The organism is Thiomicrorhabdus sp. (genome assembly GCF_041583835.1).
Classification (GTDB): Bacteria; Pseudomonadota; Gammaproteobacteria; order Thiomicrospirales; family Thiomicrospiraceae; genus Thiomicrorhabdus.
Map to the genome: position 1 here is coordinate 1 of NZ_JBFHFC010000014.1, position 57671 is coordinate 57671.

General features: G+C 47.0%; 51 protein-coding genes (1 of these 51 running past the window's edge). 24 read left to right on the forward strand and 27 right to left on the reverse strand.

Annotation, left to right across the window (positions count from 1 at the left end):
- Positions 1 to 466: 466 nt before the first annotated feature.
- On the reverse strand, positions 467 to 1423 hold the full coding sequence (locus tag ABY044_RS08065; RefSeq protein ID WP_373019740.1) for a helix-turn-helix domain-containing protein: 957 nt from the start codon (positions 1421 to 1423) through the stop codon (positions 467 to 469).
- 172 nt (positions 1424 to 1595) lie between these two features.
- On the opposite strand from ABY044_RS08065, the gene ABY044_RS08070 reads away from it, so the two are divergent.
- From ABY044_RS08070 to ABY044_RS08100, 7 genes are all read left to right on the forward strand, one after another.
- A complete protein-coding gene (locus tag ABY044_RS08070) occupies positions 1596 to 3002 on the forward strand; it encodes an ethanolamine ammonia-lyase subunit EutB (protein WP_373019741.1) in 1407 nt (468 codons plus the stop codon).
- Positions 2999 to 3871 (forward strand): ethanolamine ammonia-lyase subunit EutC, encoded by an 873-nt coding sequence (gene eutC, locus ABY044_RS08075; protein ID WP_373019743.1) that lies wholly within the window; start codon positions 2999 to 3001, stop codon positions 3869 to 3871. Before ABY044_RS08070 ends, eutC begins: the two co-directional genes overlap by 4 nt.
- 22 nt (positions 3872 to 3893) lie before the next feature.
- Positions 3894 to 5315, forward strand: coding sequence for an ethanolamine permease (gene eat / locus ABY044_RS08080; RefSeq protein WP_373019745.1), 1422 nt, complete (start codon positions 3894 to 3896; stop codon positions 5313 to 5315).
- Positions 5316 to 5654: 339 nt separating this feature from the next.
- The gene (locus tag ABY044_RS08085) at positions 5655 to 6284 is read left to right on the forward strand and encodes a hypothetical protein (protein ID WP_373019747.1); all 630 of its coding nucleotides are present in this window, start codon (positions 5655 to 5657) and stop codon (positions 6282 to 6284) included.
- Between the two features lie 170 nt (positions 6285 to 6454).
- On the forward strand, positions 6455 to 8563 hold the full coding sequence (locus tag ABY044_RS08090; RefSeq protein ID WP_373019749.1) for an LssY C-terminal domain-containing protein: 2109 nt from the start codon (positions 6455 to 6457) through the stop codon (positions 8561 to 8563).
- 333 nt (positions 8564 to 8896) lie between these two features.
- Entirely contained in the window at positions 8897 to 9628 is a 732-nt protein-coding gene (locus tag ABY044_RS08095; protein ID WP_373019750.1) for a Spy/CpxP family protein refolding chaperone, read from the forward strand.
- A gap of 295 nt (positions 9629 to 9923) precedes the next feature.
- Entirely contained in the window at positions 9924 to 10217 is a 294-nt protein-coding gene (locus ABY044_RS08100) for a hypothetical protein (RefSeq protein ID WP_373019751.1), read from the forward strand.
- A 25-nt stretch (positions 10218 to 10242) separates the two neighbouring features.
- On the opposite strand, the gene ggt is transcribed toward ABY044_RS08100, so the two are convergent.
- The 9 genes from ggt to ABY044_RS08145 form a co-directional block, all read right to left on the reverse strand.
- A complete protein-coding gene (ggt, locus tag ABY044_RS08105; protein WP_373019753.1) occupies positions 10243 to 11958 on the reverse strand; it encodes a gamma-glutamyltransferase in 1716 nt (571 codons plus the stop codon).
- A 122-nt stretch (positions 11959 to 12080) separates the two neighbouring features.
- Positions 12081 to 14036 carry an amylosucrase gene (locus ABY044_RS08110; protein ID WP_373019755.1) on the reverse strand — a complete coding sequence of 652 codons (1956 nt, stop codon included), beginning with the start codon at positions 14034 to 14036 and terminating at the stop codon, positions 12081 to 12083.
- Positions 14037 to 14155: 119 nt separating this feature from the next.
- Positions 14156 to 15043: a carbohydrate kinase gene (locus ABY044_RS08115; RefSeq protein ID WP_373019757.1), complete on the reverse strand. Its 888-nt coding sequence runs from the start codon at positions 15041 to 15043 to the stop codon at positions 14156 to 14158.
- The gene (locus ABY044_RS08120; protein ID WP_373019759.1) at positions 15036 to 15899 is read right to left on the reverse strand and encodes an HAD-IIB family hydrolase; all 864 of its coding nucleotides are present in this window, start codon (positions 15897 to 15899) and stop codon (positions 15036 to 15038) included. Before ABY044_RS08120 ends, ABY044_RS08115 begins: the two co-directional genes overlap by 8 nt.
- Positions 15899 to 18085, reverse strand: coding sequence for an HAD family hydrolase (locus ABY044_RS08125; RefSeq protein WP_373019761.1), 2187 nt, complete (start codon positions 18083 to 18085; stop codon positions 15899 to 15901). The genes ABY044_RS08120 and ABY044_RS08125 overlap by 1 nt, the downstream gene beginning before the upstream one ends.
- 469 nt (positions 18086 to 18554) lie before the next feature.
- Positions 18555 to 19769: an MFS transporter gene (locus ABY044_RS08130; RefSeq protein ID WP_373019762.1), complete on the reverse strand. Its 1215-nt coding sequence runs from the start codon at positions 19767 to 19769 to the stop codon at positions 18555 to 18557.
- A gap of 141 nt (positions 19770 to 19910) precedes the next feature.
- Positions 19911 to 20555: a 2OG-Fe(II) oxygenase gene (locus ABY044_RS08135; protein WP_373019763.1), complete on the reverse strand. Its 645-nt coding sequence runs from the start codon at positions 20553 to 20555 to the stop codon at positions 19911 to 19913.
- A 178-nt stretch (positions 20556 to 20733) separates the two neighbouring features.
- Entirely contained in the window at positions 20734 to 22746 is a 2013-nt protein-coding gene (locus ABY044_RS08140; protein ID WP_373019764.1) for a M48 family metallopeptidase, read from the reverse strand.
- Positions 22747 to 22778: 32 nt separating this feature from the next.
- Positions 22779 to 23375, reverse strand: coding sequence for a LemA family protein (locus tag ABY044_RS08145; protein ID WP_373019766.1), 597 nt, complete (start codon positions 23373 to 23375; stop codon positions 22779 to 22781).
- A 343-nt stretch (positions 23376 to 23718) separates the two neighbouring features.
- Between ABY044_RS08145 and ABY044_RS08150 the strand changes: the two genes are divergently transcribed.
- Both ABY044_RS08150 and ABY044_RS08155 read left to right on the forward strand, forming a co-directional pair.
- On the forward strand, positions 23719 to 24288 hold the full coding sequence (locus ABY044_RS08150; RefSeq protein ID WP_373019768.1) for a YSC84-related protein: 570 nt from the start codon (positions 23719 to 23721) through the stop codon (positions 24286 to 24288).
- Positions 24289 to 24447: 159 nt separating this feature from the next.
- Positions 24448 to 24786 carry a DUF3392 domain-containing protein gene (locus ABY044_RS08155; RefSeq protein ID WP_373019770.1) on the forward strand — a complete coding sequence of 113 codons (339 nt, stop codon included), beginning with the start codon at positions 24448 to 24450 and terminating at the stop codon, positions 24784 to 24786.
- A gap of 142 nt (positions 24787 to 24928) precedes the next feature.
- Here ABY044_RS08155 and ABY044_RS08160 read toward each other — a convergent pair whose 3' ends face one another.
- On the reverse strand, positions 24929 to 25207 hold the full coding sequence (locus ABY044_RS08160) for a peptidylprolyl isomerase (RefSeq protein ID WP_373019772.1): 279 nt from the start codon (positions 25205 to 25207) through the stop codon (positions 24929 to 24931).
- A 170-nt stretch (positions 25208 to 25377) separates the two neighbouring features.
- Between ABY044_RS08160 and ABY044_RS08165 the strand changes: the two genes are divergently transcribed.
- The 6 genes from ABY044_RS08165 (at position 25378) to mvaD (ending at position 31821) form a co-directional block, all read left to right on the forward strand.
- The gene (locus tag ABY044_RS08165) at positions 25378 to 26430 is read left to right on the forward strand and encodes a hydroxymethylglutaryl-CoA reductase (protein ID WP_373019773.1); all 1053 of its coding nucleotides are present in this window, start codon (positions 25378 to 25380) and stop codon (positions 26428 to 26430) included.
- A 1-nt stretch (position 26431) separates the two neighbouring features.
- Positions 26432 to 27463 carry a type 2 isopentenyl-diphosphate Delta-isomerase gene (gene fni / locus ABY044_RS08170; protein WP_373019774.1) on the forward strand — a complete coding sequence of 344 codons (1032 nt, stop codon included), beginning with the start codon at positions 26432 to 26434 and terminating at the stop codon, positions 27461 to 27463.
- A gap of 42 nt (positions 27464 to 27505) precedes the next feature.
- Positions 27506 to 28669 carry a hydroxymethylglutaryl-CoA synthase gene (locus tag ABY044_RS08175; RefSeq protein WP_373019776.1) on the forward strand — a complete coding sequence of 388 codons (1164 nt, stop codon included), beginning with the start codon at positions 27506 to 27508 and terminating at the stop codon, positions 28667 to 28669.
- A 39-nt stretch (positions 28670 to 28708) separates the two neighbouring features.
- The gene (locus ABY044_RS08180; RefSeq protein ID WP_373019778.1) at positions 28709 to 29743 is read left to right on the forward strand and encodes a mevalonate kinase; all 1035 of its coding nucleotides are present in this window, start codon (positions 28709 to 28711) and stop codon (positions 29741 to 29743) included.
- A complete protein-coding gene (locus ABY044_RS08185; RefSeq protein WP_373019780.1) occupies positions 29730 to 30722 on the forward strand; it encodes a mevalonate kinase in 993 nt (330 codons plus the stop codon). Before ABY044_RS08180 ends, ABY044_RS08185 begins: the two co-directional genes overlap by 14 nt.
- A gap of 64 nt (positions 30723 to 30786) precedes the next feature.
- Positions 30787 to 31821: a diphosphomevalonate decarboxylase gene (gene mvaD, locus ABY044_RS08190; RefSeq protein ID WP_373019782.1), complete on the forward strand. Its 1035-nt coding sequence runs from the start codon at positions 30787 to 30789 to the stop codon at positions 31819 to 31821.
- A 12-nt stretch (positions 31822 to 31833) separates the two neighbouring features.
- Here the strand turns inward: mvaD and ABY044_RS08195 are convergent, their stop codons facing one another.
- Positions 31834 to 32280 (reverse strand): ClpXP protease specificity-enhancing factor, encoded by a 447-nt coding sequence (locus ABY044_RS08195; RefSeq protein ID WP_373019784.1) that lies wholly within the window; start codon positions 32278 to 32280, stop codon positions 31834 to 31836.
- Positions 32280 to 32918 carry a glutathione S-transferase N-terminal domain-containing protein gene (locus tag ABY044_RS08200; protein ID WP_373019785.1) on the reverse strand — a complete coding sequence of 213 codons (639 nt, stop codon included), beginning with the start codon at positions 32916 to 32918 and terminating at the stop codon, positions 32280 to 32282. The genes ABY044_RS08195 and ABY044_RS08200 overlap by 1 nt, the downstream gene beginning before the upstream one ends.
- A gap of 303 nt (positions 32919 to 33221) precedes the next feature.
- Here ABY044_RS08200 and ABY044_RS08205 point away from each other — a divergent pair, with 303 nt between their 5' ends.
- On the forward strand, positions 33222 to 33833 hold the full coding sequence (locus tag ABY044_RS08205) for an FMN-dependent NADH-azoreductase (RefSeq protein ID WP_373019786.1): 612 nt from the start codon (positions 33222 to 33224) through the stop codon (positions 33831 to 33833).
- Between the two features lie 48 nt (positions 33834 to 33881).
- On the opposite strand, the gene epmA is transcribed toward ABY044_RS08205, so the two are convergent.
- Both epmA and efp read right to left on the reverse strand, forming a co-directional pair.
- On the reverse strand, positions 33882 to 34892 hold the full coding sequence (gene epmA / locus ABY044_RS08210; RefSeq protein ID WP_373019787.1) for an EF-P lysine aminoacylase EpmA: 1011 nt from the start codon (positions 34890 to 34892) through the stop codon (positions 33882 to 33884).
- The gene (gene efp, locus ABY044_RS08215) at positions 34882 to 35448 is read right to left on the reverse strand and encodes an elongation factor P (protein WP_279420040.1); all 567 of its coding nucleotides are present in this window, start codon (positions 35446 to 35448) and stop codon (positions 34882 to 34884) included. The genes epmA and efp overlap by 11 nt, the downstream gene beginning before the upstream one ends.
- 76 nt (positions 35449 to 35524) lie before the next feature.
- Between efp and epmB the strand changes: the two genes are divergently transcribed.
- Positions 35525 to 36523, forward strand: a complete 999-nt coding sequence (gene epmB, locus ABY044_RS08220; RefSeq protein ID WP_373019789.1) for an EF-P beta-lysylation protein EpmB — start codon at positions 35525 to 35527, stop codon at positions 36521 to 36523.
- A gap of 26 nt (positions 36524 to 36549) precedes the next feature.
- On the opposite strand, the gene ABY044_RS08225 is transcribed toward epmB, so the two are convergent.
- From ABY044_RS08225 to ABY044_RS08235, 3 genes are read right to left on the reverse strand one after another with little or no spacing between them, the layout of a single operon-like run.
- Entirely contained in the window at positions 36550 to 38067 is a 1518-nt protein-coding gene (locus ABY044_RS08225; protein ID WP_373019791.1) for an ArnT family glycosyltransferase, read from the reverse strand.
- 20 nt (positions 38068 to 38087) lie between these two features.
- Entirely contained in the window at positions 38088 to 38513 is a 426-nt protein-coding gene (locus ABY044_RS08230; RefSeq protein ID WP_373019793.1) for a divergent PAP2 family protein, read from the reverse strand.
- On the reverse strand, positions 38513 to 39406 hold the full coding sequence (locus tag ABY044_RS08235; RefSeq protein ID WP_373019794.1) for a decaprenyl-phosphate phosphoribosyltransferase: 894 nt from the start codon (positions 39404 to 39406) through the stop codon (positions 38513 to 38515). Before ABY044_RS08235 ends, ABY044_RS08230 begins: the two co-directional genes overlap by 1 nt.
- 97 nt (positions 39407 to 39503) lie before the next feature.
- On the opposite strand from ABY044_RS08235, the gene ABY044_RS08240 reads away from it, so the two are divergent.
- The 6 genes from ABY044_RS08240 (at position 39504) to ABY044_RS08265 (ending at position 46129) form a co-directional block, all read left to right on the forward strand.
- On the forward strand, positions 39504 to 39911 hold the full coding sequence (locus ABY044_RS08240) for a GtrA family protein (RefSeq protein ID WP_373019795.1): 408 nt from the start codon (positions 39504 to 39506) through the stop codon (positions 39909 to 39911).
- Positions 39908 to 41212: an FAD-binding protein gene (locus ABY044_RS08245; protein ID WP_373019796.1), complete on the forward strand. Its 1305-nt coding sequence runs from the start codon at positions 39908 to 39910 to the stop codon at positions 41210 to 41212. Before ABY044_RS08240 ends, ABY044_RS08245 begins: the two co-directional genes overlap by 4 nt.
- A 5-nt stretch (positions 41213 to 41217) precedes the next feature.
- On the forward strand, positions 41218 to 41955 hold the full coding sequence (locus ABY044_RS08250) for an SDR family oxidoreductase (protein WP_373019798.1): 738 nt from the start codon (positions 41218 to 41220) through the stop codon (positions 41953 to 41955).
- A gap of 130 nt (positions 41956 to 42085) precedes the next feature.
- Positions 42086 to 43459, forward strand: coding sequence for a mannose-1-phosphate guanylyltransferase/mannose-6-phosphate isomerase (locus tag ABY044_RS08255; RefSeq protein ID WP_373019800.1), 1374 nt, complete (start codon positions 42086 to 42088; stop codon positions 43457 to 43459).
- An 8-nt stretch (positions 43460 to 43467) separates the two neighbouring features.
- Entirely contained in the window at positions 43468 to 44949 is a 1482-nt protein-coding gene (locus ABY044_RS08260; RefSeq protein ID WP_373019802.1) for a glycosyltransferase family 39 protein, read from the forward strand.
- A gap of 76 nt (positions 44950 to 45025) precedes the next feature.
- Positions 45026 to 46129, forward strand: a complete 1104-nt coding sequence (locus ABY044_RS08265) for a glycosyltransferase (RefSeq protein ID WP_373019804.1) — start codon at positions 45026 to 45028, stop codon at positions 46127 to 46129.
- A 7-nt stretch (positions 46130 to 46136) separates the two neighbouring features.
- Here ABY044_RS08265 and ABY044_RS08270 read toward each other — a convergent pair whose 3' ends face one another.
- Positions 46137 to 46748: a tRNA-uridine aminocarboxypropyltransferase gene (locus ABY044_RS08270; RefSeq protein WP_373019806.1), complete on the reverse strand. Its 612-nt coding sequence runs from the start codon at positions 46746 to 46748 to the stop codon at positions 46137 to 46139.
- Positions 46749 to 46785: 37 nt separating this feature from the next.
- Between ABY044_RS08270 and ABY044_RS08275 the strand changes: the two genes are divergently transcribed.
- The gene (locus ABY044_RS08275) at positions 46786 to 47259 is read left to right on the forward strand and encodes a GNAT family N-acetyltransferase (protein ID WP_373019807.1); all 474 of its coding nucleotides are present in this window, start codon (positions 46786 to 46788) and stop codon (positions 47257 to 47259) included.
- Between the two features lie 33 nt (positions 47260 to 47292).
- Here the strand turns inward: ABY044_RS08275 and rmuC are convergent, their stop codons facing one another.
- From rmuC to mshL, 8 genes are all read right to left on the reverse strand, one after another.
- A complete protein-coding gene (gene rmuC, locus ABY044_RS08280) occupies positions 47293 to 48744 on the reverse strand; it encodes a DNA recombination protein RmuC (protein ID WP_373019809.1) in 1452 nt (483 codons plus the stop codon).
- Complete coding sequence (locus ABY044_RS08285; protein WP_373019811.1) at positions 48744 to 49406, reverse strand: hypothetical protein; 663 nt, start codon at positions 49404 to 49406, stop codon at positions 48744 to 48746. The genes rmuC and ABY044_RS08285 overlap by 1 nt, the downstream gene beginning before the upstream one ends.
- A 26-nt stretch (positions 49407 to 49432) precedes the next feature.
- Positions 49433 to 49888 carry a hypothetical protein gene (locus ABY044_RS08290; RefSeq protein WP_373019813.1) on the reverse strand — a complete coding sequence of 152 codons (456 nt, stop codon included), beginning with the start codon at positions 49886 to 49888 and terminating at the stop codon, positions 49433 to 49435.
- 178 nt (positions 49889 to 50066) lie between these two features.
- The gene (locus ABY044_RS08295; RefSeq protein WP_373019815.1) at positions 50067 to 51638 is read right to left on the reverse strand and encodes a hypothetical protein; all 1572 of its coding nucleotides are present in this window, start codon (positions 51636 to 51638) and stop codon (positions 50067 to 50069) included.
- 2 nt (positions 51639 to 51640) lie between these two features.
- Positions 51641 to 52843, reverse strand: a complete 1203-nt coding sequence (locus tag ABY044_RS08300) for a type II secretion system F family protein (RefSeq protein WP_373019816.1) — start codon at positions 52841 to 52843, stop codon at positions 51641 to 51643.
- A 9-nt stretch (positions 52844 to 52852) separates the two neighbouring features.
- Positions 52853 to 54349 (reverse strand): GspE/PulE family protein, encoded by a 1497-nt coding sequence (locus tag ABY044_RS08305; protein WP_373019817.1) that lies wholly within the window; start codon positions 54347 to 54349, stop codon positions 52853 to 52855.
- 185 nt (positions 54350 to 54534) lie between these two features.
- Positions 54535 to 56271 carry a tetratricopeptide repeat protein gene (locus ABY044_RS08310; RefSeq protein ID WP_373019818.1) on the reverse strand — a complete coding sequence of 579 codons (1737 nt, stop codon included), beginning with the start codon at positions 56269 to 56271 and terminating at the stop codon, positions 54535 to 54537.
- 18 nt (positions 56272 to 56289) lie between these two features.
- Positions 56290 to 57671 carry part of the coding region annotated (mshL, locus tag ABY044_RS08315) for a pilus (MSHA type) biogenesis protein MshL (RefSeq protein WP_373019820.1) on the reverse strand (this coding region is incomplete at its 5' end). The annotated region continues 116 nt past the right edge of the window, so 1382 of the 1498 annotated nt are shown.

A 57671-nucleotide genomic window follows, 5' to 3' on the forward strand; every position in this document is an offset into this window, starting at 1 on the left:
CATTTTGTAAACCGGCAACAGCGAATTCTGATTTATCGTAGGACTACCTACCAGTAAAGCATCGGCTAAAACAAGTTTCGAATCCAGTTCGCCTAAATCTATTCTTTCAATATCCAGAACCGAAGCTCTAACATCCTTAAGCAAAGCACTTGTTGTATATAATGATTTTGGTTCTGATCCAGATGATTTGAATCAACTCTTTGGGACTATTAAAGAAATGAAAGAGGCTGCTTTTACTTCTAAAATTTCACTAATAGGATTCAGAAAAACAATAGATAGCATCCCACGTTTAACTTCTCAAATGAACAGAGCAAAAAAGCATGTAACTTCCTCTCTCAATAAAGTCCTCGAAGAAATATCGGCAACAATTCAAGTAACAGAAAACATAATCGATTCAATCGTGGAAATTAGAACGAATTCACATTAAATTTTCTTAAATAGTTTGCCCAAATGAACTGAGTGGAACTCACGTTATATGCTTCCTCAACGTTTCCGACGGCGACTCGCCGAACAGTTTCTTATAATCCGCACTGAACTGCCCTGCATGGGTAAAGCCCCACATTTCGGCGATTTCGACGACGGTGCTGTCTTGAGGTGCGTTCTTCAGTGCCCGTCTGACCTGGTTCAGTCGTGTCATGCGTAAAAACTTCAAAGGACTGTACCCCAGAATGGTCTCGAAGCTGTATTGCAAAGTCCGTCGGCTGACGTAAGCGATCTGGCAGAGTTCGGTCATGGTCACGGGCAACTGTTGATGGGTTTGAATATAGGCTTTCACTCTTTCCACCACCTCTTTACGATGCTTGTAACTCGGCAAGGATTTTTTACGGGTGGGGTGATCCGGAAAGGCCTGCAATAGACTGGAAACCAGAATGTCTTCTTTGATGTGTGAGGCCATCCGGTTCGAGTTGGCGCCGAGCACTTCCGCTAAATTGTATTTCAGGGACTCAAGCTTACGGGGTTCCAGCTCGATGACCGGCGACTTGAAAACATCCAGCTCCCTTAATTCCAATCCTTGCAGCTCTGCGATGTTATTGAGAAAAGAACTTTCCAGCACGATGCCGTAAATATTGAAATCTTCGGGCGTGACCAGTTCAAACGCCTCGTCCCCGACACGGGTTGCCAACGTATTGTCTGCAAGACTCTGCCCGTTGATACGCACATCCTCGCTACGCTCGAAAGGAATTCCGAACCAGATTGCATCCGGCCAGATCTGGCACTGCTGATGCAAGGCACGGTTGGTGTATTCCCGAAAAACATGCAGATTCCGACTGGTGAGCTTATCGACCCTCCCATAAAAAGCGCCTTCACTCATCTGGTCGTATTCCTGAAGCCAATTCGTCAGGTTTCCGGCTTGTTGGTCTGGATCATTTGTATTCAAAGTGCACCGAGATAGTGCGCTTTCTTGATTTTTAATATCCAACATTAAGATCGCCCTTTTGACCAAATCATTACTAACGTAAATTAAACCACGGTAACCCTTTGTTTTGTATCAGTTTTAAAAGATTTGCCAAAATTCGATATTCGCTCGGAATATAACTCGCTTGAAAACCAGCAAGCAACTTTTATTCCCTACAATCATCCGAAGTTATTACCAAATGAACTCGAACTACCAATATTCACTCGGTGGATATCGCTATCAATTTAAAAATCTTGGCGACCTACTCGCTAAAGCAACTCCGGCTCGTTCGGGAGATCGACTCGCGGGTGTGATTGCCGAATCCGCTGTACAACGAGCCGCCGCACAGATGGCTTTGGCGGAATTGCCGCTCAAGACCTTTTTAAACGAGGCGATCGTTCCTTATGAAACCGACGAAGTGACACGTCTGATCATGGACGGACACGATGCGGAGGCTTTTGCCGAGATTTCGCACCTGACGGTCGGCGACTTCCGTAACTGGTTATTGAGCGACAAGGCAACACCGCAAATGCTTGAACGGATTCGCTGGGGAATCACGCCGGAAATGGCGGCCGCAGTGAGCAAGATCATGCGTAACCAGGACTTGATTATGGTGGCCAAAAAATGTCATGTGACCTCGGCCTTTCGCGACACCATCGGCTTGCCGAATCGTCTATCGACCCGCTTGCAGCCCAACCACCCGACCGATGACGTCAACGGCATCGCCGCGAGTATTCTGGACGGCCTGCTCTACGGCAACGGGGATGCCGTGATAGGCATCAATCCGGCGACGGATAATGTCTCGCAAGCCGTCAAACTGATGAAGTTAATGGACGAGGTGATTCAGACTTATTACATTCCCACCCAATCCTGCGTACTGACGCACGTTACCAACACCATTGAAGCGATTGAACTCGGTGCGCCGGTCGATCTGGTTTTTCAATCCATTGGCGGTACCGAAGCGACTAACACCAGTTTTGGGTTTAATTTAAACACCCTTGCCGAAGCGCAGGATGCTGCCCTTTCATTGAATCGCGGCACCATCGGCGACAACGTAATGTATTTTGAAACCGGTCAGGGAAGTTCCCTTTCCGCCAATGCCCATCACGGCATTGATCAGCAGACTTGCGAGACCCGCGCTTATGCCGTCGCCAGACAGTTTTCGCCGTTATTGGTGAATACGGTGGTCGGTTTCATTGGCCCGGAATATCTGTTCGACGGCAAGGAGATTACCCGCGCCGGACTGGAAGATCACTTTTGCGGCAAGTTATTAGGTCTGCCTATGGGGTGCGACGTCTGTTATACCAACCATGCCGAAGCGGATCAAAACGACATGGATAACCTGCTGACCCTGCTCGGCGTAGCGGGTTGCTCTTTTGTGATGGGCATTCCGGGTTCCGACGACATCATGCTCAACTACCAGACGACTTCGTTTCACGATGCGCTTTACGTCAGACGAGTATTGGGACTCAAACCGTCTCCCGAATTTGAGAAGTGGCTGACCGAAATGGCCATTTTTGAAGACATCGAACAATTCATTCTGCCGGAGGAGATGCCCTCCTCTTTTGCCCATTCATTGAAATCTTTGCCGAAGGGAAATGTATGAAGAACCGGGACTGTTCCATACAGGAAACTTCAAATATCAAAACGCCGATTTCTTCCGAGGTGATTGAAAACCCGTGGCGAAAGCTTCGCCAATTCACCGATGCCAGAATCGGATTAGGCAGAACCGGAGTCAGCTTGCCCACACATGAAATGCTGGCATTCCAAATCGCCCATGCCGAAGCGAAAGATGCGGTACATCTACCGCTTGACGTAATGGCACTTGAACCACAACTGCAATCCTTACAGAGTTTTACGGAAGCGCCTTTGTGCGTGCTTCACAGTCGGGCGATCGACCGTTTCGATTATTTACAAAGACCGGATCTCGGAAGAAGGCTTGATGAAAATTCGCAAAAAAAACTGGAAGCGCTAACCGAATCCTCAGCAACCGAATACGACTTGGCCATTGTGGTGGTCGACGGTCTCTCTTCGAAAGCGGTACAACAGAATGTCATGCCGTTTATGGAAACCTTGTTGAACGATCTGACCGAAGACCCGGCCTTAAATGACATTTGCCTGGCGCCGTTCAGCGTTGTCCAGCAAGGACGGGTCGCGATCGGTGACGAGATCGGCGAATTGTTAAAAGCCGAAATGGTCATCGTATTAATCGGCGAACGTCCCGGATTAAGTTCGCCTGACAGCCTCGGGCTGTATCTAACCTGGCACCCAAAGGTGGGACGCCATGATGCCGAAAGAAACTGCATCTCCAACATTCGTCCGTCAGGACTTTCCTATCGGGAAGCCAGCCAAAAAACACTTTATTTAATTAGAGAATCACGTCGTCTGAAACTTTCGGGCGTTAACTTAAAGGATCGAAGCCATGAAAAAACAATAAGTAGGGAAACCAATGAAAAGAACTTTTTAATTGAATGACTTTAGCTCTGGAGGCTAGAAAATGGAAACTAAAAATCATCAAGAATATTATGCTAAACGGCAACTCAAGAAAGGCACGGCAGGCTGGTTTTTGCTGGCCGGACTTGGGGTGTCCTATGTGATTTCGGGCGACTTCGCCGGTTGGAACTTTGGTATTGAGCAAGCCGGTTGGGGTGGTTTCGCCATTGCCGCGGTTCTAATGGCGGTCATGTATTTAACGTTGGTCTTGTCGCTGGCCGAAATGTCGTCCGCCATTCCTTCCGCCGGTGGCGGTTACGGTTTTGCACGTCAGGCAATGGGGTCAACCGCCGGCTTTATGACCGGACTGGCCGTACTCATAGAATACGCCTTGGCGCCGGCCGCCATCGTCATATTCATCGGCTCCGCCTTTGAGGCGCTCACGGGGTTCAACGGGATTTGGGTGTACGCCTTGTTCTACCTCGTCTTTGTGGGCATTCACTTGATGGGTGTGGGTGAAGCCTTGAAGATCATGATGGTAATCAGCGGTCTGGCGGTATTTGCGATTCTGGCGACCGGTGTTGCCCTATTGAGCAGTTTCGATTCTGCAAACCTGTTCAATATTGCGGTAAGCGATGCGGCCGGTTCATCCGAGTTTCTGCCTCTAGGTTGGTATGGTGTCTGGGCGGCTTTGCCTTTTGCCATGTGGTTGTTCCTGGCGATTGAAGGGGTGCCTTTAGCGGCGGAAGAAGCCAAAGATCCGGCCAAAGACGTTCCTAAGGGAATCATCGGCGCCATGCTGTTCTTGTTGTTCACTGCGGTTCTAGTGGTCTTTTTATTGGCGGGTTCCGCCGGTTCGGAAATGATCAGTAAAAGCGCCGTTCCACTGGTGGATGCTTTGAACGCCAACGGTAATCACAGTTTGGCGACGTTGGTGAACCTATTGGGACTTGCAGGATTGATCGCATCATTCTTCTCGATCATCTATGGTTATAGCCGCCTGATTTTCGCGCTTTCCCGTGCGGGCTACCTTCCAAAGTCATTGTCTTTGACCACCGAGAAGAAAAAAGTACCGGCGCGTGCATTGATCATTCCGGGGATTTTCGGATTTATTGTTTCGCTCAGTGGCGAAGGGGATTTGATTCTGGCAATGGCGGTTGTCGGTGCAACCGTTTCTTATGCTTTGATAGCTTACAGCCATATTGTTTTAAGAATCAAGCAACCCGATCTTGAACGCCCTTACAGAACGCCGGGCGGTATCATCACTTCGGGAATTGCGCTTGCGCTGTCGTTAATTGCATTGACCGGAGTTTATGCATTCGACCCTCGTGCCTTCTTCTACACGATGGCTCTGTTCGCTGTCGGTGCGGTCTATTATTTTGTCTTCAGCAAAAACAACCTGATGGCTCACAGCGCTCAAGAAGAGTTTGAAATGTTGGCGCAGGCACAGGCTGAACTGGAACCGGCTTATCAAAAAATCACCTAAATTCAACTAGGTAGATAAAACTTAAATAATCGGCTAGAGATTTCCTAATACTCTAACCGATTATTTTTTCCCATCCTCCATACCGAAATCGTCTCTCGACAACATCCCATCAAAGACGGCCTGCTTTATTTATCAAATCTTGCTTCATTTTATTGTCAGACTATGTTGTTGTTTTCCAGCGCGGCATTTGTTACCGTGACACTCTAAATTTATCGATTCAATTTTTTTGATGAGGCCTTGCGCAAACCGCCGACTTCCGATGGCTAGACCATTGACTGATATTATTTTCATAATGGGTCTTTGATCGTGCAACCGTCTCCCTGAAAACTAGGAGATTTCATGAAATTTCGTTTTAACCGTGTGTCCAAGTCTGCATTATCCGCTTTAGTCCTGTCCGTAGGATTAAGCGCCTCCGCTACCGTTTTGGCGGAACAACCGTCCGGACCGGCGCCTCAAGGCCAGATGATGCCACATGGTCAAATGCAGCCGCCTAAATTAACGCCTGAACAACAGGCAACCATGATGGAGCTGAGAAAGCTTCAAATGGATATGCAAGGCACACAACAAGAACTGCAAGGCATTCAACAGAAAGCATTCGAACAAAACCCGTCACTCGTCAAACAGCGCGACAAACTTCAAGCCACCATGCTGAAGAAAATGTCTAACAAAGACTACGATGCCAAAGCCGAATTGAATGCCCTTGAAGAAACCATCAAAAAATACCAGGACGGTAAAACCAAACCGACCCAAGAAGAGATGGTGAACTTCCGTAAGCGCCAGATGACTTTCCAGCAAAACCAGCAAAAAGCTTATCAAGATCCGGAAATTCAAAAAATGGCCGAGTCTCTTAAAACCGACGTGGAAGCAAAAATGGTAAAAGCAGATCCTAAAACCAAAGAGCTGCTGAAGAAGATGGAAAACCAAAGCAAGAAATTCATGGAATTGCGTCAAAAAATGATTGGCGGTTAATCTCCATACCCTCAGATCTGCCAACAGGTCTGATTACCTTAACCGGAAGCGGTCCCGCCTCCGGTTAAATCATCGGCTTCAATCCAAATCCAAGCCGATAACAGAACAATTTGATGGCAACCGCCGTAACGGCATAGAACGTTCTTACCTTATAAAATAAGGACAATTATGTGATCGATCTAGTCAATAATCTTCTCCCCTCCATTGAACACTTCCGTATTGAAGGCTATTGGATCGCTTTAATTGTCGCGCTGCTCGAGACCACGATTGGGGTCGGCATGCTTCTACCGGGCACGGCCGTCATTCTGATTTTGGGTGCATTAGCGGCACGCGGCTATCTCGATATTGTCGATTTGATCTGGTTTGCCGTCATCGGCGCACTCATCGGCGACAACCTGAACTATTACCTGGGCAGAAAGTACGGAGCACGTTGGATCAAAGGCGGATTATGGTTTCTGAAACCAAGCCATATCGACAAAGCGAAAATCTTCATGGATGACCATGGCGCGAAAAGCGTGTTTTTGGGACGTTTCATTCCCAGCGTCAAAGAAGTGGTGCCGTTCATAGCCGGAAGCGTTCAAATGAATCGTAAAACATTCATGTTCTGGAACCTGCTTGGCGCAATCGGTTGGGGTTCGTTATGGGTGTTGGCCGGTTATGCATTTGCACAATCCATCAACATTGTCGAATTGTGGTTATCACGTGCCGGTTTATTCATCGGGTTATTCGTGTTTCTGGTGGTGCTGTTCTATCTGGCAAGATGGTTGATTATCCACAAAGGTAAACAGTTCTCGGAAATAACGGTTTCAATTTGGCACTCTCTGAAGGAAGCGTGGATTAACAACGAGTATGTGTCCAAGTGGATAATAAATCATCCGCGCAGCCTTGCTTTTATGCATGCCAGACTCAACCCGACAACCTTTACGGGACTGCCTTTGTCGATTATGACCTTGGGATTTGTCTATGTACTGGCTCTGTTCGGCGGCATTGTCGAAGACGTCGTCACCTCCGATCCGATTGTGGCCGTAGACGTACACATCGCCAGCTTATTCAATGCGTTGCGCACCGAAACGCTGACTCAGGTTTTCACGTGGATAACCGTTCTCGGCAAAAGCCAACTGATTCTGGGATTGATTGCACTGTCGATAGCCTTACTGTGGCTATGGCGCAAAAGCTATTACATCCTACCTCTGTTGATTTCCGTCACCGGCAGTTCGGTCTTTACTTTTCTAGGTAAACTGGCGTTTCAACGCCCTCGCCCCGAACTGGCGGTCTATGCGGAACAAACCTACTCTTTCCCGAGCGGACATGCCACCATTGCGGTCGCTTTCTTCGGCTTTATCGGTTATGTACTGATGCACAGCGCTCAAAGCAGAACCGCCAAAGTAAACATCTTTTTTGCCATTGTCGCCGTCATTCTGGCCATCGGTTTCAGCCGGGTCTATCTCGGAGTCCACTATATCAGCGATATTTGGAGCGGTTATCTTGTCGGGGCAATGTGGCTCATCATTGCCATCACCTTTTCCGAATGGCTACAGTTTAAACAGCAACGTTATCCGTCGAATCCCCCCGTGATTGGAGCCCGCCCGATTTCGGCAACGCTGATTTCTTTCATGGCACTGTTCTATGTCGGCTTTAGTCTTAATTACCACCCGCCCAAAGCCGTTGTACCCCAAACTTCCGCAGTAGTTGTTTCGAAACCCATCGAGATATTCGGCAGCGAATCGAAAAAATACACCGAAACTCTAGTAGGCGAACGCCAGGAACCGATTAATTTCATTTTTGCAGCTCGAGACGAACAAACCCTTACACAGGCTCTCCAACAAGCCGGTTGGGTAAAATCCGACCAAGCCAATCTAAACACCTTTAGTCAAGCAATCAAGGCATTGATACTACAAACACCCTACCCGGCCGCCCCCATATCGCCAACCTTTTGGAATTCAAAAATGCAGGATTTAAGTTTCTCGAAAGTGCCCGGCACCAATTGGCTACGGAATGCCCAACATCTAAAAATATGGAAAACCCATTCGGTATTGAAAAACGGAAAACGGCTTTATGTCGCCGTCGCCAATGCCAACGATGGTTTTAAATGGGGATTCATGCCGGTTATCTCTGCCGACCTAGATCGCCAACGCAACCTGTTGGCGCAGAAACTCAAGCTCAGCAACGAAGTTGAGCAGGAAGACGAGCTGCAACTGGTTAAACCCTTGGTCGGAAAAAACCTGATGGGCGATGCATTTTTCACGGACGGAAAAGCGTATCTAATCAGTGTGAAATAACAGCTTTTATATCGAGTATCTTATCGATTTTCAGTCCGGCATATAAATCATGGATAAATCCTGACTATAAAACCCGGTTTTTTGACATCAAAAAAAAATAAGAGCAAAATCAATTCATTGGTTGAGATGATTTACGATCTTTGAAGGCGTACAAATCACAAAAGATGCACGTGCATCGGCTGCCCACCCGCCTTAACAACAAATTTTTCCCGAATAGATCATCTTCACCTTGATTAAGCCTGCCGCCAACAAGGTTTTCAAAATTTGTCATGCAGGCCTCTTGGTTGTTTTTTAGCTATTAAGCGTTACAAGCAACAATAGAAGGAGTATCAAATGAAAACGTCTATGAAAACTTTGTTAATCACATCGATCGTAAGTATTGCGACCTTATCCTATGCCATGGCAGACGAACCGGATGACATGCCCTACCAGCGCGGAATGATGCAAGGCGGCCCGGGATATGGAATGATGGGACAAGGGTTGGGGCCAGGCCCAGGTTATGGCATGGGATACGGAATGATGGGGCAAGGATACGGTCCTGGTCCGGGTTACGGACCGGGCTATCATATGGGGCCGGGCTACGGAATGGGCTACGGCCCTGGATACCATATGGGGCCGGGTTACGGAATGGGTTACGGTATGCATCCTGGCTATGGCATGGGTTACGGCATGCACCCGGGATACGGAATGGGTCCGGGATATGGCATGATGGGAGGCATGGGACCCGGCTACGGCATGATGGGGCCTGGATATGGAACGGGAATTAAGCTGAGTAAAGATCAGCAAAAAAGTATCGATAAAATCCGCAAAGACCTCTTCAAAGAACAACGCAATAACATGCGTGAAATGTGGCAGGAACAAAAGCGACTCGGTGACTTGATGACAGCGGACAAAGAAGATCCTAAAGCCATTCAGGAAGCCTACGGTAGAATCTCGAACCTGCAGGAAAAATCATTCAGGAAACGCATGGAGATGCAAAAACAAATGGATGGTGTCCTGACAGACGAACAGAAAAAGCAGATGCGCCAAAGCTATCCTTATCCTCGTCCAATGTACGATGATTAATAATTAGACTCAAATTCTATTTGAAAAATTAAACAAAAGCCTTCCGACTAAACCCGACAGGCCTGCTTCTCAGCAGGCCTATTCAGTTCCTGCCCTGCCCCCCTCTGATCCAGCAAAATCGGCAACCTTGGCAAACAAGCTAAACAGTCACATAATACTTCAAAAATAGACGCCAAAAAGTTACCTAAAATCAATTCAAATTATAGGGTAATGAGTTTATATTAGACTAACCGCCACAAGGGTGAATCAACATCATTGACCACCTGTTCGGGTAAAACACAGAGGAGTGTTCATAATGAGCAAAAAGGACGATTACAAAGCCATGGCCGAAGCCAAAATCGAAGAGTATTCGGCTCAACTGCAAGAACTAAAAGCCAAAGCCAAATTTGAAGCGGCCGAAATCAAACTTGAGATGCATGAGCAGATTGAAAAACTGGAAGCCAAATTGGACGCCGCTAAAGCTGAATTTGAAGAGTTCACCGACGAAGCCGGTGAAACCTTGGAAGACTGGTCTGATCGTCTGGAAGTGTTGGGAGAAGACCTAAAAGCCGCGTTTAAAAAATTCTTTAGCAAACACGAATCCGAATAACCAACTCCCTACTTTCTTCTGCCGATCAGTTCGGCAGTTCGAAAACCTCCGACACCCCGCGTCCTCTTTGATCGGATGCGGCGGTTACTTTGCCTTGCCGGCTGACAATCAACTGCACGTCGCCCATATAATCGTTACGCTTCAGGGTGTACCCCATCGCCTGTAATTCAATTTTTACGGCCTCAGGCAAATCCGGGTTGTAGGCGATCTGGTCTTTAGGCAACAGTTGATGATGTACGCGCGGCGCATCCACCGCTTGCTGTGCGCTCATGCCCTCGTCCACCACATTGACGATGGTTTGAAACACCGACGTGATGATGGTGGAACCGCCCGGTGTGCCAACCACCATTTCCACTTCACCGTCTTTGAGTACGATTGTCGGTGACATCGACGACAGCATACGTTTTTCGGGTGCGATTTCGTTCGCCTTGCCGCCGACCACGCCGAATACGTTGGCAACACCCGGCTTAGTGCTGAAATCGTCCATCTCGTCGTTCATCAGGAAACCGGCACCGTCAATCACCACGCCGCTGCCAAACGGCATATTCAAGGTATAGGTATTGGAGACCGCATTACCGTGACTGTCGATAATCGAAAAATGGGTGGTTTCCGGCGATTCCAATTTGCCGGGATGAATCGATTCGGATTCGGAAATCTCGTCCAAACGCACCGCCTGACCGCGTCGTTTCAAATAGTCGTCCGCAATAAGATTCTTAACCGGAACCTTTACGAAATCCGGATCGCCCAGATAAAACGCACGATCCGCATAGACACGCTTTTCCAATTCGGCATAGAAATGCGCCTTAATGACCTGAGGATCGATCCCCTCTTTTGCCGCTTGTTTCAAAGCCGAGTTCAACTGTCCGCTTAACTGCTGCTTCATTTTAAGCAACTGCACAATCGCCACTCCCCCTGAGCTTGGCGGCGGTGCCGAAACCACTTCCCGCCCTTGCCATTGTCCGACAACCGGTTCGCGCCAGACGGCTTGATAGCTTTTTAGGTCGTCCAAAGTAATCAGTCCGTCATTCGCCTGCATGAAATCCACTAACAACTTAGCGGTTTCGCCCTGGTAAAAATCCATTGGACCTTGATCGGCGATACGCTGCAACGTCTTAGCCAGTTGCGGTTGCTTGAATCGCTTGCCGGCTTTTAATCCGGCAAAATGGGTTTTGAAATTCAGCGGTTCCGGCGATTTATCGGCAATCCACCCTTGAAACCATTCGGCGGTGTTTTGCAGATGTTCGGAAACCACAAAACCGTTTTGCGCATAATCGATCGCCGGCTGCAAAAGCGTTTTCCACGGCAAAGAACCGAAACGTTGATGTGCCTGCCACAACCCCATCACCGTGCCCGGCACGCCGGATGCTTGATACCCCACCAAAGAACGATAGGGAATCACTTGCTTGTCTTGGTCTAGATACATGTCTCGATGGGCGGCTTTTGGCGCTTTTTCTCGATAATCCAGAAAGAATGCCTTAGAGGCTTGGGGCTGATTCGATCGGGTATAAAGCGTCATGAATCCGCCGCCGCCAAGGTTACCGGCTTCCGGATAAGTCACCGCCAACACAAAACCGGCGGCGACGGCGGCATCCACGGCATTACCGCCCTGTTGCATAATCGTTTTGGCCACATTGGCGCTGTATTCGTCAGGCATGGCCACCGCGGCAGGCTTGGCACAAACCACCACTGCAAAAAACAGGCTGAATGCCGTCAATAAGGAAATTATCGATTTTCTAATCATACGTTTACCACACACTTCTAAATCACCAAACGGACAGACCTGTTCGGTTTTAATCGCTTATTTGAATGGAGCAAAGGATACAGCAAGAGAGAAACGGCGTCTATCCAGACGCCTAGCCGGACTCACATCTCACACAACCAGTAAAAGCTGAAACCGGGAATGACTAATGTGTCTTTGAATATTTCCGGGCTTTGGCCGGTATACAAATCGATTAGATGGCCGTGTTGAGGGCGCCCCCAACTGCCGACATCGTCCAAATTCATGGCTTGAGGTTTACTGTCGAAATTGGCGACAACCAAGACACCCTCGCCTTGTCGATGCAGGTTGTAACGCCCGAACACAAACAAATGCGGATTGCCGACATCGATCAGTTCACGGTTGTTGAAGTCGGCAAAAACCTCGACCTCCTTGTGCACGGCAATCATTCTCTTCAACGCACTGAAAATTGAATATTCGACCGTGCCCGGGACATTGCGGCGTTCGGCTTTTTCCCAGTCGATGAACGGGCGGTGAACCCAACGGGAATCGTCCATTTTATGAGGGTCGTTCAGATAGGAATCGTCGTTGACAGTGCCGATTTCGTCACCGTAATACAATAAAGGAATCCCGCCGAAAGAGAGTATCAAACTGTGAAGAAGCAGGATCAAATTGACGGAATCCTGAATCGCTTGAGGATCGCCGATTTCCTGCGCATATTGCAACCCGACCAGAGAGGCCAGAGAACCTGAAATACGTGCATCACCGGTTTTCTCGTTCTCACCGAAAGGCACGCCACGTGCATGGGAATCGTCAAACCGTCCTGTGAAATAATCGATCAGGAACTTGCGGTGTCCGAACGGTTCGTAACCCGCCTGCACGATATCCTGATCGTCAAAGCCCAAACCGATGTCATCATGACAACGCACATAGTTCAACCAGGTGGCGCGCTCCAATTTCACCGGCAGGCTCTTGATTCCCTGATTAAGCAGTTTGGCGTTCTTGGTGGCGACTGCATCCCATAACAATGCCATATAGGTGGCGTTATAAGCGATCTCGCACTCTTTGGCGATGACCGCATCCTCACCGAAATATTTGGTGACTTCAACCGGAGCGACAATCGCTTCGGCGATGAACAGTACGCCGGGTGCGGTAACCTGGCAACAATCTTTCAACAACTGCAGAATCAGGTGCGCCTCGCGCTCGTTCTGACAAGTACTGCCGATCTTTTTCCACAGGAACGCCACCGCATCCAGACGCAGGATATCGACCCCTTTATTCGCCCAATAAAGAATGACGTCCAACATCTCGATGAATACGGACGGGTTGCTGTAATTGAGATCCCATTGATAATTATTAAAAACCGTCATGACCCAGCGGCCCATCTCTTCGTCCCAGGTAAAATTACCGGGCGCAGTCTGCGGGAAAATTTCCGGCATGCTCTGTTCGAACATATCGGGCACGTGACGGTTTTCAAAGGTGTAATAGTAATCCTGATATTTTGAATCGCCTGCTCGCGCACGCTGGGCCCATTCGTGTTCGTCCGACGTATGGTTAAGTACCACGTCCAAAGCCAACAGAATCTCACGGCCCCGCATCTCGTCGGCCAACTGCTGCAGCTCTTCCAATGTCCCGACCCGATCGTCGATCTCGCGGAAATCGCTGACCGCATAACCGCCGTCGGAATGTCCTTCCGGACAGCGCATAATCGGCATGATATGAACCATATTGACGCCGAGTTCGTTGAAATAATTCAGATGGTCGCACATTCCTTTCAAATCACCGGCGAAACCGTTGCTATACAAAGCCATACCGACCCATTTCTGACTCAGGAACCAGTTGTAATCCTTCTCCCGATCCAAATCGATCTGTCTGAGATGTTCGGGGCGCTTGATGTATTTCCGCGCCATGGTTTCCACCAGGCGCAAAGCCTGTTCGTTAAAATCGTCACGCTTGCCGTACAGGCGTTCAAACAACGAATGGATCGCATAGAAATTGGCGCCCAAACGGGTATAGAAATGCCTCAAATCCTGTTCGGAAATTTCCGGTTTGATTTGATTGAGAATGTCGTTTAGAAGCGAGTGTGAAATCTGTTCGTACATAGCATTCCTAAATGTTTAAGCCGTTAACACATTGTCCAGAGCTGTCGTTTTCGATTACCAACCCGACAAATAAATCGCTGCCGAATGTTCAATTTTTTCATCCGGCGATGGCGGCGCTACTAAATAAAGCGCTGGATGAAATCTTTATAAAACTCTGGGTCGTTTGACGTTGCGCCACGTATGCCGATCACTTTACTGGCGAAATACTGTGCTGCCTGCAAACTGTCGGCGATACTCCAACCCGCCTGCAATCCGTGAATATAGACGGCGGTAAACGCGTCTCCGGCCCCCACCGTGTCGACAAATTCATCGGCCTTTTCAGGCACGACATGATGAAATTCGCCGTCACGCCCGAGCACCATCGCCCCCTTTTCACCCAACGTCAGAATGACCTGTTCCAGACTGAATTTCTGTTGCAACTTCACCATGGCCTCTTTCGTATCGTCGTGTCCCAATTCCAGCTGAACGATTTCATGTTCGTTCAACTTAACCCAACGGGCTTTTTCCAGCCAGTGGTAGACGTCTTCCTTTTTCCACCATGGGGCTCTCAAATTCACGTCCAAAAACACCGACGACTCCGGACAACATTGCAGTAACTGGGAAAACGACTTGCGCGATCCTTCATTTCGTAATCCGAGCGTGCCGTGATACAGAATGCTGCGTCTCGGCAAATGAAATAACGTCTCCGACGAAATAAAATCGTAGGCGCAATTAGGCGTGATGCGGTAATGAGGTTCGTTATGTATCATCGTCACCTCAACCTTGCCGGTCGGATGCCGGGGATCAAGCTGTACATGGGTCACGTCCATATGCCAACCGCGCATGGCCGATAAAATCATTCGTCCCAGCTCGTCATCGCCGATACGGGAAATAAATTTAGGCTGATCACCAAAAGCCTGTAAATGCCACGCGACATTAAACGGAGCGCCCCCTAAAACGCGTGTTCCGTTCTGAAAACAATCAAACAGCACCTCACCAAAAACAATAATTTCCGGTTTTTCACTCATGGGTCATACCCCGTTTTTCAAATAGCGATTCAAACATAGGAACATAATGCCAAACGCCTTGCAAGATGCCTGCCGAATAATTTCCGTCACTTTCATGACGGGTATTTTTTGCCAAATACAACGCTGCCTCATGGCCGTTTTCATAAGCCATCTGACGCGCCGTTTCTTTAACCTCATCCGTGGCGTTCGCCACCAATACGGAGTGTACCGGACTGGTCAAGACGGGAAGATCGTTACCGCTGTCACCCGCAAACACCACCTCGTCGCGACCGTAACCAAGCTGCTGTTGGAGGAACTCGATCGCATGCAGTTTAGTCGCGTTGCGGGGCAAAACATCCAATAAACCGGTCCGGGTGGTTTCATCCACACTCCAAATCAAACTGGCGGCAACGCCTTTTTGCTGCAAACAGTCTGCTATCCGGCTCATGATTCTTTGGTAGTCCGACTCAAGCGACACGTAATAACTTAATTTATGGGTGTTCTGTTTAGAAGCCTCCTGTAATTCAAGCTCGTCTACCTTGCCGATTAACTCTTCAAGCTGCTGTCGGCTACGACCTTGCCAGTCCAATTCAATTTCGTGCTCCCAACTACCGAGTTCGAACCACTCACCGTCATTCACCTGATAAATTTTGGTGCCGACATCGGTAATCGCATAATCGGGTTGCGGCAATTCGTACTCTTCGATGGCCTCGCGTACCAAATCCAAATGACGGCCGGTGACGTAAACTAAAGTGACCTCCGGTTGAGCGCAAAACCGGGCAAAACGCTGCCGCGCGTTTATTGGCTCCGGTTGCGCTCCATTTGGTATCAGAGTTCTGTCCATATCGGTACACAGCAATAACTTCACATCATCCATCAATTTGCCTTTGCTTCATAGTCTTCAGACGACCTTTCGCTCTCTCTTGGATCCTGACAAGTATCGAAAAAGTCGTAATATTCCAACGCTTCCAAAATCCCCGCTTCAAAAGGTTGTTTGGCAAAATAGACTCGTTCAATATCCACCAGCTGAGACAACTCTTCGTCGTGTCGGTTTGACACGACCGCCGCCAATGCATTTCCGCGCATCATATCTTCGTCCGCACCGGAACCACCGGCTACAAACACGCGCTCGAGCGGAATCTGCCAGCGGTCGGTCACGTAGCGTAAAGCCATGCCTTTAGAGGCGCGTATCGGTAGAATGTCCAAAAACTCACCGAACGACATCTGGACGTGAACCGATTGCTCCTCTTTATGCAACAGACGCTTAATATCCTCGACATCCACAACCTTAGGGTCAATGAAATAGCTCAACTTGAAACGGCTCTGTTCCGCCTTGGGCTGTCTGACTAATCCCGGAACCTCATCTAAAATCAATCTCAATTTATGCGGCGACCACTGGTAATCGATATGACCGTCCCACGCCGTATCAAACGTCAGTTTCGGCGCATAATAAATTTCGGTGCCGCCGCTGGTGATGAGGATATCCGGCTCCGGCATGTTGTAACTTTTAAGCAACTTCAAAGCCGAATCCAACCGGCGACCGGTGGCGATAATGAACAGGGTACTGCTTCGATTGCTTCGGATAACGCCAATCAGCTGCTGCAATGCGACCTTGTCGCCGATCAGGTTCTGATCGAGACAACTGACGATCGCCCGGTCGCGATAGAGGCGTTCCCGACGGTGAATCGGCTGGCGAATCAAGTGTTCCGAACGTTCCGCAATCGGGCGAATCAAATCGAGGTAACGTTGGGCATGCGCATCCCAGGAATAGTGCTCACGAACTCCGTCCAAACCGCTCTCAATATAACTCTGCGCCAACTTTCTGTCTTTCAATATCTTCAACAGTGCCTGTGTGATCGAATCCGCTTCCAGAGGATCAATCAGCAGTCCGTTCTGACAGTTACCGATAATATCCCGCGGTCCGCCGTCTTCCGTGGCAATGATCGGCAAACCGGACGCGGCCGCTTCGATCAGCGTCAAACCGAACGGTTCGGTCAAGGCCGGATTGACGAAAACCCCATTCGATGCAGCCGCAATCCGGTAAATCATCGGAACCTGATCTCGTTGATGATGCTTCGGCATCGCTACTTTTCCGTAAAGATCGTAGCGGTCTATGGCAACCAACAATTCGTGGAAGACTTCCTGCGCCCCTTCTTCCAAATCGTCTATGTCATCACGGTTACCGGCGATGATGACCAGATTGGCAAGCCCTTGCAGTTCCTGGGATAAGCCGTAGGCTTCGATTAAGGTAACGATATTTTTACGTTTATCGGGACGAGAAAGCGCTAGAATGATGGGTTTTTCGGGATGTTTGAGATGGCGAACAAGATCTGAATAAATCGGCGTTTTGAATTCTTCGCCGCTGGGAGGCATAAACTGCTGCAGGTTGGTGCCGGGGGGAAGAACCCGCATCTGATCGGGCTGGTAGTGGTCGTAGATTTCGTACTGTTCCTCGATCTCCTGATGGGTACTGGTAATGACCCTTTCCGCCGTGGCCAGCGTCATCTCTTCCGCTTCGATCCGTCTCGTCATGTTATAGCGTTTTTCGATCTCTTCCGCAGACAGCCCACTCGCCAATAACCGACTGCGTTTAACCCTTCCCAATGAGTGTCCGGTATGAATGAGGGGAATACCGTGTTGATTCGCCAGCAGTTCGCCGACATACCCGGCATCGGCGTAATGGCTGTGGAGAATATCCGGCCAAATACCGGACCCCCTAAAAAAACTGGTGACATTATCGGCAAAGCCGTCTAAATGATCCCACAATTGCTCTTTGGCAATGTACTGATCGGGACCCGCGTGAATGCGCACGATTCTAAGATTTTTGGATAACACTTCGATCGGCTTGGCGTAATCCTCGGAAACACTGCCGTCCACCACCTGTCGGGTTATCAAGTCGACTTGAATCACATCCGGATGACGGGCAAGCGCCTGAGCCAATTCAAGCACATAGAGCGTTTGTCCTCCGGTATCCGCATCACGCCCCAATTCAAGGTTATTACCCCGAATTAAACCGTGAACGCTGATTAGAGCGATGTACAGTTGTTGTTTGTTTTGGCCCATAAATTATTCAGGTTTCAGTCCATTTGATGCCGCATGATTAACCGATTACCTTCAGCATAAATGGCTTGCTTTCCGGATCAATTATTTGATGTCGTCGAAACTTCTGGTCATTAGCTGCCGAATCTGTGAACGCTCATTGAAGATAAAACACGACTCCAATATCGAAACGGCTCTTGCCTGTACTTCTGTTCAATCTGTTAAGTTTTGCTGTATCGCCAACACCAAAGCAATTTGGCGTCTTAAACTGTCACTGCGTAGTGACAAACATAGGAAATGTGATTCAACGGAAAGAGTAAATTCCGTTTTCAAAATTATATGAATTTAAAAAAATGATAGGTTTGATTGTACAAAACACAGCCGAGAATACAACTAAAAAAATTATGGGATTCAACCGATTCGCGCAAATTCGGACTTAAAAATGTAGCCTGCAAAAAAGCTTCTTCTTCCGAAAAACCCCATGAAATCGACTTCAATCGACATGAGCCTGAAGCAGGTTTTTACTGATACTGACGGCAAACAGCAACAGGAGTAAACCGATCAAAGAGAACATCAGTGCATAAGACACATTAGCGTACTCCCACAGCTGTCCGACGATCAGGTTACCTAGCGCCATTGCCACCGCCGTGCCCAGATAAAACACGCCGTAAGCTTTGCCTTTTCCGTAGGCGGTTTGGCCGATACGGGCACGCAAAGCATTCAAACCCGACACCATGAAAATCCCCTGAAGCACGAAAGCGATCACAATCGCCACGGTATTTTGAGAAAACAGCAAAGCAACCGACAAAACACCCGCCCACAAACTGACGACCAATAACAACTTCGCACCATGTGAATCCAAACGCTTACCGACACGGTAACTGATCAAGGTTTGCGTCAATGCAGACACCACCAACAATAATGGCAACCATTGAGTTGCTATGCCGATTTCACTGCCGCGCATCACCATAAAAGCATCGTTAAGCATGAAAAAAACAGCCAGAAAATAAACGCCGAACCAGGCCCATAAGGTCACGTCAAACACCTGAGGGACAGACTGATTTCCGAAACGGTTTTGCTTTTTAAGCGCTTCTGAATCAGACTCGTCCACCGTATCTTTTACCGGTGTATTTAAACGCTCTTTGACGAAGAAAATCAGAATCAAAACCCCGATCACCCCCGGGATAATGGTTATTTCAAAAATGAATCGAATCCATTCAGGCGACTGCCCCAACCAGCTTAGCAATACAAAAGCAATCAAGCCGCCAACGGTCTCTCCGGCGATGTCCAGCGTTTTATGAACCCCGAATGCACGTCCCTGACTGTGTTGCTCAGCGGAGGCGGAAATCAGTACATCTTTCGGAGCGCTACGAATCGCCTTGCCTAAGCGTTCGGTCGCACTGATGGCGGCCACGCCGACCCAACTCGTTGTAAATGCAAACAACGGCTTTAGGATTGCCGACAAGCCGTAACCGGCCAACAACAAAGGTTTAGTGACTTGGAGACGGTCGCTGAGCCAACCGCCCAACCAACGAAAAAGATAGGATACCAAGGTCGTAATAGCCAAGACGTAACCAAGCTTGTCCATCCCTTGATTAAGAACCAAAACCACATAAATCGGAATCAGCGGTTTGATCATCGCCGTCGCCAGATCGGTAAAGAAACTGACCCAACCCAGCGCCCAGATGTTACGAGAAGCTTTGAACATAGCCATCACTTTGTATTTAGAAAACAGCAAGCCCTATATGAATCAATGCCTCTATCAAAACGAATATAGAAGGCCGAAAAGTTTTCAAAACATCATACAACGAACGACGGTGATGACAACGACAATATCCGTTAATATCCGTTAGAATGCCGGATCGATGTTTCCGCCGATACTGCTATTACAACGGAACCAACCGGCAATACTGACTCTTGGATGATGTGTGACCAACACCTCATGCGGAATTTGCTCGCTCATGAAAATCGCCAACTTACCCATTTCCGGAGTGACAACCGCCAACTTCGCACTGGAATCCTCATTATAAAGAATCAATTCTCCGCCCCACTCCGGCTGCCAATCGGGATTCAAATAAAGCACGGTGGTCACCATACGATTGGCGCGGCCGCGAAAGCTGTCTAAATGTTTCTTATAAAAATCGCCTTGCTTATACACTGCAAAATGACATTCGTACTCGAACAACCCTAAAAACAAAGCTTGGTTGAGTTGATACTGCAACTGTGCCATCTGCTGAAGATAAACGTTTTGTGCGACGGTCAAACCGTCAATCCACTTGATCTGGTCGCGCCGGATATCTTTATTCAGTTGGTGTACGTCTCCCCGACCGATCCCGGCACGCTGCAACTCGCCTTCTTCATCATAGGTTTCGACCTCTTCCAACAACGCTTGGCACAGTTCGTCGGAAACCGCATTAGGCCATTCAAACCAACCTTGTTCAACCAAGGCATCCAATAATTGATCAACGATTTTAGGGGTTAAATCCAATGACATGCGCACACCTCAAATTAGAGCGCGCGGATTATCCCTCCAAGTCTTTCTTTTAGCAATAAAAATTAGCAAAATCGGTCGAATAAAAACAGGAGCATTTCAAGCCAATTTATTAACAAGAAAATAAATGAAAATGGTGTGTGATTTCAAAAGGCGGAAAAGACAAACTCAAAGAACGGAACTAAAGGCTAAGCCGGGGAATCGGGGCATCCATCGTTGCGGCAATCGCAAGAATCAATTCGCGCTCTACCTCGGCAATCTGACCGTCGTATTGCGCACAAACAACCAGGCCTTGCAGAATCCGGTCTTTTAATTCCAAAGAACAATGCGCCAGCTTTTCAGTGGCACGGTCAAAGTCGTTTGCCGAATAGGACTGTACTTTCGCCATTCTTTCAAAAGACAACCCAACCTTTTCCATCCCTTTACGGTAGGCCTGTTCGATCCGTTCTTGCCGTTCGGCATCATGACCGTAATGCGCCAGCATCGACATCAACAACTGCACTTCAATCGCAACGGCATTGATTTTACGGTAGCGGATTTTACGGGCCTTACTGAATCCGAAATGCACATCCAAAAAGTGCGTCACCAAACGATATAACGTCTGCTCGTAAATATCCGCCTGATGATCCAATTGAATAATTTCATCCATCAGGGTTTTAAAACGCGCATATTGCGGTTCGGAAAGCGATTTTAAAGACGGCATCGCCATTTCAACCAAAGGCAATTCATCTTCCAAGCCGATTTTCTGCAGTCGTAGAAAAAGCGCCGCCACGCTGCCTTTCAAACCTTTAAAGTCAGCCGCATCCAACAACGTCGAAACGTCCTTATCCAGCACCCTCTCCGGAGATGCATTTACCGATTGCATCACAGACTTGGATCGCGATTCTCCCCTTTCCTGACCGCTTTGTTTTGGCGGGCGAAGCAGTAACGCCACCACTAAGGCAACCGCCTCGTTAGGCTCCTGTATTTGCTCGAGCAACAGTCCATATTCGGTTGTGGCGTCGGAAATAATTTCGGATTCGGAGTCCGTCTTAAGCTCGGGCGTCAAACTATCGCCAAGCACCGCTGCGGTCGCCAAAGTTTGCATGAATTTCTCGGCACTCGGCGTGCTTTCAGCTTTCTCTTGCGCTGTCGGCTGTGCTTGAGGCGGGATTGGTAATAGATACTCGCCGTCCCAACCCGGTTCCAATAATCGAATTCGCTCTTCCAGAGGAGGATGGGTGGCAAACATGAAATTGAAATAGCTGTCGAACACCTGACCAAAAAACAGATGGGTCACTTGAGAGGTGTCGGTTTTGCTCAATCGGGAACCGTACGCTTCACCGCCAATGACCTTTAGCGCATCGGCCACGGCTTCCGGGTTGCGCGTAAACTGCACTGCCGATGCGTCGGCAAGGTATTCGCGTTGTCGACTCACCGCAGCCTGGATGATTCGTCCGAACAGCACACCAATCCAGCCGATCAAACGTAAAACGATTCCGGCCAAAATGATCGCTCCCGATCCTTTACCGCTTGAACGGCGTCGGGAGCCGAAAGAACGGCTGGAAGCCCGAGTACTTTGAGTGAAAATACGGCCGATGATGCCGACGAACTCAATCCCGGTAATGAGCATGATCAGTTTAATATTAAGGCGCATATCGCCGTTCAGGATATGACTGAACTCGTGACCGACAACCCCTTGCAACTGGGCGCGATTGAGTTTTTCGATCGCCCCCTGTGTTAAACCGATGATCGCATCGGTCGGCGTCAAACCGGCGGCAAAAGCATTGATCGCGGTTTCGTCGGGAAGAATATAGACTTCGGGAACCGGCATGCCCGAAGCAATCGCCATCTCTTCCACCACATTCAAAATCTTACGTTCGTTGAAGTCGGAGGTATTGGGCTGAATCTTTCGACCGCCCAAGGAAAGCGCCACGACACGTCCACCCTTGGAAAGTTCACGCCCCTTAACATAAGAGCTGATCAGCGCCCCCAAAAGAATGAACGCCGCCACGCCGGCAAACAGCCAATAGTCATTGGCCGTCAAACTGTAAAATTCAGAACCGCGCGGCAAAGACTGAAAACCGAGCATGCGCAGCAGAACCAACAATACCCAACTGCTGATAACGGTTAAAGCCGTCAAAGACAGCACATAAACCAAAATCAGCCAGCGAGTGCTTTTACGGGCGCGATCTTGCGAGGCGTAAAAATTCATGGCCGCAACCGTTCAATCGACAACCTGCCGGATTAGAAAGCGACTTTCGGCGCTTGTTGAATCTGCTCGCTGTCGGCAAATTCCAATAACTCGGCATCTCTCGGATGTCCGAAAACCGGTGCGAAAAGAATCGGCGGAAAACTCTGACGATAAGTGTTGTAAGCCATAACCGAATCGTTAAATGCCTGACGGGCAAATGCCACGCGGTTTTCGGTGGTGCTGAGCTCTTCGGTCAACTGCATCATATTTTCATTGGTCTTGAGATTGGGATAGGCTTCCATCACCACGTTCAAACGAGACAAAGCACCGCCCAATATCCCTTCCGCCTGAGAGAGATGTTGAATCGCGGAAGCTTCCCCGGGATTAGCGGCGGCCGCTTTCAGAAAAGCCGCTGCTTCGTTACGCGCCGCCACGACCGCTTCAAGCGTTTCACGCTCGTGAGCCATCGCTTTCTTCGCAACTTCAATCAAGTTGGGAATCAAATCGTAACGACGTTTAAGTTGAACCTCGATCTGAGCAAAACTGTTTTGAAAACGGTTTTTCAACGTCACAAGCGTGTTGTAGATATTAATTAAATAAATAATCAATAAAACGATCAGCGCTAAAATCACAATCAATGCCGTACCCATAACCACTCCTTTTCGCCGTTTTTTTTTGAAAGCCTTCGCCAAAACCTAACCGGTCCGCTCAAATCGTTTTCGGTTAGGCTGTCTCTCTGTCCGAGGTTTTCATCTCGATGTTCAATATACAAGAAATTCATCTAAAGACAAATCGCATCGATCCCTCAACCCCCGTAAAAAACAAATTCTTAAGTTCGTCGACGACAAATCAAACCGAAAAATTAACTTCAATCCGGGTTTTATCTTTATTTAAGGGGTTTAGAGCGAATGAAAAAACACTATAATGAAAAAACCTAAATTCATTTATCGACTGCGCGGCTTTGTCGGCACAGCTACAACGAGGTAACTAAATATGTCTAAGTTGATCAATGCCATCCTACTGAGTGCTTTTGCATGGCTATTCATCGTACCGTCGGCGCACGCCGATGCTTACAACGATACCGTTAATCGCTTCCATAAAGCCAACCAATCCAAAGACTTCTTTAAGGACGCTTACGGATTTGCGGTTTTCCCGACCGTAGGTAAAGCGGGGATCGGAATCGGCGGCGCTTACGGTGAAGGACGTGTTTACCGCGGGTTGAAACACGTCGGCGATACCACGGTCACTCAATTGAGTATCGGTTTTCAGCTAGGCGGCCAAGCATACAGCCAGATCATTTTCTTTCAAGACAAGCGTGCCTTCGACGAATTCACCAGCGGCAGCTTTGAATTCTCGGCTCAAGCGAGTGCTGCGATCATAACGGCCGGCGCGACGGCAGAAGCGTCTACCAAAGGGGCCAGCGCTTCCGCCGGATTGACTCAAGACAGCAACACCAGCGAAGGCCAATACTATAAAGGCATGGCGGCTTTCATTATCATCAAAGGTGGTTTGATGTACGAAGCATCAATTTCTGGACAACGATTCAGTTACACACCTAAGTAATAGTAGACAACCAAATTTTAAAGGGCTGACCAGCCCTTTTTTATCGTTAAAAACAATGATTTGCGAGCGAGACGGCCATAGAAAATGCCGTTTCCAATTCAGAAATGAACACCCTCGCCAATCGAACGCTTTAGCGTCCAATAACAGAAAGAGAAATTTATGGATTTTAGTTTTGTCACCGATTTCTTAAACATAATCGCAGGCTGGATGAAACCTTACTTAGGGGAAATCGGGCTATCAATGGCCGCCACCCTTTTGGTTATATACGGCGACGACATCACCAATCTTGTCAAACGCCAGATAGGTTCTCTGCAATTCTTCTTGAAAATCACGCTATTTGTACTGTTCTGCGCTTTCGGTTTTGCGCTGATCACCTCGTTTATTACTCCGTTATTAGTAAACCTGTTACGGGATATAAACGACGCCTGGCTACCAATCGTGATTATCGGCGGATTCTACCTGATCGGCTTAGGGGCCCAGAAGAAAGGCATGATTTAATTCTGAACCGCTAATCTCGTAATTCGGGCATAGTCACTGAATTACAGGCAAAAAAAAGCCCAAAACCGTTGTTTACCGTTTTGGGCTTTTTGCTTTTCAGACACCGTATGCCGAATGTCTGATTCAACCATCAACAAATCGATTAGCTGCGGCTGGTCACTTGTAGCAAGTGGTAACCGAATTGCGTCTTAACCGGGCCTTCAACCGAACCCACTTCCGCACTGAATACCACTTTATCAAATTCCGGCACCATCATTCCCGGTCCGAACTGACCTAGATCACCGCCGCTACGGCCGGAAGGACAATTTGAATGCTCCTTAGCCAACTCTGCAAAATCGGCACCGTTGGCGATTTGCTCTTTCAATTCATTACACTGTTCTTCGGTATCTACCAAAATATGACGCGCCGTCGCTAAAGTCATGCTATTTCCTTCATTATCAAATTATCGTAATCAATCGCAGGATTGTATCCTACAGATAGGCTATATGTAGAGACATTTTCCATTACTTTCAACCCCTTTTAGGGTGTTTTTCCGCTTTTTTATGACGTAAATGCACGCGCTCATTTATAATAGCGCTTATGAAAAAATCGATGCAATCTTCCAATACCGCTTACGCCTCTATTCCGATGGAATCCGTGGGGCCGTTTAAACTGATCGGCGACGTCGAAACCGATGATCTGATGGTGCCGATGGCGACCTACGAATCGCCACTTTGGCCTTCCGTGGCGCGTGGAGCTCGGGTCTCGGCAAGAGCAGGCGGCATTCGCGTTACGGTCGTCGACGAACGTATGACACGCTCAATCTTATTGGAAGCGCCACATGCCGGAGTCGCGTCCCTGCGCTTGCAGCAAATTCAAAGCCGTCATGCAGACCTTCAACAAGTGGTATCGCAGAGCAGCCGATTTGCCAAACTGATCGACACCCATTTTCAGGTTGTCGGTAATTTGATCTATCTGCGTTTGGAGTTCACCACCGGCGACGCTTCCGGACACAATATGGTAACGAATGCGGCGGACAAGATTATCCCGTGGATTCTGAATGAATACGAAGACCTAAAATACGTTTCCATCTCCGCCAACTATTGCACCGATAAAAAAGTATCGGCCGTCAACGGCATACTGGGACGCGGTAAATACGTGGTCTGCGAAACCACCATTTCACGCAAACTCTGCCAGCGTTATTTGAAAACCACGCCGGAAGCGATTGTTGACCTGCACATCAAAAAAGACCTGATCGGCAGCATTGTTTCCGGCGGCTTGCGTAGCGCCAATGCTCATGTGGCCAATATGCTGTTGGGCTTTTATCTGGCGACCGGCCAGGATGCCGCCAATATCGTCGAAGGCTCCCAAGCGATCAACCATGTAGAAGTGAATGCCGAGGGCGATCTCTACTTTTCCACGACATTGCCCAACCTGATCGTCGGTAGCGTCGGTAACGGTAAAGGACTGGATTTCGTCTTAGAGAATCTGCAACAGCTTGGGTGTGCCAATCCGGATGTCGAACCGGGCGTGAATTCGCGCCGTCTCGCTTGTATTGCCGGAGCGACCGCTTTATGCGGCGAACTGTCCTTGCTGGCGGCACAGACCAATCCCGGAGAATTAATGGAAGCCCACATCAAGCTCGAACGCGCGGAAAAAGCCTAGCATGACGCAGATCACGCAACGCAAACAGGATCACATCGATGCGGTTCTAAACGATCCGCAGGTGGAGCGCCGACAAAGTGAGTTCGATTCGATTCAACTCATGCACCGTGCCTTGCCGGAATTCGATTTTGCGGCCATTGATACCCAAACCCGCTTCCTAGATAAATCGATTTCCTTTCCGTTCTTGATTGCTTCGATGACCGGCGGTGCCGCGCAGAATTTACAACAGATCAACCGCCATTTAGCGGAAGCCGCAGAGACCTGCCAAGTTCCGTTGGCCGTTGGTTCGCAGCGCACCATGATTCAGGACGAAGCCGCCAGACAAAGCTTCCAACTACGCCAATACGCCCCTTCGGTTCCACTGATTGCCAATATCGGTGCCGTACAACTCAACTACGGATTTGGCATCGAACAGGCGCAGCGTGCGGTCGAAACTCTCGAAGCGGATGCGCTCTACTTGCACCTGAACCCGCTACAGGAAATCATCCAACCCGAAGGCGACACTAACTTTAGCGGATTGGCCGATAAAATCGCCAAACTGGTCGAAAAGCTGGAGGTCCCGGTGATCCTAAAAGAAGTCGGTTGCGGTCTTTCTCCTGCCGACATCGAGTTAGGACTGCAAGCCGGCATCCGCTACTTTGACGTTGCCGGCCGCGGCGGCACCTCCTGGAGTCGAATCGAAGCACACCGTGCCGAAAACGATCTCGGTTTTGAATTTCAGGACTGGGGGCTCACGACCGTGCAGTCGCTTGTTCTGGCACAACCCTATCAACAGCAAGCCGATTTTATTGCCAGCGGCGGCATACGAAACGGCATCGACATGATAAAAGCTGTTATAATGGGGGGTCGACTGTGCGGCGTTGCCGCTCCGTTACTTGCGCCCGCACTGGATTCTACTCAGGCCGTAGTCGCAAAAATAGAACAATTTAAACAGGAGTTCGCCACGGCGCAATTTCTGTTGGGCGTGCCGACTTCCGACGCCCTGCATTTAAACACCCAGCTCGTCCTCCAGCAGCCGAGCCTAAAGTGTTAAGTTAAACACCATAAACCAAAACATAAAGATTCTGCTTTGAATATGAACGTAGGCATAGACTTAATCCATTTTTCCACTTCAGATTACTACTTAGGCCTTGATGTCTTTGCTGAAGAAAAAAATATCGACGTTGATAAATTCTATATTGGAATAGGACAGGAAAAAATGTCGATCGCGCCGCCCGACGAGGACGTGGTCAGCCTGGCGGCAAAAGCTGCGGCGCCGATTTTGGAGCAGATCGATAAAAACACGATCAGCGCGGTTCTATTTGCGACCGAATCCGGCGTGGATCAATCCAAGTCGGCGGGGGTCTTTCTGCATGGTTTGCTCGGCCTGTCTTCACGCTGCCGCGTAATTGAATTCAAACACGCCTGCTACTCCGGGGCTGCGGCATTGCAGATGGCCACAACGATGGTACGTGCCAATCCAAAGGAAAAAGTATTGGTCATCGCTGCAGACATCGCCAAGTACGATGTCGACACCTCCGGTGAAGCCACTCAAGGTTGCGGTGCAGTCGCCATGCTGATCACCGAATCGCCACGCATTATCGCAATCGAACCGGGCTCGGGTTACCACACCGAAGACGTCATGGACTTCTGGCGTCCGAATCAGCGTAAAACCGCTTTAGTGGATGGTAAATATTCGACTAAAGTGTACCTGCACAGTCTTAAACAAGCGTGGCAGCACTTTACCGAAGAGACCGGAAAGACCTTCTCCGACATCAACCATTTCTGCTACCACATCCCATTTACCAAAATGGCGGAAAAGGCACACCAGACCTTAGCGAAAGTGGCCGGAGTCAAGTTGACCGAGGAAGAATTCCAAGCACAGACACTGCCTAGCCAGATTTATAACCGTATCGTGGGTAACAGCTACAGCGCATCGTTATTTGTCGGCTTCTGCTCGTTATTGGATAACTTGAAAGAAAACCTCGCCGATCGCCGCATCAGCTTTTTCAGCTACGGTTCGGGATGTGTCGCCGAATTCTTCACAGGCTTGATGCAGCCGGGCTATGAATCCGTATTGATGACGAGTAGCCATACCCGACAAATCGAACAGCGCGAACCTTTGACCTATGCCCAATACTTGGCGTTTTACCACCAAGTGGACGACGATGTTGAAAACATCGAGTTTGAGGTTAATAATAAAGGGCCGTACCGTCTTGCCGGCATTAAAGATCACAAGCGCTACTACGAAACCGTCTGACTCATTTAATCCATAACTCAGGGCAAAGGAGAATCGCACATGAGGACTTGTTGTTCCGTGCCCTCCAAACTGATTCTTTCGGGCGAACACGCCGTCCTATACGGCTGCCCCGCTCTGAGCATGGCAATTGATCTCGAAACCCGCTGCACCTTGATGGACGACGAAGCTTCCGTCGACCTACCCGGCTTTACCGTTTCCCTGAAGAACTTTGATTTAAAACAGCATTTTTCTTTTGCAGAATGGCAGCATCAGGCAGAAAAAATTGACCAACGATTTGAAGATTTTCGTAGCGGTACAGCCCCAATCAACGCGGTATTGACCTCACCCTTTGATTTAATATTAATTACCTTGTCGAACCTCTGTCAAATACGCCCTTTTTGCCCGGCCAATTGGCAGATCGAAATCGAATCCAATGCTCCCATCGGGCGTGGGTTAGGGTCTTCGGCCGCGGTAATCGTCAGCCTAATCAAAACCATGCTGACCCAGTTGCACTGGCAAATGGACGATAAAGAACTACTTGAATTGGCAAAACGTATTGAAGCATACCAACACGGCCACTCCAGCGGAATCGATCCGGCCACCCTGCTGCATGGCGGCCTACTCAAATACCAATTACATCAAAAGCCACAGCCGCTCGCTAATCGGCCGTTTAATGCGTGGTTGATCGATACCGGAAAACCTCAGAGCACAACCGGCGAGTGCGTGACGTGGGTCAAACAACACCATCAAAATGACAAAAACCTTTGGCAGTCGTTTTCAATCACGACACATCAAATAGAACAGGCTTGGTCAAATTGGGATCAGAACATTTTGAAACAAGCCATTGACCGAAATCATCAACTATTGTGTCGAATCGGCGTGGTGCCAAACCGAATTCAGAGTTTTATCGAAACCCTCAGAGGCAACTTAAACGCGAGCTGTAAAATTTGTGGCGCGGGCAGTATTGCCGGTGAATCGGCAGGCATGCTGTTATGCATCAGCGAAAACTCGCCGGCGGATTTATGTCGGGCAAACGGCTATCATTTCAGACCGTTGAAAATACAATCGCAAGGAGTGCAGTGTGAACTGGCTTAGCCGAGCTCCCGCCAATCTAATGTTACTGGGCGAGCACAGTGTAGTCTATGGCTACCCAGCTTTGGCCTGTGCCGTTGACCAATTCATACAAATTGAATGGCAGAAAATTGATGACGAACAAATCTGTATCGAATCCACGTTGGCAAATTATCAGTTCACACTGCAAGAACTCAAAGACGAACCACTAGAGAACTTCGAACACCCAAAACTGCGTTTCATCATCCACGCCCTCAAAGCGTTTGCCCCCCACCTGAAGCACGGCTTGCAGATCGTTATTCACAGTGAATTTTCTTCCACCATTGGCTTGGGAAGTTCCGCTGCCGTCTTGGCCGCCGGTTTACACGGACTCAATAAAATAACTGAGCGAAATCTTGAGACTTCGGAATTGTTTCAAATTGGTCGTAAAATCATTATCGCGATACAAGGACGAGGCTCTGCAACCGATCTGGCTGCGAGCCTGTCAGGCGGACTCATCTATTTTCAGCCGCAGACGCCGGAACACGACGCTGAAATTTTTCAATTAAACTCTTTAAGCATCGAAGAACTGCCCCTGACTTTGATCTACAGCGGATACAAAACGCCTACCGCCGACGTTTTGAAGCAAGTCGCGGAAAAATGGCAAGCCCAAGAACCGCTGTTAAACCAACTCTACCAACTGATGGGAAACACGACCCATCAGGCCGGAACAGCTCTATCGGAGCGGGAATACCCAGAATTTTACCGCTTATGCGAAGTCTACCAAGGACTCATGGAAGCCTTGGGCGTTTGTGATGAAACCCTATCGAACTTAATCTATAAAATGCGTCGCTGCGGCGACATAAAAGCGAGCAAAATCTCCGGTTCCGGGCTGGGGGATTGCGTCTTAGGATTCGGACAATTACAGAACTGTCCGAAAGACATCTCGACGTATTTTAGCGACTATCAACAAATCGCCGTGCAGATCACCCCGCTAGGCGCCGACACCGAAACCCTGTATTAATAAACCGATAGTCGAAAACGAACAACGAGCGATAACGAAATAATTAGACGGAAAACCAGAAAACATGTCATTTGAAACCACCGCCAGCCTCAGCCCACAAGATTTTGTTAATCAAGTCATCGGCCACACGCAGAATCATTCGGCCTTAGCCAATCCGAAAGCCGAAGGCTTTGGAGAAGCGCCGGTCAATATCGCACTGAGCAAATACTGGGGAAAACGCGAAAAAACCTTAAACTTACCGATTAACGGCAGCGTCTCCATCAGCTTACCGGGATTAGGCACACAAACGGAACTGACTTTGACTGAAGGGAAAGAAGATCAAATCGTTTTAAACGACAAACTTCTGGAACCGTACCATCCGTTTGCACAACGCTTGAGCCGTTTTCTGGACTATTTCCGTGCCACTAAAAATACGGCCTTCCAAGTCGACACGGTCAACAGCGTTCCGACCGCGGCCGGCCTGGCTTCTTCTGCTTCGGGTTATGCCGCACTGGTTTTGGCTTTAAACGACTTATTTCAATGGAATCTACCGCTGGAAAAACTTTCCTTGTTAGCGCGCCTCGGGAGCGGAAGCGCCAGTCGCTCGCTTTATCCGGGTTTTGCCGTCTGGCACAAAGGCGTGCAATCGGACGGCATGGACAGCTATGCGGAAGCCATCGACACTCAATGGCCCGAACTATGCATTGGTTTATTAAAAGTGGATGTCAGCGAAAAGCCGGTCGGTTCCAGCGTCGGCATGCAACAGACGGTCGACACCTGCGAACTCTACCAGGCTTGGCCGGATAAAGCGACGAAAGACATGCAGACTATCCAAACGGCGATTAACGATCGTGATTTCAGCCTGTTGGGAAAAACAGCGGAACACAATGCGTTGAGCATGCACGCTACCATGATCGCCACCTGGCCGCCGATCGTTTACTGGCAACCGGAATCCGTGGCGGCAATGCATAAAATCTGGCAGCTTCGCCAACAAGGTGTTGAAGTTTATTTCACGATGGATGCGGGACCGAATTTGAAACTGCTGTTCCTAGAAACAGAAAAGCCTGCGATATTGCAGGCTTTTCAAGAGATGGATGTTATTCAACCGTTTAAGGGTTAATCACTTAATCCGTCATTTCACTACCGACAAAGTCGGTTTCTTCTTAGCGGATTTGGATTTATCGGTTTTTGAAGAAGCCGGCTTATCGCCGTCGTCTTTGACCGCCGACAAACTCGGCTTACTCGAACTTGCAATTTCTTCTTCCGGATAAGGTTCCGCCGGGAACGGCATCCCTTGTCCGTTTTCTCGTGCAAAAATCGCCAATACCGCTTCAGGCGGAAAACCGACTCTCTGTTCAACGCCCTGGAAACGTGCTTTGAACTGGAACCAGTCGTTCTTCATATCCAGTCCGATAACGGCTGAAGGCGCAATATTCAAAACGATCACACCTTCCTGAGCGAACTGTTGTGGCACCTCAATCCCCGGATAGTTCGCGTCCACCTGAACATGAGGCGTCCACTCGTTATCCACCATCCATTCGTACATCGCACGAATGATATAAGGACGATTCGAAATCATTAGATCACGTCTCTCATATCAAGCTCGTCATCAGACAAACTTTCGGTAAACATCTCTCTTTCCAGGACTTTCTTTGCATAGTCCAGAATCGGTTTCGCCGACTTCGGAAGATCGATACCCAATGAAGGTAAACGCCATAAGAGAACGGCCATACTGACATCCACCAACGAGTATTCGTCGTTCATGAAGTAAGGCTTGTGGTCAAACACAGGAATCAGTTGAATCAAACGCTCAAGCAAATCGCGACGCGCTTTTTTAACTTCTTCTGGATCCTGGCTATTACTGACGGTTTCAACCAGCGGATACCACTCTTTTTCAATTTGACGCAACATCTGACGCGCGCGCGCTTTAGAAATCGGGTCAACCGACATCAATGGCGGATGCGGAAAACGCTCGTCCAAATACTCGATAATTACCTGAGGATCATACAATACTAAATCGCGATCCACTAAAGTCGGTAAAGTCCCGTAAGGATTTAATTCCAACAAGTCTTCCGGCAAATTTCCTTCTTCAACGGAAATCACTTCCAAAGGAATGTCTTTCTCTTTTGCCACTAAACGCACACGGTGGGAACTTGGGCTCTTCGGATCGGAAAACAGCACCATAACAGAACGTTTAGTAATTGGAATATCGGACATCTAAGCTCTCCTAAGCTAAAAAACAACGAAATGATATTTTTTTAAGTATTTGAATAGTATACCACCCCTTGTCAAGCCCCCTAGAAAACCCCAGGAACGTAGAAGGCCTTTTCAAGATAACCGTGGATTTACATTCAATCTTCACTCAAGTCTACAAGGTGCTTGCAAGGGGCTATTAATGCTAAATCAGCAACAATGTTTTGCATAATCGACCATTTTTCAAAAACATTAATTTTCTTAAACTATAGTTAATTCCAAATTGTTTAAAACAATCCCTAATTTAATATCTTCGAGGAAATAAACATGACCAACCTAGTTCGTATCGATGCCAGCGCAAGATTCGAAGACTCCCAATCCAAACAACTGGCGGATTTTTTCGAACAGCAATGGCGAGCTAAAAATCCGAATGGCGAAGTACAACATCACGATCTAACCAAACTCAAACTCGACCATATCGATGTTGAATTTATCAACGCCATGTATACCCATGAAGCGGAAAGGACAATCGAACAGAAGCAGCTTCTTGAGTTATCGAACCACTTGGTTAATGAACTGAAAAACGCAGACAGCCTCCTGATCAGTACGCCAATGTATAATTTTTCCGTACCGTCATATCTGAAAACTTACATCGACTTGATCACCCGAGTCGGAGAAACGTTTCGTTACGGCGAGAACGGCCCGGAAGGATTATTGACCATCCCGCAGGCAGTGTTAATCGTAACTTCCGGCGGCGACTACACACAACCGCCAATGGATGCGATGAATTTCGTCACCCCCTATCTTAAAACGGTATTAGGATTCAACGGCATCACCTCGGTTAACGTTATCGAAGCGCAGGGAATGAATATGGGTGGAGACAAACAACAACAAAGTTTGGACAACGCACGTCAAGCCATACAAAAGCTCTTCGTTTAAATCTAAAAACAGGCGTATAAATTTACGCCTGTTTTCGTTCTCATGCTTTCAGGATTCTTTCAAACCGAAGCCAATGCCTTGTTGAATGTCCGAATATCCTTGCTGTAATGCGAATAATCTATCCACCCCCAAAGCGACGCCGCTGCAATCAGGCAATGGATTTTTCTCAAGCGTTTCCAGCAACCTTTCATCCAACGGCACCTCGGGCAAATCTAAATCCCTGCGCTGTGACAAGGATTCGCTGAAACGCTGACGGTAAGCTTTGGCATCGGCCAGTTCGTGATAACCGTTCGCCAACTCCATACCATTTACAAACACTTCAAAACGCTCCGCCACCATAGGATCTTCTGCACTGATCTGAGCCAACGCCGCATCTCTGGCAGGATAGTGATACAAAACGGTAACGGCCTCTTTTCCAAGCTGAGATTCGATCACTTCGGTCAGTACCAACTGTTCCCATAACGCCTTATCGTCGGCATCGACACCGACGATTTCCGGTACGCCATGAGACTGTAAGCATTCGATGCATTGTTGCGACGAAGCCCGGGCGATGTTTTCTATTCCGGCATATTGCCGAAAGGCCTGTTGATAAGAGAGACGCTCAACCGGTAACCCAACAGTCAACACTGATTGGATCAACTCAACGACTTCATCGATCAAATCGAACATGGAAAACCCGAGTCGATACCACTCAAGCATGGTGAATTCCACCTGATGACGCGGACTTAAATCACCGTCCCTGAACACCTTACCCAAATAGAAAATATCACCGCTGCCCATACACAACAAACGCTTCATCGGATATTCGGGAGAAGTGTGCAGATAAAATCGCTGCCGTTCCGATTCTCCCGGAACACGTACGTCGGTAAATAACGAATGCAAATGTACGTCAGGCACCCCGGCCCGAGAAAGAATCGGGGTATCCACTTCGGTGACCGAACGGGCATAAAAAAACGCCCGCAGCGTCTGTAACAACTGCGAGCGTTTTTTTAGCGTTCCTTGCAGCGAGTCATGCTCGCTGCTCAGACCGTTTTCAACAGGGTGTAGCTTATTTGGCACGTGAAACGTACTCACCCTTTTCAGTGTTCACGATGACTTTTTCGCCAATCTGAACAAACAATGGAACCTGAACAACCGCACCGGTATTCAAAGTCGCCGGCTTACCGCCGGTTCCCGCTGTATCACCTTTCAAACCGGGATCGGTTTCAACCACTTCCAAAGTAACCTGCTTAGGCGGAGTAACCGAAATAGGCTGGCCGTTGAACAACGTCACCGTACACATATCCTGTTCCGTCAACCACTTAGTGATATCGGCCACTGCCGCTTCTTCAGCTTGATATTGCTCAAAGCTTTCAGGATCCATAAAGTGCCAGTATTCACCATCGTTGTAAAGATATTGCAGATCGGTATCGACAACGTCGGCCGCATCGACTTTTTCACCTGATTTAAAGGTCTTTTCCAATACGCGACCTGTCACCAAGTTACGATATCTAACACGGTTGAATGCCTGACCTTTACCAGGTTGAACAATTGTATTTTCAATAATCGAACAAGGCTGGCCGTCCATTAAAAACTTTAAACCGCCTTTAAATTCATTTGTACTGTAAGTTGCCATATCTTTACCTAAGCTGTTGCCTTAAAATAATAACTTCAAAAATAAAATCAGACTATTTTAACTTAAAAGCCAAGCGGTGGAAATACAACTGCAGGCAAACAATAAAATCACTCATTCAGCAGACAAATACCGTATTTTCATGATTCAGCCACTCTCACAACTCTATCGACAACTTGAACTGAATCCTGACGAATCGATTGATACCGAAACGGCGTTTCGTTTTAAGGCACATCCCGACTTCATCGCCCAAATTGAACGCGGGAACGCCGAAGACCCTCTTCTCAAACAGATACTGCCGGTAAAGGATGAATTGATTTCCCATCCCGACTTCAAACTCGATCCGGTCGGCGATCTACAGTCTAATCCTACGCCCAGTCTGATTCATAAGTACGACGGGCGGGTTTTATTGATGGCGAGTCCAAAATGCGACATCCATTGCCGTTACTGTTTTAGACGCCATTTTCCTTACGAAAACCAGATCAACCAACGCCATTGGCAAGTTGCATTAGAGCAAATTTCCAACGACGAAAGCATTCATGAGGTCATCCTCAGCGGCGGCGATCCTTTTAGCCTGGCGGAAAACGCTCTAATGGCACTCATCGAAAAAATCGAACGGATTCCACACATCCGTGCCCTGCGCATTCACACTCGCACACCGATTGTAGCGCCTAGCAAAGCGCCGCAAGGGAATTTTCTGAAGTGGGCTAAAAGCAGCCGTTTGCAAAAAGTGATGGTGGTGCATTGCAACCACCCGAATGAATTGAGCGATAAAACCGCGGAATTAATGACGGCGTATCGGCAGTCAGGCTTTCATCTATTGAATCAAAGCGTTTTATTGAAAGGCGTCAACGATTGTAACGACACCCTGATCGAACTCAGCCACAAACTCTTTTCACAAGGCATTCTGCCTTATTACCTACATCAATTGGATCGAGTTCAGGGTGCCGCACACTTTGAAGTGGACGATGCAACCGCCCAAACCCTAAGAAAAACGTTACTGGAACGCCTTCCCGGTTACCTGGTGCCGAAATTAGTTCAAGAAATTGCGGGTCAGCCACATAAGACCCCACTGTAGAAACGGATGGGCAAGCTTACCCGGTTTTAAAAATCGTAATTCTGTTTGAATCGGCATTCCGCCTCAGGAAGCCACTCCGGAGCGCGATAATACTGTTCGTAAACCGGTAATAAAATTTGTTGTCGGTAGGCACTGTAATCAAAGCTCTTTCCGGTCACCAGATAATAGACAACGCCTTCCAACGGTTTGAGTTCCTCAACCTTCACCTCTTTGAAGAAACGCGCTACTTTATCAAGGTCTTTTTGCTTACTGACGAACATCGTCAAATCCTGTCCAGCCAGAGCCTTGTAGTTCACTTTCTTGTCGTCTTCGCGCCCATACTTCGAGGTACTCATGAACACGTGGATATTATCGTTCTTGCAATAATACGACAACGCCGATTGACTGCTGTAATCCAAGGTGAACATCGTTTTTTGCGGCAACAACGCACACACCTTATCGGTCTGGGTATAGATCGCCGCTTCCGATTTATGTGACTCCGGCAACAACTGCGAAAGAAACGGCAAAGCGCCTAACAAGACAACGCCAATCACTAGAGAACTAACGGCATTGAACAAATACAATCCCTTTAACTGAGCTTGCGGCAAAGTCACATATAACAAGTAGATCAACGGAATAGACAATAGCGGCCAATGCAGGCCGATAACATTGGAAAAACTCACCAACACTAATACCAACAACAACGGCAAACCGGCATATACAGCCAACTTCTGAGAAAAACCGCGGTTCCATTTAGCGTAACGCAGCCAATAATAGACGCCCAGAGGCGACAACATCAGCAGCAACATGCCCAGATACATCAAAACATTGTTCGGGTCGACTTCGCTGTGACGGGTACGGGAAAAAAAGTTAAACAGGATGTTGTTCCAGCAGTGTGTCAGATTGAAATAGAGGTTTTCGCCGACGAACAGCAATACGATCACTGCGGCCAGTAACGGCAGTTTCCAACCATAGGTTCTGACATTCAGTACACTGAAAACCAACAGTCCCGTCAACAGGAAGACGGCGAAATATTTGGATAGAAACGCCATTCCCAAAAAGACGCCGGCCAATACCGCAAATTGCCAAGATTGCTGCTGCATTGCCTTGGCGAACCAGAATACCCCGATCATGCCGAAGAATACCAGAACGGTATCGTTGGCGTTAATAACGAACATCAAGGACACAGGAGAGACGAAAAACGCCATCGCAACATAAAATGCCAACTTGAAATCATGTTCACTTTTCAAGGTCAGAAGTTTATAAATCAGATAAGCGATCAAAGCGGATGAAAAAAATGCAAAGCTACGATACCAATACAAATTGTCCGCCACCAGACTCAGCAGATAGTTGACCCAACCGACAGCGGGCGGATGATCATAATACCCAAGTGAAAGATCCTGCCCCCAAACGATAAAATAAGCCTCGTCACCGGTTAAGGGAATCGCAAACAGTAAGGCACATTTTAATAAAATGAATAGCCAGAAAAGCGTTTTTTCGGGAGCGGACAAACCTGCCCACAAAGACGAGAAGGCATTATGATTAGAGCGAGCGATCGTAGACAAGAGGCTTCCTTAATCAAACATTAAAGCACTGGCGGCCAAGAATCCACAGCAACAGCGCACAGGCAACCGACTAAAATGCCTGCCAAAATTTCAGGTTTGGAATGCCCCATGCGCTCCCGCAGAAGCACAACGTCGGCACCGCCTTGGCGGTTCAACCGGTTTATCGCTTCAGCCTGTTTGCCGACCTGACGGCGTAGACTGCTGGCGTCAAGCATGACCACAAACGCCACCCCTAACGCAACGGCAAACGCAGGATGATCGATCCCTTCCCGCAAAGCAATCAACGCCGCAACACTACTGACAATTGCACTATGATTGCTCGGCATGCCGCCGTAACCAATTAACTCGAATGCCATTTTTTTGGCCTTAATGCTGTTTATCGCAAACTTGGTAACGCCAGTCACCAACCAAGTGACAAACGGAATCAACAGATAACTTAAATCCATTACAACACTCCCGAAGTTTGCGGCCATAAAGCCCAAAGCGACGCACCGACCCAACCCAATACGGTAATCATCAACTGTTTATCCGCCAACAGTGCGTCCGTCGGCGATTCGCCCTCACCCAAAAATTCAACAATATACCAATAACGAAACAAGCCAAACAGCACAAACGGTACCGTTACAACCAGTTCCGGACGCGCCGACATCACGAAGAAACTGTAGAACAGCAAAGCGCCAGTCGCGGAAATCTCGGCAAACTTATCGACAATCGACACCGAATACATTTTCAGTACCTTACGTCCGGATTCACCGCTTTGAGTCAACTCTTGACGGCGTTTGATCGCTGCCAAAAACAGTGCCAGACTCAAGGTGGTGACAAACATCCACGATGACACCGGCACCCCGATCGCCATCGCTCCGGCATAAACCCGCAGAACAAAGCCAATCGCAATGGTAAAAATATCCACCACCGGTTGATGTTTCAAAACATATGAATATGCTACGTTCAACAGCAAATAAGCCACAATCACCTTCATCACGGCCGGTTCTATAAAGAAACCGCCAATCAAAACGGCATAAAGCACCGCCAATAACACATAAGCCTGCGGTGGCTTGACACGGCCGGAGGCCAACGGACGTTTTAGACACTTAACCGGATGCTTACGATCATCTTCAATATCACGCAGGTCATTAACGACATAAGTTGCCGAGGAAGCCAAACTGAACAATACAAACGCCAACAAACTCTGACCGACAGCATACAAATCCAAAAACTGACCGGCAAAAATCAATGGTGCAAGTACGAATGCGTTTTTTATCCACTGGCGAGGTCGCATCAACAGAATCAACCCGAGTAATACCGATTTATTACCTTGGCTATAAGTGTTAGAATCCATAAAAATTAATCAACCTCAAAAAAACCAGTTTCGTATAAAGGAAGGGTGCCGTGCTATTCAAGTCTTATCCCGAGCATTCGGCCGTGAATCCAAAAAAATGAAGATTGCGCTAATTTACACGATTTTTGCGGTAATCGCCACCGCGGCCAACATCCTAAGCCAGGATTTAAGCATTACGCTGTATCAGGGAAATTACGCCATTCTTCTGTCGATAATGGTAGGAACGGCTGTCGGATTGGTGGTGAAATACGTCCTCGACAAGAAGTATATTTTCAAATACCAAACCACCAGTATTCAACACGGCAGCCGAACCTTTTACCTCTACACCCTGATGGGGCTGGCGACCACCGTTATTTTCTGGGGATTCGAGTTCGGCTTCCAGGCTCTATTCCACTCCAAAGAGATGCGTTATCTCGGTGGTATTATCGGTTTGGCAATCGGTTATTACGTCAAATACCAATTGGATAAACGCTTTGTATTTGTCCATAAAGAGGCGATCTCTTGAAGCTCTCAGGCTGGGGGCAGTACCCCATCACCCACAGTGAAAGCTGGGTGGTACATTCCAAACGCAAGGTCAGCGAATTACTGGCGGAAGCGAAAACCAATCACCTGATTCCCAGAGGTTTGGGCAGAAGTTATGGCGACAGCGCCCTCGCCTCTCATGTTTTGCAAACCCAGCACCTGAACCACTTCGTCGAATTCGATCCGGTTAACGGTGAAATCACCTGTGCGGCCGGAGTCAGCTTCGCGGAACTGCTCGAAATATTCGTCCCACGCGGTTGGTTCCTGCCGGTGACGCCGGGGACAAAGTTTGTCAGTGTCGGCGGCGCCATTGCCAGCGACGTACATGGAAAAAACCACCACTTGGACGGCTGTTTCAGCCAACACGTCAGCGCCATAAGACTGGCCTTGGCATCAGGCGAAGTCATCGTCTGTTCGCCTACGGAACATTCCGAACTGTTCCATGCGACCTGCGGGGGCATGGGATTAACCGGAATCATTCTGCAAGCCACCTTTAGGCTGTTGCCGATCGAAAGTGCCATCATTGAAGAGCGCAGTTATAAAACCAAAAACTTGGCAGAAACCCTAGAGTTGTTTGCGGAACATGAGACTTGCACCTATTCGGTGGCTTGGATCGACTGCCTTTCAACCGGCACAAAGTTGGGTCGTTCTCTACTGATGCTGGGCGAACACGCCACCCAAGGCGAACTTGAAGCGCACAAGAACAGCAAACTCAATGTACCACTGAACATGCCGAACATGTTGTTAAACCGCTATTCGATTCAGGCTTTCAATACCCTTTACTACCATAAACAGACTCAAAGCCATGCTCAGCGAGAGGTTCATTACGAACCCTATTTCTATCCGCTTGACGGCATTCAGAACTGGAATCGCCTATATGGCAAGAACGGCTTCACCCAATACCAGTTTGTTCTGCCCAAAGAAGCCGGTCTAGAAGGGATGACAAGAATTTTACAAGAGATCGCCAAATCAAAACGTGGCTCATTTCTGGCCGTTCTTAAAGCTTTCGGCCCGGCAAACGAAAACTATTTAAGCTTTCCTATTGAAGGTTATACTTTGGCGTTGGATTTTAAAATCGATGCCGCTCTTTTCCCTTTTTTGGACGAGTTGGATCGTATCGTACTCGACTACGGCGGTCGTCTCTACCTGACTAAAGACGCGCGTATGTCGGAAGCGACGTTTAAACAAAGTTATCCTTTATGGGAAACCTTTCAAGAGATTCGTAGTCGATACGGCGCAGACAAAGTATTCAACTCTCTACAATCGCAACGTTTAGGACTCTAAATTTCATGAAAAATATATTAGTCATCGGCGCGACTTCCGCCATCGCGGAACAAACCATTCGCCTTTACGCCAAACAAAACACAAACCTGCACTTGCTGGGTCGCAGTGAAGACAAACTGCAAACGATCGCTAAGGACGCGCAAATCCGCGGTGCCGAATCCGCCAGTTATCAGGTCTTAGACGTCAACGATTTCGAGCAACACGCCAAAGTATTGGAATCCGCTTTCGCCAAGCTGGGCACGGTTGACTTGGTTCTGATTGCTCACGGTTCACTGCCGGATCAACAAGCCTGTGAAAAAAACGTCTCCACAACCTTACGTGAGCTCAACACCAACGCCATTAGCGGAATCTCCATGTTGACATTGATTGCCAACCAACTTGAAATGCAAGGCTGCGGCACCATCGCCGTCATCACCAGCGTCGCCGGTGATCGCGGCCGCCAATCCAATTACGTTTACGGTGCGGCAAAAGGAATGTTATCGATCTTCCTACAAGGCCTGCGAAATCGCTTGTATTCCAGAGGCGTACACGTATTGGATATCAAACCCGGATTCGTCGACACGCCAATGACCGCCGAATTCAAAAAAGGCGCGTTATGGGCAAAACCGCAAACCATCGCCCAGCACATCGTCAAAGCGGTAGAACGCCGCAAAAACACCCTGTACACGCCTTGGTTCTGGTGCATCATTATGCTGATCATTCGTAACATCCCTGAATTCGTGTTCAAGAAACTCAAACTCTGAATAAACTTGGAATTCACGCACAGCTTGCACCACTCAACAAAACAAATGCAGTAGAATAAGTAATCTTGAATGAAGCATAGGGCATCTGAATTTAGGTGCCCTCCTAAATTAGAATTGAAAGTGATTCAAAATGATTAATGTAATACTCTGCGGAGGCTCCGGCACACGCTTATGGCCGATCAGCCGTACCTTACTACCTAAACAATTTGTACCGTTATTTTCAGGCGAATCGCTGTTCCAAAAAACGGTCGAGCGCAACCATGCTTTTTGTAGTGATTTTCTAATCGTTTCAAATCAAGAACAATATTTCCTTGCTTTAGATCAAATGCAAGATCTCAATTTAGATCTCACGCCACAATTTGTCTTAGAACCGGTCGGTCGAAATACCGCACCCGCAATTGCACTGGCCTGTCTCGCGGTAGATCCTGAAGAATTAGTATTCGTCACCCCTTCCGACCATCTAATTAAAAACCAAGTCGCTTATGAACAAGCGGTCAATTCCGCTATTGAACTTGCCCAACAAAATAAACTGGTGACTTTCGGCATTAAACCGCACTACGCTGAAACTGGATTCGGTTACATTGAAGCCTCCGGCGACGATGTACTCTCCTTTAAAGAAAAGCCTTCTAAAGACATTGCAGAAAGTTATCTCGTCCAAGGCAATTATTATTGGAACAGTGGTATGTTCTGCTTTAAAGCAGGCGTATTTCTTGAGGAATTGAAACAGTACGCAGAAGAAATCTACAACGCTTCGGTCCAAGCGTTTGCGAAAACTGAAAAAGGCGAATTCTTGCGAATTCCACTGCCTGAAATGCAAGCAATTCCGGAAGACAGCATCGATTACGCCGTAATGGAGAAAAGCCGCAATGTCAAAGTCGTTCCCAGTGACATCGATTGGAGCGACGTCGGCAGTTTTGAATCCCTTAATGAAGAGTTGCCTAAAGACGAACATGGGAACACGCGAACAGCTCAAAGCATTCTTCTCAATGCCAACAACAATCTAATTTTGGGAGATCAACGCTTGATCTCATTAGTTGATGTTGACGACTTGATGATCATCGACACCGACGATGCGCTCTTAATTGCTCCAAAAGGTTCGGGGCAGAAAATCAAGCAGGTCGTAGAACAACTGAAACGCCAAGGCAGCGAACTTCCGGTTATTCATCAAACCGCACATCGCCCTTGGGGTACCTATACGATTTTGGAATCGGAAGACAAATACAAGATCAAACGCATCGTCGTGAAACCCGGCAAGCGTCTGAGCCTGCAAAAACATCTCCACCGAAGTGAACACTGGGTGGTCGTTTCTGGTACTGCAACCGTCACTATCGGTGAACAGACCCAATTGGTACGCCCGAATGAATCCACTTACATTCCAATCGGCGAAATCCATCGTTTGGAGAACAAAGGAAAGCTGGATTTGGTTTTAATCGAGGCCCAAGTCGGCGAGTACACCGGTGAAGATGACATTATCCGTTTTGAAGACAATTACGGACGGATCTAATTCTTAAAATGAATCTCGCCCAACGACTTCTTCCTCATCAGGCCGCTATTTTATTAGTCGGCTTAATGACATTTATCCACATCCTGCTCGCATTCACCTCCGAATTGGGGGGTGATGAAGCACATTATGCCTTGTACGGTCTGATGCCGGATTGGAGTTACTTCGACCACCCGCCATTGGTCGGTTGGTTACAGATCATTCCGATGTGGCTTTTCCCGACCGACTGGGGCGCGCGCATCGTGCCGATTTCGCTCTATATCCTGCTTAACTACCTGCTTTACCAAATTACCATTCGCCTGTTTGCAAAAAACGAACAAATCCGTGAAACCGCTTGGATCGGATTCGGCAGCTTGTTATTACTAAACGGTACATTAATGTTTCCGCTCATGGGATTAGGGCAATTACCCGACAATCCGCTAATGGTCGTGGTTCTGGCTCTGATTTGGTTGGTTTGGGAGATGCTAAAAACCGATCAACCTTCCCTAAAGCAGTGGTTATTGCTTGGTCTGTTAGTAGGGCTGGCGGCTCTCTCCAAATATACCTCGATTACCATCATAACCTCTTTACTTATGGTGATGATGCTAGAAAAACGCTGGCAGTGGCTTATGCAAAAGGGACTTTGGCTGGCGATTTTGACGGCACTGCTGATTACCGCCCCGCTACTCTACTGGAATGCCATCCATGAATGGGCATCGTTCCTCTATCAACTCCATCACGGTACGCATAATCCGGATTGGCGCATTGACCGCTTTTTAAGTTCCCAGACCGCTCAATTTATCGTGTACACACCTCTGCTATTTATCTTCGGTTGGTGGATGATGCTTAAGCTCGGTAACTACCAAAACCGAGCGACACGTTTATTACTACTATTTGCCGTACCCGTATTTGTCCTGTTTGCTTGGGGATCCGGACGTGAAGAAAGCTTGCCGCACTGGCCGGCTCTGGCATGGCTATTATTGATTCCGGTGGTCATTGATTGGCTGTGGCAACGCCAAACCAAGCGTGCCATTAAAATTGTAGTTGGATTGCAATTAGCCCTCAGTCTGATTTTAACCGTGGTGATGCACAGTTTCCTGTACACCCCTTGGATTCCGTTTGACGATCACAAGAACCCAATCCAAGGCGAATACGGCTGGAAACAAGCCGCCGAGACCGCTTTGGACATTCAAGCGGAACTCGCCAAAGATAAAGAACCGCTTCCTTTATTCGTTTCCAACTGGAGTTATGCCAGCCACTTAACCTGGTATGTACGGCCTCAACCGGTTTATATCACAACCGGAAAGCAGACACAGTTTGAATTCTGGTTCGGCAAAGCACAGCCGGGTATGGATGGAATACTTGTCACGCCACACTATGAAAGAATTCCTCCAGTGACCAATCAACCGAATCATTTCGAGCGTTGTAATTTAGTAAAAAAACTGCCAATCCGCGCAAACGACTCTATAATAGTGAGCTATTATTTTTACTACTGTACTAACTACCTGCGCTAACTCTAAACAGTTAACGCAAAGACGAATAGTACAACTCAAACACATCGAACCAGCGATCAAATAGTATAAAAAAATTATGATTTCAATTATCGTTCCAACCTACAAAGAAGTCGAAAACCTTAAACCCCTCAGTGAAATGATTCAATCAGCCCTCATCGGCCAAGATTATGAAATCATCATCATGGACGATAATTCTCAGGATGGTTCGATTGAACTTTGCGAAGAACTATCAGCAACTCACCCGATCCGTATCGTAACACGTACCGAAGACCGCGGCCTTTCTCCAGCCGTTATAGACGGTTTCGACAATGCCCAAGGCGATTATATCGTTGTCATGGATGCCGACCTTTCACATCCGGCCAGCGCCATTCCGAAAATGGTGGAACAATTGAAATCCGGTGAAAGCGATTTTGTTTTGGGTTCGCGCTATGTCGCCGGAGGAAGCATTGATGACAGTTGGACCTTATGGCGCTACATCAATTCGGCAGTAGCCACATTACCGGCACTACCGTTGACGCGAGTAAAAGACCCTATGTCCGGATTTTTTGCCGTACGAAAGGGTGACATTCCCGAAAGAAGAGATCTCTCACCAATAGGTTATAAAATAGCCCTGGAAGTCATGGTCAAAGGCGACTTTAAGAAAGTCAGCGAAGTGCCGATTCATTTTGTCGACCGCGTCCATGGTGAGTCCAAGCTGACCCTAGCCGAACAGCTTAAATATTTGCGTCATCTGCGTCGACTCTATCAGCACAAATTTAAAACCAAAGCCGAATTCTTCCAATTCGCTTTAGTCGGCAGTAGCGGATTTATTGTGGATTTAGTGGTTTATCTGTTACTACAGATGATGGGGGTTACTCATACCGTTGCCCGAGCAATTTCATTTTGGCCAGCGGCATCGTGGAACTGGATGCTGAACCGTATCATGACCTTCAATCACAGAGAAAAAACTAAAAAAAGGGTTCAATGGACAGCTTTTGTCACCAGCTCCCTTCTTGGCTTTTCGGTCAACTACGGAACCTATTACACCCTAACCACTTACGTGCCGTTTTTTGAACAACACATGATCTTTGCATTGATTATCGGTGTCCTAATAGGAATGGGCTTCAACTTCACCATCTCCAACCTGTTCATCTTCAAAAAACTGCGTGACGAAATCAGCGAAGAATCTGCTAAACGCTAATCGCTCATCAGTCCTTTCCTTGTTTAAGGGGAGGACGGAATTCCAACTGCTGCTCGACCATCGAATCGAAAGCCGTCAACAATGGCTTGAAACCCCGTTCGTCATTTTCCAATTGCGACAACACTTCATAGACTGCCTCAATCGTCGACAGGCTGTGTGAATTTTTCTGCTTGCGGATTTTGTAAGCCGACTGTTTGGCCGGTTGCAGCATAATGCGAGGTAGCTTATTCAGCATTGGATTGGACATCATAATCTTGTGCGCCTTGCGCCAGGTTCCGTCGATAACCAATACTTTGACATTTTTCAGCGGATATTCGGCCCGAATCTCCTCTATGCTATAGAATCGGCAGTCATCTCCTTCGGTTTCGGGATAAAGCAAAAACACCGCCCCCTCCTGTAACCAGGAACGGAGGGATTCCTCTTCCGAGAAGTCCTCACCAATCCAGGTTCGACAATGCGACAAACTCAGCTGCGCGATCCGTGCCGTTCCCTTAATCTGGGCTACTTCGGACGGATGCTGTAAGATACCGATGGCAACCCGGTTCTTAACCGGACGAATCAACGGGCAAAGACAGACCTTTGCAGGACGTGAACAGGTTGGACAGACGATTCTGGACATAATTCAGGTCTTTGGTATGAAATAACGGCGAATAAATATGAGTGAAATAGTTTATCAAAAAGCGCAAACGCACGATATTCATCGGTTAAACCACTTCCTCAAACAGCATCAACAGGCAAGTGCCTCACGCGGCGACTTCAACTATCTCACCAAGGAACTTAACACCATCGTTGGTTGTGCCCGTTTGATTAAAGTTGAGTCAAGTAACGGCAATGAACGGAGTTTTTGGCTAAGAGGGGTTTTTGTCCGTGAAGAACAGCGTCGACAGGGTATTGCGACGCAGCTTCTGGAATTCATGCATCAAGACTTATTGCAGCAACAGACAGATGAAGGATGGTCTATAACAACTTGCTTCGCTTTCCCGCTTGCCCATTTGAACGGTTTCTACGAGGCGTTAGGCTATGAACACCGTGAAGTCGACTCATTACCACCCGATTTACAGCAACGCTATCGGCAAGCCATGAAAGCCGGAAAAAAATGGCTATGTATGATGAAAACAATTGAGAAATAACTATTGCAGAAAACCAGACAGACCTGTTGGCAACTAACCTTCAGAAGCAATTGTCGACTGAACATCCTTTCCGCCTTCCGCCTCTTCCAATAGGTGCGCGGGAATCTCTTTTCGGGTCTTGCCCGCCAGTTCCTTAAGCATTTCCGCCTGTCGAACCAAGTTTCCATTACCTTGCAGCATCTGCTTACGGGCGGTTTGATAGGTGGTCTGTGCCGTATCCAACTGTTTGCCGACTTTCTCGAACGTCTCAACAAAACCAACGAACTTATCATGTACTTCCGCCGCACGTTTAATCAGCTGAACCGTATTTTCACTTTGGCGCTCGTAACGCCATAGCTGCTCGATAGTCTTTAGGGTTGTAAACAAGGTCGTCGGCGTCACTACTGCAACTCTTTTTTCAAAAGCGCTTTCAAACACACTAGGATCAGCTTCGATTGCCATCAGGTATGCGCCTTCGACCGGCACGAACATCAAAACGAAGTCCGGTGCATTCAAACGCTCAAGGTGTTCGTAGCGTTTAGCGGCTAAGGTATCGATATGGTTTTTCAGGCTGTTCAGGTGTTGTTTCAAAGCCGTTTGTTTTTCAATATCTGAATCACTGTTCAACGCTTTTTCATAATGAAGCAATGAAACCTTAGAGTCGATGACGATGTGCTTGTTATCCGGCAGATTGATCACCACATCCGGTCGTTGTCGCTTGCCTTCGTCATTAACAAAGGATTTCTCGCGATCGAATTCGATCCCTTCCCTAAGCCCGGAACGTTCAAGTAATCTTTCAAGGATTAGTTCTCCCCAGTTCCCCTGAGTCTTACTGTCACCTTTCAGCGCTTGAGTCAGATTTTGAGTTTCCTCACTCATCTTACTGTTCAAACTCTGTAGCTGTTTGAGTTGTTCCGCTAAACTCGCACGGCCTTCTAAATCTTCTTTATGTGCCGTTTCAACCCGCTGCCTGAAATTATCCAATGCCGCTTGCATCGGTTTAAGCACCGATTCCACACTCTGTTTACTATGCTCTGTCAGCTGAACCTGTTTACTTTCGAAAATTTGATTGGCCAATACCTTAAACTCATTAGCCAACTGGTGTTTAGCCTCTTCCAACAACTGAATCTTTTCTTGTGCATTTTGTTTTTCATTTTCTAAACGGCTAGAGAGTTCTGCAGTCGATTCACGCAGCAGGTTATTTTTTTCCTGCAACTCAAAAAGTGCCGACTCTTTCTGATTTAAAGTTATTTGAGCGCTCTCCAGCTGCTTTTCAAGTTGAAGTACGCTTCCTTGTAAGGGCCTTAACTCGGAAACTTGCCCCTGCAGCTCCTGAAGCTGAGCAGTCAGGGTCTCCATTGTCTTAAGTTGTTCCGTTTGAGCGGCATTTTCGACACTTAACTGAGTCAATTTTGACTTTAGAGAAAAAGAGTAAATTAGAAAAACGATGGCGACTCCCCACCCGCCGGCAAGGAGCGCAAATTGAATAGCGGAAATTTCTGTCATTACGGTTTTTGTTTAAGAGGTTTGGCCGTTTCGACGGCATTCATATCCTGTTTAGGAGTATTGACTATTTTAACGTCCTTAAGGTCGCGTTTAACAGAACTGTCGTCCGCTTGAAGTATTTTTTGTTTCGTACTAGGCTTTTTGTTGAGCTTATAAGTCTCGACCATCTTATTCTTGCTCGGATAGTAAGTACTTCCGACCGGAATGAAAACATCCCCTTTGGTGTCGATGTCCATCTCCACACCGCGCAAATTAGTTTTATCGTAATCAACTTTTACATGCTTGGAAGGAACTTCTTCGAATTTATTATTGATACGTATGATCTTGCTCCCGTCCGGCCTTTCAATTACAGCAGACACAGCCAATTTTTTAGGAAGTACAACACGAGGTTTTGCTTTAACGGCAACCTTTGGTTTCTTTTTAACCTCTTTAACTTCTTTAACGATCTCCTGCTTATCCTCAGTCACGTTTTTAACTTGCAGACTTTTTAGATAAGCCAGTCTATCCGCATCGATCTTGGCTCGCTGCTCGGGCGTCAACATCAATCGATTTAAACTCTGTTCGGCGGCACTAGCCGTATTGATCGATGCCAACAATAAGCTGACCGCTAACAGAGAACTGGCCGAAAGGGTATGCAAAAAGCATCGCCATTCACGTTTCATAAGTATTTCCTTGTAAGCATTTCGCATCATAAGTTCTTAGCAATTTTAGAGTGCGAATGAAAGACCACTAAAGAACACTGGGTTGCGATATTCCCTTTCTCGGGATTAAACTTCGCTTCTACCACTTCTGTCTTATTTTTCATCTGGTAACTGCAACTATCCACTAAATAAAACGGTGAAATACGCTCATTAATCGCATTAAGCAACTTCGGTAAATCACCGTCATGTTGTAACGACATCGACAAATTTAAGCGACTGAAATAAAAAATTCCCTTATCAAAACTTATCTTATCGAAACGTCGGCTATCCAAAGGCTGCTCGGGAGTAAATTGGAACGTAAAATCCGGTATAACCAAAGTCTTTTGAATCTGAATCAGAGAATCCGCCCAAAAAACGCGATCCTGCGGCTTCACAATCCCCTTACGCACCAAGTCTTTGTATTTTTCACCATACTGCTGGTAAAGCTGTACCTGCAGCTGCAAGAAGGTAACCTGGCTACGCAGGGAATTCAACTCTCTTAACTTAACCGTTTCCGCCTTTTTGATTTCAGCTTGCCTTTCATCTAAAAAATGCCATAACCCGGCAAATGCAGCAATTAAAATAACTGAAACAATTAATGGCTTTAAGTAAAACCTTTTAAATAAAGTAGCTGAAACAACATTATTTAGACTGGGCATCATTAACCCTCATTTTAATTTTGAACGGCAATGCGGTCACTTTTTCATTTTTGGCATTGACCGTTAATGCCTGCTTTAAATTGCGGTTCAACGGTTCCTGCGTCAAATCCACCTGAGCGACATTAGGAATTTTTTTCAAGTCCGTCATCAGATCGTCGACCCATTGAACAGGTTCTTTAAAATACTCCTCAAACGGGAATACCCACCCATCCAATTCAATTTCATAAGAGTGACTATCAAATCGATCTAATTGTTTCCATTCCAATTTAGTCAATTGAATGTGTTCGTGTCGACTAAACACATCCGCTATCGGTTCAATTTCAAAGCCCATGGTCTTATCGGCTTTTAATCCCAAAATGGCTTCGGAGAAATCAACCGAAGCCTTGATTTCTTTTGCATCAATCTGAAGCTTAACCTCTTTTTGCAATCTCTCTTTTTCAACCTTATGGGCTAAAATTTTCTGATCCAATAACTCGAGTTTATGCTGACTTAAATAGGTACCTATACCGAACACTAAAGCAAACAAGATGAATGCGATAAAAATCAAAGAATTCAGACTGATAAGGCTCTTATAGCCCAATAATACGGCATTAATTCGGCTGACATAATCATTAAAGTAAGCCTTTTTAGGCGACTCATTTAAAATATAGTCGGCCATCGCCTCAGCAGCGCAATATTCAATCGGCTCGACGCCACAAATCGACTTATCAAATCCGACCGCATTAAACGTCATCGCTTTAAACACGGCGCTGTCCAATTCATTGATCGAAGTAATCAAACCCTCGTCCAAGCATCGCTGCTGCAAATCAATTAAGCAATTCTCGTCGCTATCCAGAAAAATATATCCAATAGCATGGTCATCTCCTGAGAGATTCTGATTGTAAATATAGTTTCTGGCTAACTTTGCTTCGTGAATTAAAGCCGATTGTATTCCGACATAGTCGTCATCTTCTTTTTCAATTTCAATCAGTCGGCTAATGCGTAATTGGCCTTGAAAAAAGAACGTTTGACGATAAGCATTTTTAGACTGCTTGGAAATAATGAAAAGCGGACTGCCTAGTTCCTGCTTTGTAAAATTAAAAACCTGCTTGAGATGCTTTTTTAAATAATCCGCAAACAAGAAAGGAATCGAATAAATCCCCTCAACGATAATCTCGGCTTCTTCCAGTGAAGAAATAAAGTTTGCGATATGCGCAGGAGCCATAATCGAAGCGGAAAGAATGAGTTCATCCACACGCCCCTCTTCGTTGGTCTGCGTTAATCCCGTCCACTCGGTGTAAATTAAGTCCGCCCCTTCCGATTCCAGGCGTTCAATCAATTGCTTACGTACCGCCGTTCTTTCCCACAGGTACAATTTGGGAGAGGATTCAACCACGATGTCTTCATCGACCAAATCCAAGATGATTGACGCTTTTGCACGATGCGGAAAACTACTCAACCACTCTTCGATAGCCAAAGTATCTTCCCAACCAAAAATCTTGGGGGACGCCTGATACTTGCAGTCATCCACATAGATACTTACACCCTGATCATTTAAATAAAATACAGCTTTCACTATTATTGTACCTTTGAAATGGTGTCATAAATTGGACCAAGTACTGCAAGCATAACCCAACCGACGATAAATCCCATCACCATAGTTAAAATAGGTTCAATTGTCGGCTCGATCTTTTCAATTAATTCTTTTGCTTCACGGTCGTAAAAATAACTGATATTTTTTAGGGCTTCATCCATTTGCCCACTGCTTTCTCCGACCCGGACCATTCTGATCGCCATCGTCGGAAAAACTTTCGCCTCTTGAAACGCTTCGTGTATCGGACGACCTTCTTGAATCAGGTGCACTGCATACTCGATATTGCGCTCCAAATAGGTATTGCCGGCGACCGCCGACGTCATTTTCAAACTATCCGTAAAACTGACTCCCGCGCCGTACATAACCGCTAATGAATTCGCAATCCTAGCGAGTTTCAATTTATAAATAACCGGTCCGATGATGCTGACTTTAAGCAACTTTTCATCCGTTTTAATTTTGAAATTTTCGGACTTGCTACGCCACCACTTAATTAAAGCGTAGATGATAATCGGTGTAATAAACAACTCCAATAAATAGTCTCTGATGAAATCCGAGGTCGCGATCAACGCAACCGTAGCGAAACCGAGTTCACCACCCATGGATTTAATAAATCCTAAAAGCTCGGGAACTACAAAAACCATCATCATAATAACGACGCCAGTTACAACAGTAGCGACGATTGCCGGATAGATCATGACTTTTTTGGCTTTAGACACCAACTCGTCTTCCCATTTCAACATATTAGCCAGGTCCGCCAAAATCTCGTCCAATCTCCCGGTATTCTCACCGACTGAGACAAGAGAGATGTAGACGTTTCCGAACACGCTTTCATACTCTCTTAGTGCATCGGAAAAAGTGGAACCACCTTGCATAGCATCATAGATTCCCGCCAGCATCTCTTTGACGGAATCACTTTCATATGAATCTCTTAAATCCTCGATGATTTCCATCAAGGGCACGCCCGCTTTCAATAATTGTTCAAATTGAAACGTAATCGATATCATGTCTTTTCGACTGACCTTGGACTTTGACAAACCGAACAATCCGTTTGATTGCTTTTTACTGCTAATCAGGTCTATGTTTTTCTTAGCCAGTCTTTGACTTAGGTCTTTTGCATTCGCGGCAGGCATCACACCATTTACGCGCTTACCGAAACGATTGACACCTGTGTAACGATAGTTCTGCATTCAAGACCTCTACAGTAGCTCAGTTAAGTTAACGACACGACTCACTTCTTCTATTGAAGTCTGACCTTGCTTTACCCAACGCAGTGCACTTTGAGCCATGGTCGAAAATCCTTGCCTTAACGCTTCTTCCAAAATAACGTGTTGTGATTCACCCGCAAGCATCATTTCGTCCATTTCCGCCGTAAAACGAAGCGTTTCCAATACCGCCAAACGCCCCTTATAACCTATGTTGTTACATTTCTCACATCCGCCAGGCTTATACAAAGTCACCGATTCTTCGTCGGGAATATTCATAATTTGCCTTTCGAACGCTTCAGCCTCATAAGGCTGCTTGCAACTCTTACATAACTTACGCGCCAATCTTTGAGCGATAATTCCAATGATGTTCCCCGCCAGTATTGACGGCGACACACCGATATCGATCAATCGGGGAATGGCTCCAATTGCGGAGTTGGTATGTAAAGTAGCAAAGACCTGGTGCCCCGTCATCGCAGCTCTCAATGCCATCTCCGCAGTATCAGGATCGCGAACCTCACCGATCAGAATAATGTCCGGATCCTGACGCAACAAGGCTCTTATCCCCGCCGCAAACCCCATTCCGATCTCTTCGTTAACCGGCGTTTGACGAATCCTGGCCATCGGATATTCAACCGGGTCTTCCAAAGTCATAATATTGACCCCTTCCTGATTCAATTCGTTCAAAATTGAATACAAAGTCGTCGTTTTACCGGAACCGGTCGGTCCTGTTACCAGTAAAATACCGGTCGGGCGAGCCAACATAAGCTTTAACTCTTCATAAGAGTCCTTATCAAGCCCCAATTTATCTAAAGGAACAATCCCTTTTTCTCTGTCCAATATACGTAATACAAAGTTCTCACCGTGCGTCGTCGGTAGTGAGGATACTCGGAAGTCAATTCGACGACCATGAACGATCAAATCCATACGACCATCTTGAGGAAGTCTTTGTTCGGTCAAATCCAATTTAGACATAACCTTTAGACGGACTACCAATCCAGACCAAAAAGATCTATGCAAAAGCCTTACTTCTTGCAGCACCCCGTCAATACGATATCGAATTCGAATATAGTTCTCTTCCGGTTCGAAATGAACATCCGATGCATTTTTTTTTACCGCATCCGTCAAGATACTATCAACCAGTCGAACCATCGGTTGAGAATATTCTCGAGCTTCGGAAATCCGGGTAATATCGATTTTTCCGGTTTCCAATTCCCTCAAAATACCGTCAATCGATAACTCATACCCATAATAGTTGTCGATGGTATTGAGAATCTCTTTCTCAACCCCCATCGTTGGTAATATTTGAATATCGGGCTTTTGGATGTGCCGTTTCAACTTATCCAACAACAAAATATCATCTGGCGAAGCCATCGCGACTTTTAAAGTGTTATCGCGCAAACTGACAGGCATAATCAAGTAGTTTCGGGCAAACGATTCAGAAATGAGACTAATGGCTTTTGCATCGGGAACAATGCCCGTCAAGCTCATGGACTCGAATCCTACAGATTCACCTATAGCCTCACTGACGGCCTCCTCCGTCAAAAAACCCAGCCTGAATAAAACCTCCCCAAGCTTTTTTCCGGTTTTTCTTTGTTCCGTTAGGGCAATTTCTAATTGGTCTGCGGAAATTTTTCCGTCTGCAATTAATCGCTGCCCTAAAAGTCCGGGGTGCTTCATAAGTCCGTTTGTCCGATATACTGCTTGATTGATGCCAATCTTAACTTTACCTGTTCAACATCAAAATAAACCGTTTTCGATTCAGCATGAACCAATCCAAGCGTATAGTATTTTTCGGCTAACGCATATTGTCCAAGATGATCTAAACTAATCGCCAGATTAACTAAATAATCCGGATTGGTTTCGTCCAATCGGTGCGCATCGAAATAGGCAACTTGTGCCTTATCCCAATCCTTTTCTCCGGCATAAATATTACCTAATGCATAATTCAATATCGCCGAGTCCGGATGTTTTACAAGTACACGCTTAATTTCATTTTTCCATTCTTCGCCACTAAGACTCGAGCCCGTTAATGAAATAATCGCCTCAAAAGCATGAATATCATCAGATGAGATTTCCAGAACCTTATAATATTGCTCCAAGGCCTTATTTTCTTGGTTAAGTTTTGCATAAACCGCCCCTAATCCATTCAAAGCCTGGATATCTTCATTATTTTCCAATAAAGCCTTTTCAAATAAATCTTTAGCCTTGTCATAATTCTTATCGTATAACGCTTGATAAGCATTTTGAACATAAGGTTCAACAGGAACTGCCTGAACATTCAATACAACCGAAGGTTGCTGAACTCTTGGCTTAATAACACTCTTATACACAGTTTTCTTGGCAGGCTGGGTTTTAACAGTATCTTTGATATCGTTTTCTACCGGCTTCGTTTCCGTTTCGGCAACCACTTTTTCTTCCGTTTCGGCAAGCTCAGTTACCATCTCGGATTCAGAAACTTCGGTCGGTTTAGATGTTTTTTCCTCCTCAGCTTCTTTAACAGGCTCTACAATCGGACGCTTAACAGGTTCCAGACGAACGATGTCATACTTACGCATACTCTGTTCTAATTTCTGACTTTGATCCTGAAAATAAAAAATACCGAACAACCCTAAAAAGCTGAGAAATAAAACAGACAGGAGCGTGTAAACCATGTAATTTGACGATCTTCCAAACAACAGGGCACGAATGCTTTTAGGAAGGTACTGACGGAACCGTTTGTCAGAACTTAGAATTTGATTATGTTCAGTCGATAGGGTTTCACTGCTTGTATTATTAACGACAGATTGTTCGTTAACAGTCTGAGTATCTGGTGTACTCTCATAGCCGGGTAGAGTACTTAAACTCCAAGAATAACTGTCATCCTGAGAAGTTTTATCCGACTCATCTAATGCACTTTGCCCCTCTTCAACCAATTTAGGTAGAGGTTTTTCATTTTCGATCGGCGGCTCGATAACCGGCTCAACATTTTCAACGGCATCATCCACATAAGGAACATGCAAAGCAGCCTTCAAATCTAATCCAGCATCAGTAATCTCTTCGTTTATAGCAGATGCAACCTCTTCCGATACGTGATGTTCTTTCTGAGGTAAATCCAACTCCAAATCATCAATTGATTTTACCGTCTCGGCTGGCTCTTCTTTTTTTACCTCATTGACCAACTGCAAACCGGAAAGTAGATTCGACTCAGGACCACCTTCAACATCAACCCCCTTTAAATCGGCATTCTCGTCCGTTTTTTCAGGCTCTGGTTTAGTTGCGGTGTCAGGTTTTAATTCTTCCTTGATTTCGACAGTGTCTTCAGTTGACGATCCTTGCTCTACTGAAGCAATATCATCGGCACCTTCAGAACTCTCAGAGCCAAGCTTTTTATTTTCCGCCGCTTTTTTTAACGCTTCTAGTAAAACACTCACGATTAAAACTACCTAAAATTAGTTATGATCAGTTTTCAAGAAGTTTCTCAAGGATGAGAGATCCCCGTGATCTAAATCAGGATTTTTAACTACGATCGGTCTGATAAAAATAACCAATTCGCTTTTCTTAGCCAAATCGTCTTTGTAGGAAAACAAATCTCCAACAACCGGTATTTCGTTCATCCAAGGTACGGCATTCTTGTTATTGCTATTGGCGTCTTCAATCAAACCACCGATTACTGCAGTCTGTCTATTCTTCAATTTCAGAACTGAGGCCATCTCTCTTTCTTGAATAACTGGAATACGGCTAGTAATGTCTTCACGAGCCAAATCAGGACTTGGATCATTAACGTAACCAACAATTCTTGAAATCGTCGGACGGATATTCAAGGAAACATCATCGTCATCACTAACAAAAGGGGTGACACTCATCATAAAACCAACCGGCACTGTATGCACGGTAGTTTCATAGGTTGTCGTTCCAGCACTCGTGGTCGTAGCCGATTCACGGTTCACTTCAATCGTAAAGTAAACTTCGTTGTTGACCACTTTCAGCAAAGCCGTCTGGTTGTTAACTGCCATAATCTTCGGGCTCGACAACACTTTCGTATTACCGAACTGTTGCAACATTCTCAACCCGATGTTCCAATCACCGCCAACACCCGTAAAATCAAAGGCAACGGCTGCGGAAGTCGAAAGTGTCGAAGTAATCAAGTTCTGCCCCAAGACACCGTTTCCACTATCTGATTTTACCAAAGTTGACCAATCGATCCCCGCTTGATACTGATCCGACAACTCAACCTCAACGACAGTTGCTTCGATCATAACCTGCTTTTCAGCACGATTCATAATCTCATCTAAATAGGTCTTTACTGCCCTATGCTCAGCACCCGTCGCAAAAATAGTAATCATGCCTGCTTCTGGGTTAACAACAATATTATTGTTAACAACTCTTGATCCACCTCTGGCACCTGCAGCTGCGGCTGGTGCGCCGGCGCTCCCTTTACCGGTTTTAAGGCCAGATTGAACAATACGCGACAGGTTTTGTTCCAATGAATTCCAAAAATCATGCTCGGAAACAACATTGATATTTGCAGCACTGCCTCCTGTACCTGCTGAGCCACCAGTTGTTGCAACACCAGTAGCGCCACCAACTGACATTTTCATGTCAATTGTGTCCTTACTGGTTTTTTGAATATTTACATAATCTATCGGGTAATTAAACCAATATGGTTTATCTGGTCGAACAACGATACTTTTAGGGGTTACTTCATAAAGAAAGCCTAGTTGAACTGAAATACGCTTTAAAATTGTAGGCAAATCTTGATTGATTGCATTGATTGTAACGGCGCCATCAACTCCCGAGTGAAGATCTAACTGCTTCCCGGAGTCTTGAGCAA

Bases quoted from the DNA above. Each gene is read 5' to 3' on its own strand.
- ABY044_RS08095 (WP_373019750.1), top strand. From the start codon at position 8,897: ATGAAAACGTCTATGAAAACTTTGTTAATCACATCGATCGTAAGTATT.
- ABY044_RS08145 (WP_373019766.1), bottom strand. From the start codon at position 23,375: ATGGGTACGGCATTGATTGTGATTTTAGCGCTGATCGTTTTATTGATT.
- ABY044_RS08250 (WP_373019798.1), top strand. From the start codon at position 41,218: ATGAAAAATATATTAGTCATCGGCGCGACTTCCGCCATCGCGGAACAA.
- ABY044_RS08085 (WP_373019747.1), top strand. From the start codon at position 5,655: ATGAAATTTCGTTTTAACCGTGTGTCCAAGTCTGCATTATCCGCTTTA.
- ABY044_RS08150 (WP_373019768.1), top strand. From the start codon at position 23,719: ATGTCTAAGTTGATCAATGCCATCCTACTGAGTGCTTTTGCATGGCTA.
- ABY044_RS08240 (WP_373019795.1), top strand. From the start codon at position 39,504: ATGAAGATTGCGCTAATTTACACGATTTTTGCGGTAATCGCCACCGCG.
- ABY044_RS08175 (WP_373019776.1), top strand. From the start codon at position 27,506: ATGAACGTAGGCATAGACTTAATCCATTTTTCCACTTCAGATTACTAC.
- ABY044_RS08065 (WP_373019740.1), bottom strand. From the start codon at position 1,423: ATGTTGGATATTAAAAATCAAGAAAGCGCACTATCTCGGTGCACTTTG.
- eutC (WP_373019743.1), top strand. From the start codon at position 2,999: ATGAAGAACCGGGACTGTTCCATACAGGAAACTTCAAATATCAAAACG.
- efp (WP_279420040.1), bottom strand. From the start codon at position 35,448: ATGGCAACTTACAGTACAAATGAATTTAAAGGCGGTTTAAAGTTTTTA.
- ABY044_RS08115 (WP_373019757.1), bottom strand. From the start codon at position 15,043: ATGAGTGAAAAACCGGAAATTATTGTTTTTGGTGAGGTGCTGTTTGAT.
- ggt (WP_373019753.1), bottom strand. From the start codon at position 11,958: ATGATTAGAAAATCGATAATTTCCTTATTGACGGCATTCAGCCTGTTT.
- ABY044_RS08100 (WP_373019751.1), top strand. From the start codon at position 9,924: ATGAGCAAAAAGGACGATTACAAAGCCATGGCCGAAGCCAAAATCGAA.
- ABY044_RS08135 (WP_373019763.1), bottom strand. From the start codon at position 20,555: ATGTCATTGGATTTAACCCCTAAAATCGTTGATCAATTATTGGATGCC.
- ABY044_RS08180 (WP_373019778.1), top strand. From the start codon at position 28,709: ATGAGGACTTGTTGTTCCGTGCCCTCCAAACTGATTCTTTCGGGCGAA.
- ABY044_RS08200 (WP_373019785.1), bottom strand. From the start codon at position 32,918: ATGTCCGATATTCCAATTACTAAACGTTCTGTTATGGTGCTGTTTTCC.
- ABY044_RS08120 (WP_373019759.1), bottom strand. From the start codon at position 15,899: ATGGATGATGTGAAGTTATTGCTGTGTACCGATATGGACAGAACTCTG.
- ABY044_RS08265 (WP_373019804.1), top strand. From the start codon at position 45,026: ATGATTTCAATTATCGTTCCAACCTACAAAGAAGTCGAAAACCTTAAA.
- ABY044_RS08285 (WP_373019811.1), bottom strand. From the start codon at position 49,406: ATGAAACGTGAATGGCGATGCTTTTTGCATACCCTTTCGGCCAGTTCT.
- ABY044_RS08270 (WP_373019806.1), bottom strand. From the start codon at position 46,748: ATGTCCAGAATCGTCTGTCCAACCTGTTCACGTCCTGCAAAGGTCTGT.
- eat (WP_373019745.1), top strand. From the start codon at position 3,894: ATGGAAACTAAAAATCATCAAGAATATTATGCTAAACGGCAACTCAAG.
- ABY044_RS08230 (WP_373019793.1), bottom strand. From the start codon at position 38,513: ATGGATTTAAGTTATCTGTTGATTCCGTTTGTCACTTGGTTGGTGACT.
- ABY044_RS08130 (WP_373019762.1), bottom strand. From the start codon at position 19,769: ATGTTCAAAGCTTCTCGTAACATCTGGGCGCTGGGTTGGGTCAGTTTC.
- ABY044_RS08260 (WP_373019802.1), top strand. From the start codon at position 43,468: ATGAATCTCGCCCAACGACTTCTTCCTCATCAGGCCGCTATTTTATTA.
- ABY044_RS08110 (WP_373019755.1), bottom strand. From the start codon at position 14,036: ATGTACGAACAGATTTCACACTCGCTTCTAAACGACATTCTCAATCAA.
- ABY044_RS08235 (WP_373019794.1), bottom strand. From the start codon at position 39,406: ATGGATTCTAACACTTATAGCCAAGGTAATAAATCGGTATTACTCGGG.
- ABY044_RS08255 (WP_373019800.1), top strand. From the start codon at position 42,086: ATGATTAATGTAATACTCTGCGGAGGCTCCGGCACACGCTTATGGCCG.
- ABY044_RS08160 (WP_373019772.1), bottom strand. From the start codon at position 25,207: ATGACTTTAGCGACGGCGCGTCATATTTTGGTAGATACCGAAGAACAG.
- fni (WP_373019774.1), top strand. From the start codon at position 26,432: ATGACGCAGATCACGCAACGCAAACAGGATCACATCGATGCGGTTCTA.
- ABY044_RS08300 (WP_373019816.1), bottom strand. From the start codon at position 52,843: ATGCAGAACTATCGTTACACAGGTGTCAATCGTTTCGGTAAGCGCGTA.
- rmuC (WP_373019809.1), bottom strand. From the start codon at position 48,744: ATGACAGAAATTTCCGCTATTCAATTTGCGCTCCTTGCCGGCGGGTGG.
- ABY044_RS08140 (WP_373019764.1), bottom strand. From the start codon at position 22,746: ATGAATTTTTACGCCTCGCAAGATCGCGCCCGTAAAAGCACTCGCTGG.
- ABY044_RS08195 (WP_373019784.1), bottom strand. From the start codon at position 32,280: ATGATTTCGAATCGTCCTTATATCATTCGTGCGATGTACGAATGGATG.
- ABY044_RS08165 (WP_373019773.1), top strand. From the start codon at position 25,378: ATGCAATCTTCCAATACCGCTTACGCCTCTATTCCGATGGAATCCGTG.
- mvaD (WP_373019782.1), top strand. From the start codon at position 30,787: ATGTCATTTGAAACCACCGCCAGCCTCAGCCCACAAGATTTTGTTAAT.
- ABY044_RS08305 (WP_373019817.1), bottom strand. From the start codon at position 54,349: ATGAGCTTGACGGGCATTGTTCCCGATGCAAAAGCCATTAGTCTCATT.
- ABY044_RS08275 (WP_373019807.1), top strand. From the start codon at position 46,786: ATGAGTGAAATAGTTTATCAAAAAGCGCAAACGCACGATATTCATCGG.
- ABY044_RS08155 (WP_373019770.1), top strand. From the start codon at position 24,448: ATGGATTTTAGTTTTGTCACCGATTTCTTAAACATAATCGCAGGCTGG.
- ABY044_RS08070 (WP_373019741.1), top strand. From the start codon at position 1,596: ATGAACTCGAACTACCAATATTCACTCGGTGGATATCGCTATCAATTT.
- ABY044_RS08205 (WP_373019786.1), top strand. From the start codon at position 33,222: ATGACCAACCTAGTTCGTATCGATGCCAGCGCAAGATTCGAAGACTCC.
- ABY044_RS08125 (WP_373019761.1), bottom strand. From the start codon at position 18,085: ATGGGCCAAAACAAACAACAACTGTACATCGCTCTAATCAGCGTTCAC.